Source organism: Corynebacterium yonathiae (genome assembly GCF_027570195.1).
Lineage (GTDB): Bacteria > Actinomycetota > Actinomycetes > Mycobacteriales > Mycobacteriaceae > Corynebacterium > Corynebacterium yonathiae.
The window spans coordinates 1-57,671 of the sequence record NZ_JAKMUZ010000008.1; the positions used below are offsets into that span (position 1 = coordinate 1).

The 57,671-nt window shown below is 58.0% G+C and carries 49 protein-coding genes and 1 pseudogene (1 of these 50 running past the window's edge); 20 read left to right on the forward strand and 30 right to left on the reverse strand.

Annotated elements, in window-relative coordinates:
• The 3 genes from L8V22_RS05200 to L8V22_RS05210 all read right to left on the reverse strand — a co-directional run.
• A partial coding sequence (locus L8V22_RS05200; protein WP_269966415.1) for a VaFE repeat-containing surface-anchored protein occupies positions 1 to 1,666 on the reverse strand: 1,666 nt, incomplete at its 3' end.
• A 735-nt stretch (positions 1,667 to 2,401) separates the two neighbouring features.
• Positions 2,402 to 2,725: a malonyl-CoA-ACP transacylase gene (locus L8V22_RS05205; RefSeq protein WP_238801393.1), complete on the reverse strand. Its 324-nt coding sequence runs from the start codon at positions 2,723 to 2,725 to the stop codon at positions 2,402 to 2,404.
• Between the two features lie 1,088 nt (positions 2,726 to 3,813).
• Positions 3,814 to 5,106 (reverse strand): adenylosuccinate synthase, encoded by a 1,293-nt coding sequence (locus tag L8V22_RS05210; RefSeq protein WP_238801392.1) that lies wholly within the window; start codon positions 5,104 to 5,106, stop codon positions 3,814 to 3,816.
• 87 nt (positions 5,107 to 5,193) lie between these two features.
• Between L8V22_RS05210 and L8V22_RS05215 the strand changes: the two genes are divergently transcribed.
• The gene (locus L8V22_RS05215) at positions 5,194 to 6,033 is read left to right on the forward strand and encodes a hypothetical protein (RefSeq protein ID WP_238801391.1); all 840 of its coding nucleotides are present in this window, start codon (positions 5,194 to 5,196) and stop codon (positions 6,031 to 6,033) included.
• Positions 6,034 to 6,049: 16 nt separating this feature from the next.
• On the opposite strand, the gene L8V22_RS05220 is transcribed toward L8V22_RS05215, so the two are convergent.
• Positions 6,050 to 7,249 (reverse strand): FUSC family protein, encoded by a 1,200-nt coding sequence (locus L8V22_RS05220; protein ID WP_238801390.1) that lies wholly within the window; start codon positions 7,247 to 7,249, stop codon positions 6,050 to 6,052.
• Between the two features lie 165 nt (positions 7,250 to 7,414).
• Between L8V22_RS05220 and L8V22_RS05225 the strand changes: the two genes are divergently transcribed.
• Positions 7,415 to 8,470, forward strand: coding sequence for an HNH endonuclease signature motif containing protein (locus L8V22_RS05225; protein ID WP_238801389.1), 1,056 nt, complete (start codon positions 7,415 to 7,417; stop codon positions 8,468 to 8,470).
• Between the two features lie 149 nt (positions 8,471 to 8,619).
• On the opposite strand, the gene fbaA is transcribed toward L8V22_RS05225, so the two are convergent.
• The 9 genes from fbaA to L8V22_RS05270 all read right to left on the reverse strand — a co-directional run bounded on the left by fbaA (position 8,620) and on the right by L8V22_RS05270 (position 20,633).
• Positions 8,620 to 9,654, reverse strand: a complete 1,035-nt coding sequence (fbaA, locus tag L8V22_RS05230; protein WP_238801388.1) for a class II fructose-bisphosphate aldolase — start codon at positions 9,652 to 9,654, stop codon at positions 8,620 to 8,622.
• A gap of 144 nt (positions 9,655 to 9,798) precedes the next feature.
• Complete coding sequence (locus L8V22_RS05235; RefSeq protein ID WP_238801387.1) at positions 9,799 to 10,989, reverse strand: glycoside hydrolase family 76 protein; 1,191 nt, start codon at positions 10,987 to 10,989, stop codon at positions 9,799 to 9,801.
• A 54-nt stretch (positions 10,990 to 11,043) separates the two neighbouring features.
• A complete protein-coding gene (locus L8V22_RS05240) occupies positions 11,044 to 11,715 on the reverse strand; it encodes a TrmH family RNA methyltransferase (protein ID WP_238801410.1) in 672 nt (223 codons plus the stop codon).
• Positions 11,716 to 11,758: 43 nt separating this feature from the next.
• Positions 11,759 to 12,334, reverse strand: coding sequence for an orotate phosphoribosyltransferase (gene pyrE, locus L8V22_RS05245; protein ID WP_238801386.1), 576 nt, complete (start codon positions 12,332 to 12,334; stop codon positions 11,759 to 11,761).
• Between the two features lie 61 nt (positions 12,335 to 12,395).
• Positions 12,396 to 13,841, reverse strand: coding sequence for a type III secretion system chaperone family protein (locus tag L8V22_RS05250; RefSeq protein WP_269966416.1), 1,446 nt, complete (start codon positions 13,839 to 13,841; stop codon positions 12,396 to 12,398).
• 107 nt (positions 13,842 to 13,948) lie between these two features.
• Positions 13,949 to 14,806, reverse strand: coding sequence for a sulfurtransferase (locus tag L8V22_RS05255; RefSeq protein ID WP_238801384.1), 858 nt, complete (start codon positions 14,804 to 14,806; stop codon positions 13,949 to 13,951).
• Between the two features lie 56 nt (positions 14,807 to 14,862).
• Complete coding sequence (gene clpB / locus L8V22_RS05260; protein ID WP_238801383.1) at positions 14,863 to 17,418, reverse strand: ATP-dependent chaperone ClpB; 2,556 nt, start codon at positions 17,416 to 17,418, stop codon at positions 14,863 to 14,865.
• Between the two features lie 88 nt (positions 17,419 to 17,506).
• The gene (locus tag L8V22_RS05265) at positions 17,507 to 18,898 is read right to left on the reverse strand and encodes a TetR/AcrR family transcriptional regulator (RefSeq protein WP_238801382.1); all 1,392 of its coding nucleotides are present in this window, start codon (positions 18,896 to 18,898) and stop codon (positions 17,507 to 17,509) included.
• 361 nt (positions 18,899 to 19,259) lie between these two features.
• Complete coding sequence (locus L8V22_RS05270) at positions 19,260 to 20,633, reverse strand: sodium/glutamate symporter (protein WP_238801380.1); 1,374 nt, start codon at positions 20,631 to 20,633, stop codon at positions 19,260 to 19,262.
• Between the two features lie 195 nt (positions 20,634 to 20,828).
• Here L8V22_RS05270 and L8V22_RS05275 point away from each other — a divergent pair, with 195 nt between their 5' ends.
• Complete coding sequence (locus L8V22_RS05275; protein WP_238801378.1) at positions 20,829 to 22,007, forward strand: FAD-binding oxidoreductase; 1,179 nt, start codon at positions 20,829 to 20,831, stop codon at positions 22,005 to 22,007.
• Here the strand turns inward: L8V22_RS05275 and L8V22_RS05280 are convergent.
• Entirely contained in the window at positions 22,004 to 22,819 is an 816-nt protein-coding gene (locus L8V22_RS05280; RefSeq protein WP_238801376.1) for a carbon-nitrogen hydrolase family protein, read from the reverse strand. The genes L8V22_RS05275 and L8V22_RS05280 overlap by 4 nt on opposite strands.
• A 351-nt stretch (positions 22,820 to 23,170) precedes the next feature.
• Here L8V22_RS05280 and L8V22_RS05285 point away from each other — a divergent pair, with 351 nt between their 5' ends.
• Positions 23,171 to 24,337, forward strand: coding sequence for an alpha/beta hydrolase (locus tag L8V22_RS05285; protein ID WP_238801374.1), 1,167 nt, complete (start codon positions 23,171 to 23,173; stop codon positions 24,335 to 24,337).
• 23 nt (positions 24,338 to 24,360) lie between these two features.
• Here the strand turns inward: L8V22_RS05285 and exaC are convergent, their stop codons facing one another.
• The 5 genes from exaC to dnaK form a co-directional block, all read right to left on the reverse strand.
• Entirely contained in the window at positions 24,361 to 25,881 is a 1,521-nt protein-coding gene (gene exaC, locus L8V22_RS05290) for an acetaldehyde dehydrogenase ExaC (protein WP_238801373.1), read from the reverse strand.
• A 243-nt stretch (positions 25,882 to 26,124) separates the two neighbouring features.
• Entirely contained in the window at positions 26,125 to 26,574 is a 450-nt protein-coding gene (locus L8V22_RS05295; protein WP_238801371.1) for a heat shock protein transcriptional repressor HspR, read from the reverse strand.
• A gap of 20 nt (positions 26,575 to 26,594) precedes the next feature.
• Positions 26,595 to 27,800 (reverse strand): molecular chaperone DnaJ, encoded by a 1,206-nt coding sequence (gene dnaJ / locus L8V22_RS05300; protein WP_238801370.1) that lies wholly within the window; start codon positions 27,798 to 27,800, stop codon positions 26,595 to 26,597.
• A 96-nt stretch (positions 27,801 to 27,896) separates the two neighbouring features.
• Positions 27,897 to 28,604 carry a nucleotide exchange factor GrpE gene (grpE, locus tag L8V22_RS05305; RefSeq protein WP_238801368.1) on the reverse strand — a complete coding sequence of 236 codons (708 nt, stop codon included), beginning with the start codon at positions 28,602 to 28,604 and terminating at the stop codon, positions 27,897 to 27,899.
• Positions 28,604 to 30,454: a molecular chaperone DnaK gene (dnaK, locus tag L8V22_RS05310; RefSeq protein ID WP_023020007.1), complete on the reverse strand. Its 1,851-nt coding sequence runs from the start codon at positions 30,452 to 30,454 to the stop codon at positions 28,604 to 28,606. The genes grpE and dnaK overlap by 1 nt, the downstream gene beginning before the upstream one ends.
• Before the next feature lie 451 nt (positions 30,455 to 30,905).
• Between dnaK and L8V22_RS05315 the strand changes: the two genes are divergently transcribed.
• The 5 genes from L8V22_RS05315 (at position 30,906) to L8V22_RS05335 (ending at position 38,909) form a co-directional block, all read left to right on the forward strand.
• Entirely contained in the window at positions 30,906 to 31,082 is a 177-nt protein-coding gene (locus L8V22_RS05315) for a hypothetical protein (protein WP_238801366.1), read from the forward strand.
• Positions 31,083 to 31,264: 182 nt separating this feature from the next.
• Positions 31,265 to 32,455, forward strand: coding sequence for a sensor histidine kinase (locus tag L8V22_RS05320; RefSeq protein WP_238801365.1), 1,191 nt, complete (start codon positions 31,265 to 31,267; stop codon positions 32,453 to 32,455).
• Between the two features lie 230 nt (positions 32,456 to 32,685).
• Positions 32,686 to 33,372: a response regulator transcription factor gene (locus tag L8V22_RS05325; protein ID WP_238801363.1), complete on the forward strand. Its 687-nt coding sequence runs from the start codon at positions 32,686 to 32,688 to the stop codon at positions 33,370 to 33,372.
• A gap of 599 nt (positions 33,373 to 33,971) precedes the next feature.
• The gene (locus L8V22_RS05330; protein WP_238801361.1) at positions 33,972 to 37,415 is read left to right on the forward strand and encodes a bifunctional proline dehydrogenase/L-glutamate gamma-semialdehyde dehydrogenase; all 3,444 of its coding nucleotides are present in this window, start codon (positions 33,972 to 33,974) and stop codon (positions 37,413 to 37,415) included.
• 120 nt (positions 37,416 to 37,535) lie between these two features.
• Positions 37,536 to 38,909, forward strand: a complete 1,374-nt coding sequence (locus L8V22_RS05335) for an AI-2E family transporter (RefSeq protein ID WP_238801360.1) — start codon at positions 37,536 to 37,538, stop codon at positions 38,907 to 38,909.
• 46 nt (positions 38,910 to 38,955) lie between these two features.
• Here L8V22_RS05335 and L8V22_RS05340 read toward each other — a convergent pair whose 3' ends face one another.
• Both L8V22_RS05340 and L8V22_RS05345 read right to left on the reverse strand, forming a co-directional pair.
• The gene (locus L8V22_RS05340; protein WP_238801359.1) at positions 38,956 to 39,546 is read right to left on the reverse strand and encodes a nucleosidase; all 591 of its coding nucleotides are present in this window, start codon (positions 39,544 to 39,546) and stop codon (positions 38,956 to 38,958) included.
• 23 nt (positions 39,547 to 39,569) lie between these two features.
• A complete protein-coding gene (locus L8V22_RS05345) occupies positions 39,570 to 40,598 on the reverse strand; it encodes a hypothetical protein (RefSeq protein ID WP_238801358.1) in 1,029 nt (342 codons plus the stop codon).
• A gap of 327 nt (positions 40,599 to 40,925) precedes the next feature.
• On the opposite strand from L8V22_RS05345, the gene L8V22_RS05350 reads away from it, so the two are divergent.
• The 5 genes from L8V22_RS05350 to L8V22_RS05370 all read left to right on the forward strand — a co-directional run bounded on the left by L8V22_RS05350 (position 40,926) and on the right by L8V22_RS05370 (position 44,575).
• On the forward strand, positions 40,926 to 41,912 hold the full coding sequence (locus L8V22_RS05350; protein ID WP_238801357.1) for a flagellar basal body-associated FliL family protein: 987 nt from the start codon (positions 40,926 to 40,928) through the stop codon (positions 41,910 to 41,912).
• A 75-nt stretch (positions 41,913 to 41,987) separates the two neighbouring features.
• Positions 41,988 to 42,755 (forward strand): hypothetical protein, encoded by a 768-nt coding sequence (locus tag L8V22_RS05355; protein ID WP_238801356.1) that lies wholly within the window; start codon positions 41,988 to 41,990, stop codon positions 42,753 to 42,755.
• The gene (locus L8V22_RS05360; RefSeq protein WP_338028263.1) at positions 42,748 to 43,419 is read left to right on the forward strand and encodes an LppP/LprE family lipoprotein; all 672 of its coding nucleotides are present in this window, start codon (positions 42,748 to 42,750) and stop codon (positions 43,417 to 43,419) included. The genes L8V22_RS05355 and L8V22_RS05360 overlap by 8 nt, the downstream gene beginning before the upstream one ends.
• Before the next feature lie 102 nt (positions 43,420 to 43,521).
• Positions 43,522 to 44,220 (forward strand): LppP/LprE family lipoprotein, encoded by a 699-nt coding sequence (locus L8V22_RS05365; RefSeq protein WP_238801355.1) that lies wholly within the window; start codon positions 43,522 to 43,524, stop codon positions 44,218 to 44,220.
• Positions 44,221 to 44,380: 160 nt separating this feature from the next.
• Positions 44,381 to 44,575, forward strand: a complete 195-nt coding sequence (locus tag L8V22_RS05370) for a hypothetical protein (protein ID WP_238801354.1) — start codon at positions 44,381 to 44,383, stop codon at positions 44,573 to 44,575.
• On the opposite strand, the gene L8V22_RS05375 is transcribed toward L8V22_RS05370, so the two are convergent.
• From L8V22_RS05375 to L8V22_RS05385, 3 genes are read right to left on the reverse strand one after another with little or no spacing between them, the layout of a single operon-like run.
• On the reverse strand, positions 44,572 to 45,855 hold the full coding sequence (locus tag L8V22_RS05375) for a sulfate adenylyltransferase subunit 1 (protein WP_238801352.1): 1,284 nt from the start codon (positions 45,853 to 45,855) through the stop codon (positions 44,572 to 44,574). The genes L8V22_RS05370 and L8V22_RS05375 overlap by 4 nt on opposite strands.
• A complete protein-coding gene (gene cysD, locus L8V22_RS05380) occupies positions 45,855 to 46,754 on the reverse strand; it encodes a sulfate adenylyltransferase subunit CysD (protein WP_238801351.1) in 900 nt (299 codons plus the stop codon). Before cysD ends, L8V22_RS05375 begins: the two co-directional genes overlap by 1 nt.
• On the reverse strand, positions 46,754 to 47,539 hold the full coding sequence (locus L8V22_RS05385) for a phosphoadenylyl-sulfate reductase (protein ID WP_238801350.1): 786 nt from the start codon (positions 47,537 to 47,539) through the stop codon (positions 46,754 to 46,756). Before L8V22_RS05385 ends, cysD begins: the two co-directional genes overlap by 1 nt.
• Before the next feature lie 173 nt (positions 47,540 to 47,712).
• On the opposite strand from L8V22_RS05385, the gene L8V22_RS05390 reads away from it, so the two are divergent.
• Entirely contained in the window at positions 47,713 to 48,132 is a 420-nt protein-coding gene (locus L8V22_RS05390) for a methylenetetrahydrofolate--tRNA-(uracil-5-)-methyltransferase (protein WP_238801349.1), read from the forward strand.
• 6 nt (positions 48,133 to 48,138) lie between these two features.
• Here the strand turns inward: L8V22_RS05390 and L8V22_RS05395 are convergent, their stop codons facing one another.
• The 3 genes from L8V22_RS05395 to L8V22_RS05405 are packed head-to-tail and all read right to left on the reverse strand — an operon-like array spanning position 48,139 to position 50,845.
• Complete coding sequence (locus L8V22_RS05395; RefSeq protein ID WP_238801348.1) at positions 48,139 to 48,834, reverse strand: hypothetical protein; 696 nt, start codon at positions 48,832 to 48,834, stop codon at positions 48,139 to 48,141.
• Positions 48,835 to 48,842: 8 nt separating this feature from the next.
• On the reverse strand, positions 48,843 to 50,345 hold the full coding sequence (locus L8V22_RS05400) for a molybdopterin-dependent oxidoreductase (protein ID WP_338028264.1): 1,503 nt from the start codon (positions 50,343 to 50,345) through the stop codon (positions 48,843 to 48,845).
• Positions 50,346 to 50,347: 2 nt separating this feature from the next.
• On the reverse strand, positions 50,348 to 50,845 hold the full coding sequence (locus tag L8V22_RS05405) for a hypothetical protein (RefSeq protein ID WP_238801346.1): 498 nt from the start codon (positions 50,843 to 50,845) through the stop codon (positions 50,348 to 50,350).
• Positions 50,846 to 51,300: 455 nt separating this feature from the next.
• Between L8V22_RS05405 and L8V22_RS05410 the strand changes: the two genes are divergently transcribed.
• The 4 genes and pseudogenes from L8V22_RS05410 to L8V22_RS05425 all read left to right on the forward strand — a co-directional run bounded on the left by L8V22_RS05410 (position 51,301) and on the right by L8V22_RS05425 (position 54,347).
• Positions 51,301 to 51,561, forward strand: coding sequence for a CBU_0592 family membrane protein (locus L8V22_RS05410; protein WP_238801345.1), 261 nt, complete (start codon positions 51,301 to 51,303; stop codon positions 51,559 to 51,561).
• Between the two features lie 50 nt (positions 51,562 to 51,611).
• A complete protein-coding gene (locus tag L8V22_RS05415) occupies positions 51,612 to 51,863 on the forward strand; it encodes a CBU_0592 family membrane protein (RefSeq protein WP_238801344.1) in 252 nt (83 codons plus the stop codon).
• Positions 51,864 to 51,970: 107 nt separating this feature from the next.
• On the forward strand, positions 51,971 to 52,552 hold the full coding sequence (locus tag L8V22_RS05420; RefSeq protein ID WP_238801343.1) for a TetR/AcrR family transcriptional regulator: 582 nt from the start codon (positions 51,971 to 51,973) through the stop codon (positions 52,550 to 52,552).
• A gap of 68 nt (positions 52,553 to 52,620) precedes the next feature.
• Positions 52,621 to 54,347 (forward strand): annotated as a pseudogene (locus L8V22_RS05425) (ABC transporter ATP-binding protein).
• An 18-nt stretch (positions 54,348 to 54,365) separates the two neighbouring features.
• On the opposite strand, the gene L8V22_RS05430 reads toward L8V22_RS05425, so the two are convergent.
• From L8V22_RS05430 to L8V22_RS05440, 3 genes are read right to left on the reverse strand one after another with little or no spacing between them, the layout of a single operon-like run.
• The gene (locus L8V22_RS05430; RefSeq protein ID WP_238801341.1) at positions 54,366 to 54,932 is read right to left on the reverse strand and encodes a hypothetical protein; all 567 of its coding nucleotides are present in this window, start codon (positions 54,930 to 54,932) and stop codon (positions 54,366 to 54,368) included.
• Positions 54,933 to 54,991: 59 nt separating this feature from the next.
• Positions 54,992 to 55,759, reverse strand: a complete 768-nt coding sequence (locus tag L8V22_RS05435; protein ID WP_238801340.1) for a DUF6114 domain-containing protein — start codon at positions 55,757 to 55,759, stop codon at positions 54,992 to 54,994.
• Positions 55,749 to 56,327: a DUF6230 family protein gene (locus tag L8V22_RS05440; RefSeq protein WP_200288567.1), complete on the reverse strand. Its 579-nt coding sequence runs from the start codon at positions 56,325 to 56,327 to the stop codon at positions 55,749 to 55,751. The genes L8V22_RS05435 and L8V22_RS05440 overlap by 11 nt, the downstream gene beginning before the upstream one ends.
• 408 nt (positions 56,328 to 56,735) lie before the next feature.
• On the opposite strand from L8V22_RS05440, the gene L8V22_RS05445 reads away from it, so the two are divergent.
• Positions 56,736 to 57,671: the 5' portion of an oxygenase MpaB family protein gene (locus tag L8V22_RS05445; RefSeq protein WP_200288566.1), read on the forward strand. It continues 141 nt past the right edge of the window; the window shows 936 of its 1,077 coding nt (coding positions 1–936); its start codon is at positions 56,736 to 56,738; its stop codon lies beyond the right edge, outside the window.

Below are 57,671 nucleotides of genomic sequence, written 5' to 3' on the forward strand. Positions count from 1 at the left end.
TGACTCCCTCAACATCGTCGTTAACCTTGATGTTAACAACCTGTTCACCGGAAGACTTCTCTGGAGTGAAAGTAGCCTCACCAGTACCCAGAACAGTCTCGCCATCCTCCTTGGAGATGAGCTCAGCCTTCAGAGTGTATTCCTTACCCGGAACCAGGTCGGTGTACTTGACGGTGTCCTTGACAGTAACGCCAGCCTTTACCTGAGTAGCGTTGTCAAAGTCAGCATTGGTATGAATCTCCGGCTTCCACTCAGTGTTGACGGTCTGCTTCTCATCGTTGAGGTCTTCGTGAGTAGCAATCGTGTTCTCATCAGTGGAATTAGGGGTTTCCTCACCGTGCTTATCTACCTCGGTGGATACGAGCTTCTCGAAGGCAACCGCTGCGTCAACAGCAGGATCTGCATTGTCGTTGACGATGATCTCGACATTCTTCTCACCAGCAGGCTGATTCGGGACAAACTCCGCAGATCCTTCACCCAGTACAGTCTTGCCATCAGCCTTGGAGATCAGCTTCGCCTTCAGGGTGTAATTCTTACCCGGAACAAGATCCTCATACGTCACAGTGTCAATAACCGTGACACCCTTTTCTACACGGTTGCCATCCTTAATGGAAGCTTCCGTTTCAATCTTGGGTTCAAGATCCTTTTCCTGCTCGCTAGTAGTAGGAGTCGGTTCCGGATTAGGAACAACATCGGTCGTCTTATCCGGAGTCGTCTCGGAGGTGGTGTCCTTCGGAGTGGTTGATTCAGAACTAGACGGCTCAGTATTTTCGGTCGTCTCACTGTTAGAGGTAGTCTCCTCATCCGAACTCTCAGGGGAGGTCTCCTCAGTTGGCTTTTCCTCCGTATTTGGAGTCTCTGGAGAGGTCGTCGGCTCTTCGGAGTCACCACCGTTGTCGGGCTCATCAGGCAGACCAGGCTGGTCTACCGGAATGACAGACTGCGCCTTCGAATTGCGATTATTGTTCGGATGCACAACGGTAATAAATGCATCAGCAGGCTGCTTTGCTATCTCCACCGTCGGGTCATTTACAAGCTGCGGCCTATATTCGGTTCCCTCAATTTTATAACCCGTAAGTGCCGTAAACTCTTCGTGCGATCCAGTAAACCCTGGGAAATAGTCTTTGCTGTTCCCTACAATAGTTTTATATGGTAGATACTTTGGGTTCTCTGGCGAATTGAGGAACATCAACAGGTAGACGTAATAATTAGCAGCCGATTTTTTATCCCCTTGGACGGCTGCAGCTTCCATCTTCCGTCCAAGATTAATGACGGCGTCGTGATACCTCTCATCAAACTCAAGTTTCGTAGCGTTCTTCTTTTCATACGCTTCGAACGTATTGAGAGGGGTTTTAGCATGCGGCTCGATACACCACGCCCAGCCCACGTCATTATTTTGGTTTCCACCATTGTTAAAGCCGGGCCCTGCTGGCTCTCCTGCCCAAACAAGCAAACCCCAGGAGTAGTCCGCGGCGAAATGCTGCGGGTCTTTTTCTTCCTTTTTAAGCTCATTGCCCAATGTAGTGTTTGGCGCAAAATCGGTAGGCTCAGCAACCTGCGCCTTAGCCCCCGGAACGGTGACCATGGCCGCAATTACCGCGATTGCAGCGAGCACCGCGGTAAAGACCATCCACCCCTCTCGGGATACGTTTCTTAATTTACTCATTCTTTCCTCTTCGAGCGGCACAAATACTTACATTCGTTTTCCTGCACTGCGAATGCTTTTCGCTGAGCAGAACCTGAAATTGAGACTTGAACACACTGCAGTTAATCAAGGGTTTTCTACCCAAACCTGGATCAACTCTTATTGTGCTCTTAGGATACTATCATGGGAAAATTTAAGGCGCCAGCCAGGAATCTATAGAAATGTACATGTTATGGAAGTTTTCTAGCCCCTTATATGTGGTTAAAGGTGCGTGTTTTCACGAAATAGCCAACTTTAAATACACATTTTCAATTTAAGTCAGCCTCACTTTAGGTTTACGTAGCCAAGCCGCTAACCTAATCAATACTAAGGTTGACCTTAACGATACTGGTTCAAGCGCTTCCATACGCTGCGTTTTATTTGCTTTTGTGCAAATTTGAGGATTGGCCTTGCACTCAATTTCATCGCACTTCTCCGAGTGGCATCCCTTTAAAGTTTGACACTACAGATGTTGCAAGAGTGCATTCGATAGCAGTGCGCAACTGTTCGATGAATCGAACCTTCAGCCAGTCTTAAACCTATTGTCACTTATCTTCACCAATAATATGTGCGCGGAATCTCTCCCTAAGGTCGTCACAATCACACTTGAGGGCCACGCACAGGGGTGGGGAAATTTAGGCAAAGAAAAATCCGCACGGGCCCGGCAGACAAATGCCTTATCTGGTCCGCAGTGCGGATACTGAAATCAATCAGGCCTTAAAGAACGGCAGTGACTTGGTAACCCTTCTCCTGTAGGAGCTGAGAGACTGCCTCGAAAGTTACGTCGTCCTTTTCAGGGTTGTAAGTCTTCGGATTCAGGGCGATATTGGCGGTGTCGCCGTCGTAACGCACGCTGATGAACTCATAGCCTGCCTCGGCATGGGCAGCATCGATAAGAGCCTGCACGTTGTCGTTATTGCCCTGCTCAGCAACGGCAATCTGCTTCTGCTCCGGTGTCGGCGCCGCCTCCTGCGCTGTGGCGCCCAAGCCAAAGAAACTCATGATCGTGACAAGCAGGCCATTCAAGAGCTTGACAAGCATTAAAATAACTCCCTTTGATAAATACGCGGGAATAGGGCCCGCGAAATCTGAAGATTCTCTGCACTTAAAATTCTCCCAATATTAGCCTAATGTTTAACCATGTACAACAGAGAAAGGCTTAACTTGGCATATCATGACGGTGAGGGCAGCTAGGAAACACCGAAATACCCCACCGCTTCTAGGGCGAAACACGGACGGTATCGGGTGGTTGGGACAGCTGCCTTAGAGAAGCGGGAAATTACTCAGACAATAGGAAGACCTCGGGTTGCTTGCTTGAGGGACGGAGGAATCAGAACTTTAAGGGCTGATGTTAGCCGCCGGGACAGAACCCAAGCAGTAGACTGCCACGCAGTTCGCAAAGGGGCACTTCAGCATCACATCAACCTGGTTGTCCTGGCGAGCCGGCAACCCGCTGTAGATATCCAGCCGGTTCGTAAACTGAGGAGTCCGGGTAGCAGACTGACAGACGATGCCACTAGCCTGTGAAGGGGCCTGGTCTACTAGCGGGAGAAGTGCAGGATATTCACAGTCAATCTACAAAGCTGAGCGGAATCAGGAGCAACGGCAAGACCTCCGCCGATTGCTGCCGGGATACAGCTGCACCGCTCAATGTCCGAGGATCCCAAGGGCAGGCCTGGCAGAACGGAAGCACTCAGTGCAATCGATGCGGCTTGGCAGCAACTGTTGCGGCCACCTCATCTCTGCCCTATCCCCTCCAAAATGAGGGTCCCGTCGCACTCTAATAGGTCACTGGAAGCGACGGCAGATCAATTACCCCCTGCAACGAGGTCTTTTAACAGTAACACTCCTCCGCCTTTATTGGTCACTGTGTCGAATATGTCGATACAACGGGGCTCAAAGCTATCGTGATCTCCTTGGTATTTCCAGTAACCTATCTAAAGTTAGTTGATGGTGTTTCCACTAATGTCGCCTGGGAAAGAAGTCTTATCGAGCACGTTAGTAACGGCCCCACTCCCCCACTCTCCTGTAACTGCACACGGAGCTTGCGTAGAAATGCCGAGAGCCCCACCACGCAAGACTAACTGCGCACGGGGCTCTCACACCACGGTGGCGGTAAGGACTACGCCTTACTGATCCTCCATCACATCGTGACGCACGATGGTCTGGTCACGGCCAGGACCGACGCCGATGTAGGAAATGCGGCAGCCGGATAGCTCCTCTAGACGCAGGACGTAGTCTTGGGCCTTTTGCGGCAGCTCCTCAAAGGTGGAGCATTCCGTGATGTCCTCGTCCCAGGCGGGCATGGTCTCAAAGATTGGCTCGGCGTGGTGGAACTCGGACTGGGTAAGCGGCAGCTCATCGTAGCGCTTGCCATCGACGTCGTAGGCCACGCAGATAGGAATCTCGCCAATACCGGTGAGAACGTCCAACTTGGTCAGGAAATAATCGGTAAAACCGTTCACGCGGGTGGCGTAGCGCGCAATGACGGAGTCGTACCAGCCACAACGGCGCTTGCGGCCGGTGTTCACACCAATCTCGCCGCCGGTGGTCTGCAGGTACTCGCCCCACTTATCAAAGAGCTCGGTCGGGAACGGGCCAGCACCCACGCGGGTGGTGTATGCCTTGATGATGCCCAGAGAGGTCTTGATGCGAGTCGGACCAATGCCGGACCCCACGGAAGCACCGCCGGCAGTCGGGTTAGACGAGGTCACGAACGGGTAGGTGCCATGGTCCACGTCGAGCATGGTGGCCTGGCCGCCCTCCATTAGTACGTGCTTGCCGGCCTCGAGGGCTTGGTTAAGCTCCAGTTCGGCATCGATAACCATCGGGCGCAGACGCTCGCGGTAGCTCAAGAAGTACTCCACGATCTGGTCGGCCTCGATGGCCTTGCGGTTATACATCTTCACCAGCATCTGGTTTTTAATGTCCAGCGCAGATTCGACCTTCTGGCGCAGGATGGATTCATCAAAGATATCCTGCACGCGAATGCCAATGCGCGCGACCTTATCGGCATAGGTCGGACCAATGCCGCGGCCGGTGGTACCGATAGCGCGCTTGCCCAGGAAGCGTTCCTGCACGCGGTCGAGCGTCTGGTGGTAGGGCGCCACTAGGTGCGCATTGGCGGAAATCTTCAGGCGCGAGGCATTCGCACCGCGGGCTTCGAGGCCATCAATTTCATCAAAGAGCGCCTCGAGGTTAATTACCACGCCATTGCCCAGCACCGGGGTAGCGTTCTCAGACAAGATGCCGGCCGGCAGGAGCTTCAGTTCATATTTATCGCCGCCTACCACGACGGTGTGGCCGGCGTTATTGCCGCCGTTCGGCTTGACCACGTAGTCAACCTTGCCGCCGAGGATGTCGGTCGCTTTGCCCTTGCCTTCGTCGCCCCACTGGGCGCCGACAATGACGATCGCTGCCATTGTTTAGTCACTTCCTCATTATTGAAGCCAAAATACTCTCCAACCTTACACTTTCCCGGCCCAAAAAGCGCGCGTAGCATGGTGCGCATGCGTTTTTTGTTCCTCCGCTGCGGCGCCCCGGACATCCCCATGCCCGCTGAGGCCCACGATCTCTCGGCCGTTCCTACCCGCAAAGAGCTCGGGCTTATCGACGCCTTCTTATCCCCCCTCCTTCCCACCGACCCCACCCCCTCCCTCGACGACATCGCCGCCCAACCCGACGTCCGCCACCTCGGCGCGCCGGCCCCAGCCCCGCAGGCGCCCCACCTCACAGAGCCCGCCCGTATCGTCGTCGCCGGCTCCGACGCCGCGCTTTCGGCCGTGCTCACCCGCCTCATGCGCTCCGATCGCCTCTGGGCCGAGGTCGCCTTCATCCCCGTCCCCTCGGCCGCAGCATCCGCCTCCACCCTGTCTGCGGCCGCGCAGAACTGGGGCCTTCCCACCGCCCCGGCCGAAGCTCTCGAATTCGCTCGCACCGCCCCGGTCCGCCCCACTCCGCTCATCCGCAACGATTCCGGCCTCGCGGTCGCCGGCTCCGCCACCATCTCAGATGCCACCAACGCCCCTTTCACCGGCGAAATCATCATCGATGACCACACACTGGCCGCCTCCTCCCCCAAGACCTTCGGCGCACGCCTTGTCCCGATGACCGACGCCCCCGGCATCCTCGCCGCCCGCGCTACCTCCCCCGTCGAGTCCCAGGGCCGCCTCCGCTCGCTCCTGCGCAAGCCCGGCCGACTCGACCCCGAATCCGTACACACCGGCCGCGCCGTACAGGCCGGCGGCCCACAGCTGCGCGTCATCGTCGATTCGGTCCCCCACAAGCGGCCGGTGACCCGCGTGACCTTCTACCGCCACCTGCGCGATCTCCAGATCGTCCGTCCTTAGCCCCCGCGCGACGATTTCAGTCGTCGCGCCCCCACACCTCCGGCGGATAGGCCGGGTGCTGCGACGTCGGCACCAGGTGCGCTACGGCCGATTCGCGCGATAGCCCGCACACCATCAGCATGTCGACCACAATGGAACGCGTCTGGCCCAGAATCATATAGGCCGATAACGTGCCGTCCTTGTCAATGATGTCTAGCCCGGCGCGCCCGCCCACGATGCGCAGGCGCTGCACGAGGTCCGGAATCTCAATCGCTTCGTCGTGCCCGTGCTGTTTGCCTTGGCCGTAGAGCTCGCTGATGGCGAGCATGATTTCAGAAAGCTCATCGAGCAAGTCCAGTTGCTCAGCTGAAACCTTGTCGCGATCCTCTGTTAAGCCCAATGCCTGACGGGAGAGCACACGCACGCCGCGGACCGCGTTATCCACCGGCATGAGGATACGCTCGAGAGAGCGAATGCTACGCCGCGATGCCCACAACAGTGGAGAGACCTCCGAGGCCTCCCTACCTGACTGCGCCGCACTCAGCAGGGTATTCACGCTGTCTTGTGTACCGCGCACCGCCTCGCGCGCATCGCGGATGACGGCGGGATCTTGCTGGCGGATGCCATAAGTGACGTCGGCAAGAATGCTCGAGGCAATCTTGAGCACCTTCGATACCTCGCGCCGCGCCTCCACCAACGGGGAATTTGGAATTAGCGCGATGGTTATGAGGCCAATGCCCGAGCCGATCATCGCGTCAATCGCGCGATGCAAGCCACCCGGGCCCTCCGTGGGTGGAAAAATCGTCGCAATCAAAATCGCGCCAAAGACAATCTGATTAGTAATCAGCGGCGACTTGGTCAAAAACGAGCCCACCACCAGGCCCGCGCCCACAATGAAGAAAATCTGGAACGGCCCCTGTCCCACAATCTGGAACAACAAGTCGCCCACGGCCACGCCGATGATGCCGCCAATCGACATCTCCAGCGCCTTCTTCATCCTGTCCCCACCGGACATTCCCAGAATGATGACCGCGGAAATCGGCGCGAAGAACGGCTGCGGGTGCCCCACCACATCCCCGGCCACCCAGTACGCGAGCGCCGCACCAATGGTCGCCTGCACGATATAAACAAACCGCGACCGGATGCGGTTTATCCGCGAGAGTACCGAGCGGTCAATCACCCGCAGCTTCTGCCGCGTTGAGACTCTTTCCTTCGCTTCCGACATGCCTTCCAGCATAGAAGACCGCTCCTACCATCGCCGCCGTCCCCGCGCATCTCGGCCGCCGGTTAACCTGTGGACAGCTCTTGCCGACGCCCCCTTTTCCCCCACCCATCCACAATTTCCCCCTCCCCGGCCGCGCACCACTTGTTCAGCCCTCACGTGCCCTTTAACTTCGCCTGTGTGAACACCGAATTCCTCTTGCTGTGCCGCCGCGGCGTCGACCTCATCGCCGAATTTAAGGGCTGCTCCGAAGACACGCTTGTCGAGGCCGGAGCCAGCCCCCTTCTGGCTGCCCAGCTCGCCCGTTTACAACACGCCTACTTCGGCCGCACATCCAATAGCCGCAAACAGCGCCTCGCGCGCGATGCCGCCCGCAGTCGCGCCCATGACCTCGCCACGCTCGATAGCATCGAGTCCTATACCCGTCGTGTGCGCGATACCAACCGTGCTTGGGATGTGCGCCTAGAGCTCTGCCGCACCGAGGCCCGCCTCATCCCCGCCGTGGCCAAGAAGCTGCTCAAACAAATCAATCCGCCCCGCCGCCCCGAGCCTGGCGTGCGCTATACCCGGCGCCCTGACGGCCCACACACCATCTCGATTACGGCCGATCCCACTGATATCGCCGATATCAAGGGTGTTCTCTCCTCCGTTAACAAAGACGATCCCCTTGCCGCCGCAAAGAAGATCCTCCTCGAGGGCAATCCCGGCGTGCTGCCGGCCGTGCATACCAACGTCATCCTCACCCTGGACCAGCTCGACCGCATCGTCGCCGCGCCTTCCGACGCCTCCGATATCACCCTCCAGCTCACCAACGGCGCCCGTATGACAGGCGCGCAGCTCGTCGCCCGCGCTCTCGCCCGGCGCGGCTATGTCAGCCTCGTTCACCCCGAGCACGGCCCGGTAAACCTGTATCGCACCGAGCGCATGGCCACATGGAAGCAGCGCATGCTCGCCGCGGCCGAGCATCCCGTGTGCGCGTGGCCAGGCTGCAATACGCCCGCCGACGACGCTCAAGTCCACCATCTCACCGCCTGGTCCGCCGGCGGGCCCACAAACCAAGAAAACCTGGTCACCTTGTGTGCGCACCACAACGCCGTCAACCAAGATGATCCCTCTCGGCCCACGGAACGCGGCCGCATGGTGCGCGTCAATGGCCGCATCGCCTGGGTGCCGCCATGGAGCAATACCCCACGTTTTATCCCCAGCCCCGCTCGGCCACCGAATCTCCGCACCTAGCCACCCGGTCCTTAGCCCTCGGTCCCACCACCAGCCAGCGCTGCCTGCGGAATCCCGACCCTGGCCGAAGGCATGAAAAAGCCGCCTCCCACACGGGGAAGCGGCCAGTTCGGCGCGCCTACTTAAGAGACTGCCGCAGCTTGGAAACTTTACTTGGAGATGGACTTGCCCACAGAGTGCAGATCCTGGCAGGACTCGATGACGCGCTCGGACATACCCTGCTCTGCCTTCTTCAGATAGGAGCGTGGGTCGTAGACCTTTTTGTTGCCCACTTCGCCGTCGATCTTGAAGACGCCGTCATAGTTCTCCATCATGTGGCGAGCAACCGGGTTGGTGAAAGCGTACTGGGTGTCGGTATCCACGTTCATCTTGATAACGCCGTAGCGAAGTGCTTCTTCGATCTTTTCCTTCTCGGAGCCGGAGCCACCGTGGAAGACGAAGTCGAAGGCGTACTCATCCTCACCCAGGCCGAGCTTCTTCTGTGCAACCTTTTGGCCCTCGAGCAAGACCTCTGGGCGCAGCTTCACATTGCCTGGCTTGTAGACGCCGTGAACGTTGCCGAAGGTAGCAGCCAGCATGTAGCGGCCCTTCTCGCCGGTACCCAGGGCATCGATAGTCTTCTCAAAGTCCTCTGGGGAAGTGTACAGATTAGCGCCTGCCTTAGCCTGAACGCCATCCTCTTCGCCGCCAACGACGCCGATCTCGGCTTCGAGGATGACATGAGCGTTCTTAGCCTTTTCCAGCAGCTCCTGTGCGATGACCAGGTTCTCGTCGATTGGAATAGCGGAGCCGTCCCACATGTGGGACTGGAACAGTGGGTTCTCGCCGCGGTCGACGCGCTCTTGGGAGATGGCCAACAGTGGGCGGACGTACTCATCGAGTACTTCCTTCTGGCAGTGGTCAGTGTGTAGCGCGATATTAACGCCGTAGTGCTTCGCGGCCTCATGAGCGAATGCGGCCAATGCCTGAGCGCCCTTGACCTTGTCCTTCAGTGCCAGGCCGGAACCGAAAGCGGCACCGCCGGTGGAGAACTGGATAATGCCGTCGGACTCGGCCTCAGCAAAGCCCTTCAGAGCTGCGTTAATGGTCTCAGAGGAGGTGCAGTTGATAGCTGGGAACGCGAAGCCGTTTTTCTTCGCGGTATCCAGCATCTCGTTATAAACCTCAGGGGTTGCAATTGGCATGAGTTTCCATCCTTAAAAGTGGGTTTGTGGTCAAACACGTTCCAACAGCCAAGTATGCCCGTTTCACGAAGATTCTGCCGCAAAAACCATGTGACATTTTCAACCCACCCATATCCGAGGCCAATCCACCCCGAAAAGCGTGGGCTACTTAGCCAGATATCGCGCCACGCGGGCGCCGGCCTCCATCAGCATCCAGCCGGATAGCTGTACGGACAGATCTCGCTCATCTACACGAATGATACCGACCTTTTCACTCATGGTGCGTCGGCCGAAGCCATAATTATGCGGCAGGCGGGCATCGGACAACCAGTCGGAGCCGAAAATCGGCAGGCCATCAACTTCAAGGCGGTGCTCCCACACCGACTCGGCCGAGGCCATCACCATGCGGGCGGCTAGTTTCTTCGTCGCACGGTTGGCGGGGGAATCGCCGGGCAGGCGCACGGCGACGTCGGCAAGATAGCGCATCAAAATGCCTTTAAACAGGCCACCGTCACCATCGCCGGTTTCCCAGTCCACCACGCCCGAGGGCGTAGCCATGCCCGCGGCCACGGTCTGCACCAAGCCCCGGATGCGGATGATGTAATCCATCATCTCGGAAGCCATCTCGGCCTCGTGCACGCTGTCGATCTGCTCCAAGTCGCCCACGCCGGCCTTTTCCCGCAGCGCCAGCACGATTTCCAGGCACGCGCCCAGCACGACGCCTTGGCAGTAGGGGTGGATGTTTTTTACCACCTCAGGGCCGTCCATGCGCATGCGGATGCCGTCCATGATGTAGCCGTCATCGTCAAGCAGGTGGTCATAAATCCAGTCGACGATGTGTCGCGCTTCTTCTATGCGTCCCATGCGCGCGAGCATGATGGCGCCCGGGCCGTTGGAGGGCACGTTCATGAAATTCTCGCCCAGACGCCACGGCAGCACGCCCAGCGATTCATCGAGACCTTCGTGGATATTGCGCTGCAGGGCCGCCAGCCGCTTAGGCGTCTTCGCCTTCTTCAGGCTTTCCACACGGCCGAAGGCCAGCGCGAGCCAGGCCTTGTCATCGTAATACTTATTCTTGGTCAGCTGCGCGAGGTTGCGGATGCGAATGCCACGCAAGGTGTCATAGATGCGGTGGCGGCGCACCTTGGTGTTATTGCGCAGCGCTGCATCAACGAGGCAATCCAGGTAGTGGGCCTGCCACCAGTAGTGCCAGTGGACAAAGAGCTTTTCCTTCGTGGTGGGCGGCCAGCTAACCACTGCAAGATTGGTGCGCGGCAGGCCCCATACGGAGTGCGCGTGGCGCTCATTGATAGCGGCTTCTGCGAGTTCAGCGCGGTGGGCCCATTTTTCTTCCACGGTTCCTCAATCACTCCAGTCGCACGGGTAGATATAGCTAGTGTAACGATCTTCCTACCAGGAATTGGCCAGATCGGCGTGCTGGCGGATCCAAGCGTGCATGGCAATGCCGGCCGCAACGCCCGCATTTATGGAGCGGGTGGAGCCGAATTGGGCGATGGAGCAGGTCATCACGGCGGCATCCTGGGCCGCTTGCGTTACGCCGGGGCCCTCCTGACCGAAAAGCAGCAGGCTGCGCTCCGGCAGCTCGGCCGTTTCCAGGGGCACGCAACCGGGGGTGTTGTCGATGGCAACGACGGTGAGTCCTTCCTCGGCCGCCCACGCAATGAGCTTCTCGACGCTCTCGTGATGCAGCAAGTGCTGGTACCTATCCGTGACCATTGCCCCGCGCCGATTCCACCGCCGGCGGCCGACGATGTGCACGGTATCGACGGCAAAAGCGTTGGCGGTGCGCACGACGGTACCGATATTGGCATCGTTTTCGAAGTTTTCGATGGCGATGTGCAGGCTATGCCGCCGCTTATCGATGTCCTCTTTGATCGCTTCCCTACTCCAGTAACGGTAGGCATCGACAACGTTGCGACGGTCACCTTCGGCAAGCAGCTCCGGGTCATATTTCGCGGCCTCTGGCCCTTGCGGCAGCGGACCTTCCCACGGGCCTACGCCATGGCGGCCCTCATTCCACTCGGTCGGGCCCTTGTTCTCGATCGACTTTCCCTCGACCAGCTTTGTCTCCTCCGGGTTGCCGTGGCCGGCCGCGCTCTCTGCGTTAGGCAAGGTCAAGGTCGCCTAGGCCCAGAAGGGAACGGTACTCGAGACCTTCGGCAGCGATGACGTCGCCGGCACCGGTCTCGCGGTCGACGACGGTCGCCACACCAACAACCTCGGCGCCGGCCTCACGTAGCGCAGCCACGGCGGTCAGCGGGGAGTTACCAGTAGTAGTGGTGTCTTCTACGACGAGGACCTTCTTGCCTTCCACGTCCGCCCCCTCGATGCGGCGCTGCATACCGTGCTTCTTGGCTTCCTTGCGCACGACGAAGGCGTCAATATCGCGGCCGTCGGCATGCATGATGGAGGTAGCAACCGGGTCGGCGCCGAGAGTCAGGCCACCGACGGCCGCGAAATCCCAGTCTGCGGTCAGCTCGCGCAGCAAGGCACCGATGAGCCGGGAGGCCTCGTGGTGCAGGGTAGCGCGGCGGAGATCCACGTAGTAATCAGCTTCCTTGCCCGAGGACAAGGTCACCTTGCCGTGGACGACGGCCAGTTCCTTGACCAGTTCAGCCAGGCGGGCCTTCTTCTCGGCATCCAGGTTCTGCGCGTTGGTGTTCTGAGAATCCACAGTCATCTGCTCCTTGTCGTGGTTCTGATTCGTGCGCGGCGGCAGGCCGCCAGTATCGGACTCTAGGCTACTCTCCCCGGCGAGGATCCGATTCCTCGGCCGCAGGCTCGCTAGAGGCAGCTGAATCTGTGGGGTGGGAATCGGTCCAGCTGGCGGAGCCGCCGGTGGTGGTGTCGTCGGTGGCGGAGTCGCCAGTGGTGGTGTTGTCGGTGGGACTGTCGAAGATTGAGGCGGCGCGGAACTGCTGGCGCGGCAGGCGGGCGGTTTGGGAATCGGGGGTGGGGCGCTCGCGGCCGTCGGCAATAGCGTCTACTTCGTCGCCGCCTAGGGCGCTGTGTTCGACTGGGCCGCGGGTGTCGGAGTAGGCCCGGGACGGCATATCCAACGGCTCCTCCGGCCGTTGGATAACGGGCCGCTCGAACTCTGGCGCGCCCGCGGCTGGTGCGCCACTGGTGGCTTCGACAACAGGCTGGGCGGGAATGTCGCGGGCCGGGTCCAATTCCTCGAGGCGCACCACGTGGGTAGCCGAGGAACGCGGTGGGAGGACGCGGGCGGCATCCGCTAGCAATGCAAGTGGCGGCAGCATAGCTCCCCATTCCGCAGACCGCGCCTGCTTCGTGGTCTGTGCCAGCACCCACTCTGTTTCCATCCACAGTGCGGTAACCGCCTCGGGCATTTGCTGTAGGGCAACGTGGACGCGCTCGTCCACCATGCGCTCGGTAACGGCGCTATCCGAGGAATACACGTCGAACCCCTCAATGGTCATAGCCAGAAGCAAATCTTCGGAGGCCTTCGCGTCGTCGCGGCTGAAGCGGCGAAAATCCACCACCATGTCTGAGGCCGCGCCGGTACGCATAGCCATGACGTTAACGCCATCGATATCCATTAAGAGCATCTCGTGGCCATATACGTTGCCCGCGACAATGTCTTTGGGCGCCGCTCCAGTGGAGGCCACTCCCCTGGTCCACTCGTCTACGAGATAAGGGTCGGACTTCATAAACTCGAACCCTTTGGTTTCAGCCCAATTGCGGCGCTCGCGGCGCATAGCTCCCGGGAGGATAGGCCGGTGGCGGGCGTGCGGCTTGGAAAGCGCAGGATGCTCGTTGGCAGCTTCCTGATTCGGCTCGTGGGCCAGGTCGTGGTCTGGCTCGCGGATCGGGTCGCGCTCAGCGGCTGGCTCCGGCTTGTTGGTTAGTTCAGTCTCTTGCTGCGGCGCGGGCTCTGCTGTGGCTTTGGAAGAGGGTGCGGGAGTTGAAGCAGTTGGCTCGGAAACGAGGCTGCCTACTTCAGGGGCGGGGCTGACTGCCTCGGAAGCGGGGCTGGAGTCGTCGCCCGGAGTATCAGCAGGCGAGGCATCGGCAAGCGCAACCTGGGTGGGCGCGGAGTCTGCGGGCGTAGGGTCCGCGTCGGCGGAGGAGGCAGACGTGGCGGTGCGCTGTTTGCCGTCGTAAAGCAGCAGGGCACCACCGGCAATGCCGAGAAGAAGCGCGAAAGCAAGGATTAGAAAAGCCATCACCCCTCGATAGTAGTAGGAACGAGCAAGCCCTCAGCGCTCGGCGCGCGGACGCGGGAGGCTGAGGGCGAAGGCGAGGGACGAGGGCTACGGCCGGGCTGAGACGATTAGCCGTTGACAGTGAAGCGATCGCCGCGCTCGACCGGGTTCTTGGGGTTGGCAGACCACTGGGACCAACCGCCGACGTAATGGCGCAAGCCGGTGAAGCCGGCGTCTTCCATGGCAGCGAGGGCAAGGGCCGAGTGGTTGCCGGAGCCGGAGTAGATGATTGCGCCTTGCACGTTGTCGGGGGTAAGGCCGGCGGCGAAAAGCACTTCGCGGATTTCGCCCGCAGACTTCCAGGTGCGCAGTCCATCATTGTGGAAGAGGCGCTCCGGCACATTAACGGCACCGGGGATGTGGCCGGCCTTGAGGTCGAGGTTCTCGCGGCGGCCGGCGAAACGGTTGCGGGTGCGGGTATCGATCAGCAGGCCATCGTGATTGCGCACATCATCGATGGTGGCCACGGGCATCTGGCCCGGATTGACCGTGGCGGTAGCACCGACAGCGAAGTTGCCGGGGCCGGTCAGCGTGGTATAGCCCAAGTGGCGCCAATTGGCTAGGCCACCGTCGAGGATGCGGACGTTGTCCAGACCAGCCCAGCGCAAGGTCCACCACGCGCGGCCGGCGAAAAGGCCTCGACCCTCGTCATAGACCACGACGGGGCGATCCTCACGGATTCCCCACTGGCGGAAGTGCTCCTGCAGCTTATCCGGATCCGGTAGCGGGTTGCGGCCTACCTGTGAGCCGGGAAGGCCGGCGAAGGAATTGGCGGTATCGCTAAACAGTGCCGTCGGGATGTGCAGGGAGGTGAACTGGTTATAGCTCTGGCGCAGCTGGGGCTGCCAGTGGGTGGCCAGGAGGGTGACGCGCTCGCCGTGATAAATGGATTCGCGAAGTTCTTGCGGGGAGACCAAAATGCTCATGCCCCCGAGTTTAGGGGCATGAGCAGAATTTGGCGCGGCGGGCGGTATGCGGCCGACTAGCGGGCGGCTATGTCTAGCTCGGCGCCGCCATCGGCGACGTCCACGTGAACGGTGTCGCCATCGACGATATCGCCGGCCAGCAGCTTCTTGGCGAGCTTGTCACCGATGGCCTGCTGGATGGTACGGCGCAGCGGACGGGCGCCGTAGGCCGGGTCGTAGCCGCGCTCGGCCAACCAAGACTTAGCGGAATCCGAGACCTGCAGAGTCAGTCGGCGGGCGTCGAGGCGCTCGGACAGGCCGCGCAGCTGGATGTCGACGATGCCGCGCAGAAGCTCCTCAGAAAGAGGCTCGAACATGACCACGTCATCGAGGCGGTTGATGAACTCAGGCTTGAAAGCCTTCTTTACCGCATCCATGGTTTCCTCCCGGGTGCCGCCGGCACCCAGGTTGGAGGTCAAAATAATGACGGTATTGCGGAAGTCGACGGTGCGTCCTTGGCCGTCGGTAAGCCGGCCCTCGTCCAAGACCTGCAGGAGGACATCGAAGACGTCGGGGTGGGCCTTTTCCACCTCGTCGAAAAGCACGAGCGTATAGGGGCGGCGGCGAACGGCCTCGGTCAGCTGGCCGCCAGCCTCGTGGCCGACGTATCCCGGAGGGGCGCCGACCAGGCGGGAGACGGAGTGCTTCTCGCCGTACTCGGACATATCGATGCGAACCATCGCGGATTCATCGTCGAAGAGGAAGTCCGCCAGGGCCTTCGCGAGCTCCGTCTTGCCCACGCCGGTAGGGCCGAGGAAGAGGAAGGAACCGGTCGGGCGGTTCGGATCGGCCACGCCCGCACGGGAGCGGCGTACGGCATCCGATACCGCAGTAACTGCCTCCTTCTGGCCCACCACGCGATTGCCCAGCACGGATTCCATGTTGAGCAGCTTCTCGGTCTCACCCTGCAGCATCTTGCCGGCCGGGATGCCGGTCCAGGCGGATACGACCTCCGCGATGGTGTCTGGGCTTACCTCCTCATCAAGCATCGTATTGCGCTGCTCCGCGGCCTTGACCTCGGCGGCTGCGAGATCCTTCTCCAACGGAGGGATCTTGCCGTAGTTGATCTCAGAGGCGAGTGCGAGGTCACCATCGCGCTCCGCGATTTCGGCCTGGCGGCGCAGATCATCGAGTTCTTCCTTGATGTTTTGGACATCATCGATGGCCTTCTTCTCGTTAGCCCAGCGGGCCTTGAGCTCGCCCAGCTTCTCGCGCTGGTCCGCAAGCTCACCTTGCAGGGTGGCCAGGCGGTCCTGGGAGGCGGCATCAGATTCCTTCTTGAGCGCCAGCTCCTCGATTTCCATGCGGCGGACGATGCGCTCGAGCTCATCGATTTCCTGCGGGGACGAGTCAATCTCCATACGCAGGCGGGAGCCTGCTTCATCGACTAGGTCGATGGCCTTATCCGGTAGGAAGCGGTTAGTGATATAGCGATTGGACAGCTCGGCGGCCGAAACTAACGCGGAGTCCATAATGCGCACGCCGTGGTGCACCTCATAGCGTTCCTTCAAACCGCGCAGGATACCGATGGTGTCTTCCACGGAAGGCTCAGCGGCATAAACCTGCTGGAAGCGGCGCTCCAGGGCGGCGTCCTTTTCGATGTACTTGCGGTACTCGTCCAAGGTGGTGGCGCCTACGAGGCGCAGCTCACCGCGGGCCAGCATGGGTTTAATCATGTTGCCGGCGTCCATGGAGCCGTCGCCAGTAGCACCGGCGCCGACGATGGTGTGCAGCTCGTCGATGAAGGTGATGATCTCGCCCTCGGAGGACTTAATCTCATCGAGCACGGCCTTTAAGCGCTCCTCGAATTCGCCGCGGTACTTAGCGCCAGCGACCATGGAGCCCAAGTCCAGGCTGATGAGAGTCTTGCCCTTGAGGGACTCGGGGACATCGCCAGCCACGATGCGGCGGGCGAGGCCCTCTACAATGGCGGTCTTGCCCACGCCGGGCTCGCCAATGAGCACCGGGTTATTCTTCGTACGGCGGCTCAGCACCTGGACCACGCGGCGAATTTCCTGATCGCGGCCGATGACCGGGTCAATCTTGCCTTCGCGGGCGCGCGCGGTGAGGTCCGTGGCGTACTTTTCCAGAGCCTGGAATTGGTCCTCAGGATTCTCGGAGGTTACCTTGGCAGCGCCGCGCACGGAAGGGAAAGCGCCCTTGATGGCGTCATAAGTAGCACCGCGGCCGGTAAGCAGCTCGGCGGCGTCGGTCTTGGAGCCGGCGATTGCGGCTAGCAGGACCTCGGTGGAGACGAATTCATCGCCCAGTTCACCGGCCAACTCCTGCGACTTGGTCAAGACAGTAAGGCCATCGCGGTTAAATTGCGGGTTGGCCATATTGGCACCCTCGGCCTTGGGATAAGAATCAACCAGCTCGCGGGCTTCCTTGAGCACCGTATCCGGGTCTACGCCAGTGGCCTTAAGCACCGGGGCGGCAATTCCGCCGTCCTGGCTAAGGATGGCCGCCAGCAAGTGAGCTGGGCGGATATCCGGGTTTCCATTAGAAGAGGCGGTTTGCAGGGCGTCTTGCAAGGCCTCTTGTGTTTTAGTGGTGGGGTTAAATGAGTTCATGTGTGCGTTGCTCCTTCTAAGATTTATTCACCCACTGTAGGGCTTCACTTAGCACAACGCACCCAGAGTTGAGTCTATTCCACTCAACCTATGGAAGGTTTTTGTCCGCCAGCTGGAGACCATGCGCCACCGCAAAGAAGGACGAGGTCAATGCCTGGGAGAAGAGACCCCACTTCAAGTCATCCTCGTACTCCCTGAAGTCTCCCAAAGCACACAAATGGGATACGCCGTCAGCGCCCGCCCACATAGCCAAGGTACTCAAGTAAACTAGCTGATCTGTCGGCTGAATTCCCGCCTCCATAATGAATTTCCGCAACAACTTCATCATGATGGCAAAATTTTCCGTCATACCTTCATGCGGGCTGCCGTCACCACTATGCGGAACGATCGACCCATTAGCCAGGCCGATAACCGCACAAAACCGTTCAGTATGACGAAGCGAAAAATTGAAATATACAGAGGCCACGATATGAAGACGGTCCACGATGGCGGTATCCGCCGGCAAAGAACCGATAGCCTTTTCAAACATCTCGGCCATTTCCCGGGTTACCCGCTCTTCGGCATACTCCCGCAGCGCGAAGTCATTGTCTATCACAGAGTTGAGAAAACCCGTAGTGGTATTCAGCTCTTGAGCCACCCGTTTGAAGAAGGAACGACTAACTCCCTCTCGGGCCACCACGTGGAGCGCCGTTTCAATAATTAGATCCTTAGCCTTTTCAAACTCCAAGGACTCAACGCTCTGAGGGGCAACGAGTGGACGATCTTCCCACTGCCCCATTGCCTGCTCTACAATTTCGCGCGCGGAATACATAATCGGCCGACGCTCTGGAATATCTTTGGTGGCAAACCAATCAATAATCGCTTCCAGCACCAGCTGGACAGTCTGCCTCAGGTTGGCAATGCGAATTACCGAATGCTGGAAACGGACCACGCCCTTGGTACTGAGATGGCTCAGGCCATGAATAATTGACCAGATTGCAAGAGCAATGCGGCCAATATCGCCAAGGGCAATATCTTCCCCTACAACGGCGCCTTGTTCTTGAGCCAGTTGCTTCAGCACATTTACTACGAAATCTGCGCCCGAGTTTCCAGTATGCGTACCTTTGGCCATATTGCACACCTGAATATCGTCCAAGGCCGAGTATCTCTCAAAGAGATACCCATAGAGCTCCGGCTGTTCTTGACAGTAGAAGAAGTACCCTTCGGCCACGGCCTTTAAAATCTCTGCGGCTCCTGCTTCTTCTGGAAGGCGTTGCACTGCTTTCCCCATGAAATTGGTTAGGCGCCAGTCCAAAAAGTTGGGCATTTCATAAAGAATTTCTGAGCTGGAGGGGAACTCTTTCTCAACATCCGAGAGTGGGCAATGCAAAAAGTTCGCAATCTCCTCCAAAGTTACCGCTACTTCACCTCGTGTCCCAGCGATACACAAGGCTGCTTCCAAAATTTCCACTCGCGCGGAAGCATCATCCAACCCATACATTTGGTCCCCCATCAAGACAGAGATTCATTCGTCAAAATTATAACTTTTAGGTTAAATTAATACTTTCTAATAACAGTCACTTCAAGTGTCATGAAATTTAAAATGCGGATAGCAGTAATAGGTGAGACAAACCCAAAAACTCTCCAATCTGATAATCGCACTCTTATATAAGTATACACTTAGAATACTTAAAAGATGTTGACTTTTTAATTTTTACGTTCAAAGGAAATAATGTAAGGACTGAAAAAATTTTCAGCCGCCAGAACAACCCAAAAGGTACAGCCTTAGCGACGAAAGGCCCCGCCACAGGTTCTGCGGCGGGACTGAAAAGGCACGTCGGCAAGCGCGGCTAAGCCTGCTGCTAAGCCTGCTTCTGCCCTACATGGCCGATACCATCTTCGAAGATGGTGCCGCGCGGCGGCATAAGGCGCATAGATTTGAAGGCAATGTAGACACCGATGGAAATCGCCAAGGAGATGGCGCCGAAGACTCCGGTAAATCCATACATAACGGCCATCGGCGCGATGATGGTCCACGAGATTTCAAAGGGGCCGAAGCCGATATAGGCCATGCCGTATTCGGATAGCGTGCCGGATTTGAGCTTGGGGTCCACAATCTTGAGAATGGCGATGCCGGTCGCCACGGTGGCGGTGGCCCAACCCCAGCCAAAGATGCCGCGCTCAATCCAGCGCTCGCCAAAGAACTCGGCCGGGAACCACAGCAGGAAGAACACACAGAAGATGATTCCGAGCACAAAGAGCAGGAGAAGCGCCTGCCAGTAGGAGGCAATGGCAGCTGGGACGATGGCAGCTACACCGAAGGCAATGAGGTAGTCGGTGGCCGCACCGGAGATGGAGGAAATGGAGTCTTTATCCAGATAGTCCTCCGCCCCGACGAAGTTCATGAGCGCACGGAAGAGGAGACCTACCACCATGGACATGGCAAAAAGCGGCACGGAGACGTTTTCCCAAATGCTACTCAATCCTTGGTTGATGCCATAGGCGGTCATCACGGTCAAGATGATGAATCCGAAGTGCAGTGCGAGCGGTTCAATGGAGGAAGGGTTGGTGGTAGCGCGGCCAAGGGACGGGCGATCATCGATGTTTTTAATGTAGCCGCGGCGCAGCTCTTCCGGCAGCTCCTTAGGCACGTGGGAAACCTTGCCCTTGCGAATGCCCCAGTTGCCAGCAATCACGCCGCCAATGATTGCCGCCAGCGTGCCCACGGTAGCCGAGGTAAAGCCCAACGAGGACGCGGCATCGGCGCCCACACCTTCGAGCGCGCCCCCCACAGCCGCGGCGGTGCCGAAGCCGCCAGTAAAGCCAACGGGAAGCATCATGCCGAACCAATTCGGGGTATCGAAAAGCGGCGCAAATAGGAAAAGACCCAGCACGATGAACAGCCCCCACTGGCCGGTAAACATCATGGTGGAATAGCCCCACATATTGCGCGCGCCCTTGCCCATGTTTCCGCCGACTTCCATTGAATAGGCCATAGATGCAAAGACCACCGCAATAAGAATGGAGGTGTAATCGCCCAAATTATCGGAGAAGTTGATCCAGCCCAGCACATTAGGGCCAACCAGCAGGCCAATAAGACCGGCGGTAATCGGAGCAGGAAGCAGCAGGTCCTGGAAGATAAACTTCACTTGGTGACGCAGGACGTTACCGATGACCATGAGCAAAGAAATCCAGCCCACATCTAGCATGAGCGTATAAGCGGAAAAATCTTCCATGAGGACCCTTTCTAGCTGTGCAATTATGGCGGCTTGCCCCCGTTAGAGGGCAAGCGGATAGGGAATACAATACCTTCCACCAAGTGAGCCACAACATAGGATCCCATTTTCACCCCCGCTTACTATAAGATCAGTGGCCGCGTGCCGACTAGCTCTGCCCCAATCCGCACGCGGCGCACATTAGAATGGTCAAGCATGTGGGAATTGGGCGAGCATTTTCGAAATCACGCAGAAGAGTACCGCGATGCGGTGCACGAGCATTTCTTTAATGCGGTGCCCGAATCCCGGCAGATTTTTGCCCTGTCCATGCGCGATACTCATACCTCCCTGGTACCTGCGCTGGCGTGGGTGATTGAGCATACGGAGCCTGGAAAGCCTTTGCTTGCCGACGTCTCCGCAAAGCTTACCCAGCTCGCCCTCGACCACCGCCGACATGGGTTTCCCGCAGAGGTATATTCCCGCTTTGCCGACGCCCTCGTGGCGGGCCTGCGGGTATTGGCATTGACGCAGTATCAATACAACTTTTCCTGCGACGTCATTAACCAGATATGCGAGACAATGGCCGAGGCAGCACGGGAGTCCGACGCCGCGGGCGAGGCACCGGCACATTCGGCACAAGTGATGGCTGTGGAACATCCCACGCGCGATACTTCTATTATTCGCGTGGAAGCCGGTTTAGCCGTGCCCTATCAGCCGGGACAACACTTTCCCGTGACCACACAGTACTTGCCCGGTCAATGGCGGATGCTTACTCCTGCGCAACCCAGCGACGGAACCGGGCAAGTAGTCTTCCACGTTACCGCTGCAGGCGCGTCCTCCCGGTCCCTCGCGCACGCACAGCCCGGCGATTGGTGGACGCTGGGCCAGCCCGCCGGCGGCATCAGCCTCCCCAACGCAGGCGCAGGTGAACTGGTCATCATTTCCTACGGCACCGGCTGGGCTACGGCTCGCTGCGCGGCGCTCGCCGCGCTGAGCACTGGTGACCGCAGCCAAGTCCAAGTACCACACATCTTTGCCGTGGCGGGCAGCCCCGGCGCCCACTATGACACCTACTTCCAGCAGAACCTGGAGTCCCTAGGCGTACCGGTGCGCCGGATCGTGCGGGAAGAAAAGGATCCGTGGTTGCTCAACGCCCGCGAATTGGCCCCCGGTTCCGACTATGTGGTTTCCGGGGAACCGACCGATGTAGTAGTCAACGAGGTGGAGTTATCCACAGGCACTCCCCCGCGCTTTCTACTTATCGGACCGGCCGAAGAGGTAGGGGAAGGTAAGGAAGGATTGATTAAAAGGGGCGTCGGCAAGCAGCAGATTGACGTCCTTAGCTGGGGCCGCGATGGGCGCTGGGAGCCGGAAGACTACGCGGCGCTCGCCTAATCCACAGCGGTCAAAACCGGCAGGGCGCGGCGGGTTTTCGCTACCTCATTCGGATCGATTTCGGCATAAAGGATGTCATCCACGTAGCCGGCCTCGGCCACGCGCACGCCGTTCGGATCGACGATGGTGGAATGCCCAATGCCCGTCGGGCCGGAGGGATTGCCGGCCTCTGCGTCACCACCCGGGCGCGACTGTCCGGCCGCGAGGATATAGCTAGTGGAATCCAAGGCGCGCGCGGCCGTAAGAAGGCGCCACTGCTCCAGTTTTCCGGGGCCGTCCGCCCAGCTAGTAGGCACCACAATGAGCTGGGCACCTTGGCCGGCCAGCTCTTTAAACTGCTCTGGGAAGCGGATATCGTAGCAGGTCGCCACTCCCACAATAAGGTCGTCCACATCAAAGGCCACCAGCGATTCACCAGCTAAAACCGTATCCGACTCGCGGTAGTCAAAGGCATCATAGGTGTGAACCTTGTCGTACCCGCCCAACACGCCGGGGCCTGCAATGAGCGCAGTATTGGTCACGCGATTAATGGTCTTTCCATCGCGCTCCACGGTATCGGCTGGGCAAAACATGCCGGCCACGACGGTGACCTCGAGCTCCTCTGCAAGCGCATGGATCGCCGTGGCGAACGGGCCTTCGAGCGTCTGTGCCTGCTCATCAAGACGCCCCGAGCGGAAATTCTGGGACGTGGCCTCCGGCAGCACGATAAGGCGCGCCCCGTTTCCGGCCGCCTCACGGATCTTGGCTAGGGCCAGTTCTTGGTTCTCTTCGATATTTCCGGTGGACGTCAATTGCACTGCTGCTACCTTCATGCCTCCCAAAGTAATGCAGCGGGACAGAGTTATCCACAGGCTGATTTTGTATCCCTAGCGCTTAGCTGACCGGTCTATCAGTCTTAGGAGCATGAGTTATTTAGAAATTCCCACGCACTTACCCGATTATGTCCGTTCCCTTCTCTCCCGCCCTGCGCTGCCGCCACCGACGGCCGCGCTCGATAGCAGCTGCCGAACCGCGGCCGCACTGGAGCGGGCTCGGTCCGCTTGGTCCAGTGCCGTGACCGCAACCGAGGTCGCGACGACCGAGCAATTGCGCTCTGTCGGGAGCTTTCTTGCTACCGCTGCCGAAGCGGATTCTCGACTAGGTCAGTCATTGGGAGCCGCTCGATGACCCTTTCAGCGGCTTTAAGAGATGGCGCCAACCAACTACGCACAGACCGCTCTGAGCTACACCTTCGAACTATAGAAGACCGCCAGGATTGGTCTAACCTATCGCTGGAAGGACCTGCCGGCGACGCTGCCCGTACCAGTCTGGCGGGCTACACCGACTGGCTGACACCGCCGTTGCACCAGATGGAGCAGGTTGCCGCTACCCTTGAACGCCACGCCGACCTGCAGGCCCGCCGTGAGGAACTGGAAGACCGTATCATCTCATTCCTCGGCCAGGTAGACGAGCGCAATGCCGCAGCGGCGAGCGCAGCTGGGCTTTTGTTGCAGCAGGTGCGGGCTCTGGGCGATTCGCTCGACTGGCTCTGCTCCCAAGAAATTGACGCTCTGTGTACGCCTGCTGGTGTTGCTCCTCCAGTGCGGCTTGAAGATTTTTCCGATCTACCTTTGGAGACTATTCACGAGATTAACCTAGCCCAATCTAACGGGCACGTGGCTAAGCTGGCCGCAAAGAACCTTGATATGAAGGTATTAGAAGCAGGCGACGGCCGACTCGTAGCCATGGTGGATCCCGGCGGCTTCCGTACTACGCCGGCATCGCTCACCACATTTGTCGAAGGAGTTCATTCCTCCGATCCCGCTACTTGGCAACGCGCGGTGGACCGCGGCCGCAACCTAGCTAAAGCCAGCGGCGGTCCGGCCGTGGTGTGGTTGGGCTACCAAGCACCGTCTTCCCTGCCCCGAGCGGTTCATGCCGATCCCGCCCGCACCGCCAGCCAAGAGCTCGTCCGGTTTCAGCGCTCGCTTGGTGCACGCTATCCGCAGGCCAAGCGAACCGTGGTGGGATATTCCTATGGCTCTGTTGTCACCGGGCACGCCGCTAAGGAGGACAAGATTGCTGACGATGTCGTGCTCGTCGGCAGCCCTGGCACCGGTGCTGGCCACGCTACAGAGCTCCACGGTCGTATCTGGGCAGCTACAAATGCCAACGACCCCATCGCAATCGCGACGGGGCCTAAAGGTGGCATTCATGGCCCCGATCCCACCACCGATGCCTTTGGTGCCACTCCCCTTCCCGGCGCAGATAACCTTCCTGGTGACCACGGCACCTATTGGGAGGACCCACAGTTCCTGCGGGGGCTAGGCCAGGTAGCACGGGCGCACTAGGCCGCCCACCTTGGGAAGAGCTTTTAGAACAAGCCGGCCGGCTGATCCGAGTAGGAGACCAACATATTCTTGGTCTCCTGATAGTGCCCCAGCATCATTAAGTGGTTCTCACGGCCAAGGCCAGACTCCTTGTAGCCACCAAAGGCGCTGTGTGCTGGGTAGTCGTGGTAGTGGTTTACCCATACACGGCCGGCCTGAATATCGCGGCCGGCGCGGTAGCAAATGTTTTGACTACGCGACCACACCCCAGCACCGAGACCAAAGTTAGTGGCATTAGCGATGGCAATCGCCTCGTCATAGTCCTTAAACGTAGCCACAGAAAGCACTGGACCGAAGATCTCCTCTTGGAAGATGCGCATATCGTTATTCCCCTTAAACACGGTGGGCTCAATGTAGTAGCCCTTTTCCAGGCCTTCCACCTCGTTCACATGCCCACCAATGAGGGTCTCCGCACCCTCCTGCGGACCAATCTCCAGATACTGCTTAATCTTGTCCATCTGTTCCTGGGAAGCCTGCGCGCCCATCATGGTCTCCGTATCAAGTGGGTGGCCAATCTTGATCTTCTTTACGCGCTCAATGGCCAGCTCCAAGAACTTATCCGCAATATCCTCATGGACCAGGGCTCGGGATGGACAGGTGCAGACCTCGCCTTGGTTGAGGGCGAACATGACAAAACCCTCCACGCACTTTTCCAAGTAGGAGTCATCTTCATCCATGATGTCTTTAAAGAAGATAGATGGGGATTTACCGCCCAGTTCCAGGGTTACGGGGATGACCTTGTCTGCGGCGGCTTTGTTGATGATCTTGCCCACCGGAGTAGAGCCAGTGAAGGCAATCTTGGCGATGCGATCCGAGCCGGAAAGTGCCGCGCCAGCCTCCTCACCTAGTCCGTTGACAATATTGAGCACGCCGGCAGGGAGGAGATCACCGATAATATCCATGAGCAGCAGGATGGATGCCGGAGTTTGTTCCGCTGGCTTCATAACGATGCAGTTTCCCGCAGCCAGTGCGGGTGCGATTTTCCAAGCGGCCATAAGCAGCGGGAAATTCCACGGGATGATCTGGCCTACTACGCCGAGCGGCTCATGGTAGTGATAGGCCACGGTGTCCTGGTTGAGCTGGGATAGGCGGCCTTCTTGGGCCCGGATGGCGCCGGCGAAGTAGCGGAAGTGGTCTACCGCGAGCGGAATATCAGCGGCAAGGGTTTCGCGCACGGCCTTTCCGTTCTCCCAGGTTTCAGCGACCGCAATCTTTTCCAGATTTTCCTCGATACGGTCCGCAATACGGTGCAGGAGCAATGCGCGCTCGGCTGGAGTGGTTTTACCGAAGGTTTCGAAGGCTTTCTCCGCGGCGTCGATAGCCAGGTTGATATCGGCTTCCTTGCCGCGGGCCACTTGGCAAAATACCTCGCCGTTGACCGGACTGATGTTGTCCATATATTCACCGTCGACGGGTGCTACCCACTGGCCGCCAATGTAGTTGTCATAGCGTTCGCGAAAGTCAACGATGGAACCTTCGGTTTCCGGGGCTGCATACAAGGTCATGGTGCGTGTCCTTTCCAGGAGAAGACTTAAGATAAAAGTGTTGCGAGACACCACCGGACACTAATGTGCCGTAGGTCACCCGCTTGCTGGATATACTAACCCCAAACTTTGCAATATGCACTGATTGCGGTCACTTCCTTTGCAAGCATTCGCATTGCGACGCCAATGTGCAAGCAGAAGAAAACCCCGCAGCCAGCGGGAAAGCTGGTTGCGGGGTTGGGTTTAACTCGTCTGCAGAGAGCTTTAGTCCTGACCGTGTCCCCGGCTGCGGGCGCGTTTGCGCTCGCGCGCGGTACGCGGGCTCCACATCACCACGGAGGTAGACCGAGGGACATGAACAAGTTCACCGCTGCGCCGCGAGCGACGTCCAGCAGCCTCCTCGCGCAGGGCCCGAACCTCTTCGGCTAGGGCATCGCGCTCGGCCTCAAGACGATCGCGTTCCTCGGTCAACTCGATGATGGACTTGATTCCGGCAAGATTGACGCCATCGTCTTGGGACAGCGCCTGAATCTTGCGCAGCAACTCAATGTCCCGATCGGAGTAGCGGCGGCCACCACCCCGAGTACGAGCCGGGGAGACCAATCCCATGCGGTCATAGGTGCGCAGAGTTTGGGCGTGCATTCCGGATAGTTCCGCGGCAACGGAAATCACATACACCGCAGTGCCGGAATCTTCTGCCTTTCCAGTGCTCATTTCTTAACACACCTCCTGCCTTAAGCATTCTCGGCGCCGGCCCAACCCGCACGTGGGTTGAAACCGGAGTCCTTTTCCGCTTGAGCATAGGTGCGCAGGGCACTGGAGGCGGCAGCATCGAGCTTGGTGGGCACGGTAACCTGCACGCTAACCAACAGATCACCGGAGTTGCCCCCGCGCTTGGCGATGCCCCTCCCGCGCACCCTCAACGTCCGCCCGTCCGGCGTGCCAGCCGGGATCTTCACGCGTACCGGGTTATCCAAGGTAGGAACCGCGATGGTATCGCCCAGGGCCAGCTCCGTGAAGGAAACCGGAACGGTAACGTGCAGGTCATCGCCCTCGCGGGTGAAAACTTTGTCCGGCTTTACAGTCACCGCTACAAAGAGGTCACCGGCGGGAGTGCCGTTAGGGCCTGCTTCGCCCTGACCCGCAAGGCGGACCTTTTGGCCATCGATGACCCCGGCCGGGATGCGCACGGTGATATTGCGGGTGCGATGAACCGTGCCGGTACCGTGGCAGTCCTTACAGGGGTCCGTGATGCGGCGGCCGGTGCCATCGCAATCCTTGCAGGGGGAAGAAAAGCCGAAGGCGCCGCGGTTTTCCGAGGTAAAGCCGGTGCCGCTACAGGTGCCACAGGTAGAGGTCTTGCCGGAGGCGGAACCAGAGCCGTGGCACGTGGTACACGGCGCATTGCCGCTCAGTGCCAGGGGGATGGTGGTTCCCTTGGCGGCCTCGCGGAAGGCAAGGGTTATTTCCGTTTCGACGTCGGCCCCCCGCGACGGTTTAGCTGAGTGGCCAGCACTACCGCCGCGGTTGAAAACGCTACCGAAGATATCCCCAACACCGCCGCCTTGAGCCGCTCCTCCAGCGGATCCTCCGAAGAGGTCCGAGAGGTCGAATTCTTGCGCACCTTGTCCACCCATGCGCGTGGATCGAAACCCGCCGGGAAATCCGGCGCCTCCCATCCGTCCAAAACCGCCACCGTTGCGGAGCATGATCTTGAACTGGTCGTATTCCTGGCGCTCAGAGGCGTCGGAAAGCACGTCGTAGGCTTCCGCAACCTTCTTGAACCTTTCCGCTGCTGCGGGGTCGTCCGGGTGGGTATCGGGGTGGTTTTCACGCGCTAGCTTGCGGTAGGCACGCTTAATCTCGTTCTGATCTGCGGACGAGGAGACCCCCAGATCCGCATAATAATCTTTGTCTGCCCATTCGGGTTTAGCGCTCACTGGGCATCTCCTCCTTTCAAAGAGAATCGATAAAGTTAAGTAAAAGGGCGCCGCGGGAAGGTCAATAGTCAGTTCCCAGGGCGCCCTTTATGTTATTTACTCGGAGTCTTCCGAGCTGCTGGACTCATCGCTGGGGTCCGCGATGATGACCAGGGCATTGCGCACGAGCCTGTCGCCCACACGGTAGCCCTTGCGCAGCACAGTGCCGAGCACCTGCTCATCGCCTGAGGACAAGTCCTGCACGGCCTCGTGGATCTCCGGGTCGAAGGCATCGCCCTCTTCACCGAAGGCAGCGAGTTCGTGCTTCGCCAGAGTGTCCTGGAGCTTATCCGCAAACGCCTTGAGCGGGCCTTCCAAGTCACCGTGTTCATCGGCCAGTTCCAGGTCATCAAGGACAGGCAGGAAATCTGCGATGACCTTGGCCTTGGCGGTCTCGATTACCGCTTGGCGGTCGCGCTCGGTGCGGCGACGGTAGTTGGTGTATTCCGCATTCAGACGCTGCAGGTCTTCCGTGCGTTCTGCCAACTGTGCTTCCACATCGCTAACGCCGGTGCCGGCGGGCTCTTCGCCCGCAGCTTCGGCCTCTACCTCATCGGCGTTGACATCTGCCAGCGCTTCTTCGAGGTCAGCATCGAGGGTGGGATCCAGCTCGGCTTCTTCGGTGGCATCGGCCTGCGCTTCCTGCGCGGCCTGGGCCTCCTCAGCCTGCTCGGCAGCAGCCTCAGCGCGGTCAGCCGAGGTAGCCTCCGGATCCGTGTTTTCCGGGTCGCCTGGGTTGTGCGGCATTCCGCTGTCCTGAGTCATTACTTATTGCCATCCTTATTCTCGTCCTCGTCAACTACCTCAGCGTCGACGACGTTCGGGTCACCCTGAGCAGCGCCAGCATCGGCAGCGCCCTCAGCACCGGCCTCGGCAGCCTGTGCCTCATAAATCTGCTTGCCCATCTCCTGGGATTCGGTGGACAGCTTCTCCACTGCGGACTTGATGGCCTCGAGGTCATCACCCTTCAAAGCTTCATCGACGGCATCAGCAGCCTCGGTGACCTTGGTCTTGACGTCCTCGGATACCTTGTCAGCGTTGTCGTCCAAGAACTTGCGGGTCTGGTAGGAGGTGGACTCTGCGTTATTGCGCAGCTCCTGCTCCTCGCGGCGCTTCTTGTCCTCTTCGGCGTGCTGCTCGGCGTCCTTGACCATGCGGTCAATTTCTTCCTGAGACAGGCCGGAACCATCCTGAATCTTGATGGTGTTTTCCTTACCGGTGCCCTTGTCCTTTGCGGTCACGTGGACGATGCCGTTGGCATCGATATCGAAGGTAACCTCAATCTGTGGAACGCCGCGCGGTGCTGGAGCAATGCCGCCAAGCTCGAAGGAGCCGAGCAGCTTATTGGCGGTAGCCATCTCGCGCTCGCCCTGGAAGACCTGGATCTGCACAGAAGGCTGGTTGTCTTCTGCAGTGGTGAAGGTCTCGGACTTCTTCGTCGGAATGGTGGTATTGCGCTCGATGAGCTTGGTCATCACGCCACCCTTGGTTTCAATGCCCAGGGACAGCGGGGTGACGTCAAGAAGCAGAACGTCCTTGACCTCGCCACGCAGCACGCCCGCCTGCAGGGCAGCGCCAACTGCAACGACCTCGTCCGGGTTAACGCCCTTGTTTGCATCCTTACCGGTCAATTCCTTGACCAAGTCGGATACGGCCGGCATACGGGTGGAACCACCAACCAGAACAACGTGGTCGATATCGCCGACGGAAAGGTCAGCATCCTTGATGACCTGGTTGAACGGAGCCTTGGTGCGGTCCAGCAGATCCTGGGTAATCTTCTGGAACTCGGTACGGGTCAGAGTCTCATCCAAGAATAGGGGGTTCTTGTCGGAGTCAACGGTGATGTACGGCAGGTTGATATTGGCCTGCTGGGAGGAGGACAACTCAATCTTCGCCTTCTCTGCAGCCTCGCGCAGACGCTGCACGGCGCGCTTATCCTTGGTCAGGTCAACACCCTGGGAGGTCTTGAAACGGTCTACCAGCCAGTCAACGATGCGCTGATCCCAGTCATCGCCACCCAGCTCGTTATCGCCGGCGGTTGCCATAACCTCAACCACGCCATCGCCGATTTCCAGCAAGGAGACGTCGAAGGTGCCGCCACCCAGGTCGAATACCAGAATGGTCTGCTCCTGCTCGCCCTTTTCTAGGCCATAAGCCAAAGCGGCTGCGGTTGGCTCGTTGACAATACGGAGCACGTTCAAGCCTGCAATCTGGCCAGCTTCCTTGGTGGCCTGGCGCTGTGCGTCCTCGAAGTATGCAGGAACAGTAATAACGGCGTCAGTAACGTCCTCACCGAGGTAAGCCTCTGCGTCGCGCTTCAGCTTCATCAGCGTGCGAGCAGAGATCTCCTGGGAGGTGTAGTCCTTGTCATCAATGTTGATCTTCCAGTCAGAGCCGATGTGGCGCTTAACGGAGCGAATGGTGCGATCAACGTTGGTTACCGCCTGGTTCTTGGCGGACTGACCAACCAGAATTTCGCCGTTCTTTGCAAAGGCAACGACGGAAGGCGTGGTGCGGGAGCCTTCAGAGTTGGCGATAACGGTGGACTCTCCACCTTCCAGTACGGAAACGACGGAGTTCGTCGTACCAAGGTCAATACCTACTGCGCGTCCCATGATTTCTTCTCCTTTTATCTTGGGGTAATAAATAAAGTTGACTGTCAGTGACTCAACTTCTCGTTGCGTCCGAGCGCTACTGTAGCAGAACTTTCACACCCAGTCACACAACCTTGAGTCCGTGTCACTCAATCCTTACAACAGGCAGCCTATAAAAGTTATTCCCCACGACTCAACTTTTCTTCAAAAGTCCCACTTTTCCCAGGTCACTGCCGCTCTTACCGACGCTCACTTTCCCACCCCTGCACATTCACCCCTCCCTTCGCACGGCCCCATACCCAAACTGCGATCCTTAAATGCTCTTAAGAGGATCCAAAAGTTACCTCAGAAAGGATCCAAAAGAGGATTGGCGGCGCGCGCCCACTGCCGCATACTAGGAATCACAGCAGTTAAGAGCTGCTACCCCAGAGAGAGATTGTAGTTTTACTCCGCCGATCCGAAAGGAATATATATGTTCGATTCCCTCGTAGACCTCAGCTCCGCCATCGACTTCGAGGCACTCGTAAAGGGCATCAAGGGCCTCATCGAGACCTCCTCCGAGTCCAACACCGACTCCGAGAGCCTGTCCTCCGTATTCGAGGGCCTGTCCTCCAAGGATGACGCAGAGGCTGCTGCAGAAGCTAAGTAATTAGCAATCTGCACTCCTTCATGAAGACCAGCTAAACCCCTCACCTTCTTCCTCCGCTCGGAACCCACCACAAGGAACCGCGCACGAAGGTGCGGGGGTTTCGCTGTTTTCAATCACTGTTTCACGTTCGCGGTGCCTACACTGAGAAGGTACTAACCATTGAGCCTGAGCATCCAGGAGGCGTGGACCGCATCGTGTCGAAACCTTCACAGCCACCCAATTATCAACGCATCCGCGCGGCCATGACCCTGCAACGAACGGCCGCGTTAACTGCGGTGATTTGTGTGGCACTGACACTACTCGGCGCATTTCTTACCCCCATAGAGCACCAGTTATCGGCAGCCATCCTTGGACTAGTTTTTACAGTGATAACTACTTTGGGTTATCGCTGGCCGTTGGGTATGTCAGGTGCATTTATTGCCGCTTGGCTAACCGCTACATTTCTCGTTAGAACCCCTTTTATTTGTTCGGTGTTTCTAGCCCCGATTTTCCTAGCCGTAGTTGCTTACCACGGCAAACATAGCCGCACAATTGCAATCGGCCTACCCCTTTGGATTTGCGGACTCATTGATCCTGAAACGCTTGAACTAAGTATTCACCCTGCCCCAGCCTTCACTTGGGGAATGCTAATTAGCGTCGGTGGCGTGATTGGAGCAACTTTCGCCCATTCAGCAAACCGGTATAGATCTGCCATGGTGGAGTGGAACAACGACGTGAAGCGCCGTCAATCCGATCTGGCAGAAACCCTGCACAACTCGGTTGTTTCTACCCTAACGGTAAATACCATGCAGCTCGAAGCTCTGAGCCTCGAATACTCCACACAGCCAGAACTGGCTAAGAAACTCGATGAGCTCAGTGATTCCATGCGCTCTACTATGTCGGAAGTACGCGCACTGACGAAGGTCCTCCGAAATAATATCGATGGGATTAACGACGGCATGAGTTTTGGTTCAACCACAAAACCAACGAGCTTCGCTCAACTAATTTCCGAGGAAGAAGAGCGTCTTTCGCGTCTCAATCGGTCACCCATTGTTGAGGTCACAGGCGAGGAGTTTGCGCCAGAATTTCCCCAAGAAATTCTTGAGCCCATTGCAGCCATCACCACAGAAGCCTGCCTCAATGCAGTGAAGTATTCCCCACCGGGGGCGGAGATTCTGATTTCCGTTCGTCCCCATATGGGCTGGACGGTCATCACCATCACTAACCCCGTAGCTAAACCAACAAGCAAGAACACAGAAATGTCCTCCGGCATTGGCATGTCCTCAATGAACCGAATCGCAGCCACGATTGACGCACGACTGGACACAGATTTGGAATCCGGAAACTGGCAATTGAACCTATTTCTGCCGCCTACCGCCCACAAGCGACGTTAGTTCCACCACGTTGTATAGCAAAGGCTTAATTCATACACTAAGCTTTCGCTTGTTTCTGCCTACTCAAACTTTCAAAAAAGGAGCGCCTTGATGCAGGCCGCACTCGCTAGCTTTCTCGCCCCACTAATGTTGTCCTCTTCTATCTTCGGCACCGGCCCCACCCCTGGTGAACTACCAGAGACCACGGCATACGCATCTCCTGTCGATATTGCATTTGGTTGCCCAGCTCCATGGTGCGTGAAGTAAAAACTTCCCTCTTAGTCGTCGATGACGATCCACTTGTCCTCGAGGCCCTGGGGCGCTACTTCGCCTCGGCCGAGGACATGGAGGTGCGCGCCACCGCAGAAAATGGCAAGGTCGCCCTCGAGCTTCTGAATGAGCAAGACTTCGATGTGATCGTGGCTGATATTCACATGCCCGAGATGGATGGCACTACCCTCTTGCGCGAGGTTAACAAGCTGGAAAATCCGCCGGTCTTTGTCGCGATGACCGCGATGGACAATGATGAAACTCTCAAAGAGGTCATGTCCAATAAAGCTGCGGCCTATATTCTGAAAAGCTCCAAGCCGGTCTACATCTTAGATACCGTGCGTGAGGCTGTACGCGGCGGCACTGTTGTCACCCCGCAATCCCTCACCCGCCTCTTTAAGCAGCTTCCTGATTGGAACACTGAGAGAAGTGATGCCGATGTAGCCGCCGCTACCGCGCAAATTAAGGACAGCCGCCACATCTCGCCTGCTTTAGAGCAGGTTCTAGACCTGGTCTGCCAAGGCAAGTCCAATGAAGAAATTGCCAAGAGCACGCACTACGCACCGGGTACGGTGAAGAAATATGTATCCACCCTGCTCAGTGAATTCCACGCTAAGTCCCGCCTCGAGCTGGCAGTGAAAGCCCTCAAGGCCGGCTACGGTTCTTAAACCCCGATTGTCGGACAATCCGGGGGTAGACTACCCCCGAATGAGTCAATACCCCCCTGAACCCCACATGCTGGGGTTTATTTTTTGTTTTTCTACCCCCCGTATACAGTTTTCCAAAAGAGACTAGCATCACGTTTGGCGCTTCCCTATAATTACGGCAACACAAAAGTTCATAGTATTTCCCAGGCAACAATCGGAGTCTGAACCTGCAGGGTTGCCGCACGTAAGAGCGCCTTGGCGCTCGCGTTTCTTCCTATAGTCCCCATAGCCATGTCATAGAAAGCAGGTGAGTGTTGAACACCAACCTGGCGCGCGTTCGTCGCAGCAGCGATAGGCCTCCCGTCCGCATTCGGCCCGCATAAAGGCCCGCTGAACATCGCACTTCATACCGAATCCCTGCGACCCTCACATTGCGTCGCGCGCACCCGCGTGTTCGCTCCTCACCCGCTTGCACTCTGCAGCACTACAAAGCTCACTGCTCACCCACCAGACGCTATATCGCCCGGCAGTTCCAGACCGGCGCAGATTCATCTACCTTCACGCCCGCGTGAAGGGTGGTGTCTAGGATGTGCCCCGTTTGAAATAGAGGTAGAACCCATATGACTTCTCCTGCTAATACCCGCTTGCCCATCTCTGATGATGTGGAAGCAGTCCTGCCTGCAGCTATCAGCCGCGCCCACAACTGGTTGAAGTCCACTGCGGACGAAGAAGATAAGGCCACCGAACAGCTCGCGGACCTGCTGCGCGATGACGACGGCGTGAAGTTCACCATGGACTTCGTCGACCGCGTCATGCGTCCAGAAGATGACAAGGTTGCCGCACATGCACTGAAGGATATTTCCTCCCACTATGACCCGTCGTTCCTGGGCAGCATCAATGGTGCGCTCGTTGGTGCCGGTGGCTTCTTCGGCCCAATCCTGCCCAACCTGGTCATGCCGGTTGCCCGCCTGTACATGCGTAAGATGGTTGGCCACCTGGTTCTGGATGCCGAGTCTGATGCGCTTAACAAAATCTTGGACAAGGCCGCCGAATCCGGCGAACAGCTCAACCTCAACCTGCTGGGTGAGGCCGTGCTCGGTGAGGAAGAGGCTAAGTCCCGCGCGGAGCGCACCCTCAAGCTCATCCAGAACCCGCGCGTTACCTACGTTTCGGTCAAGGCTTCCTCCATGGTGGCTCAGCTCAATCAATGGGATATCGATGGCTCGGTAGAGCGCCTCAAGGAGCGCCTGCGTCCGCTGTACCAGGCTGCGGCTGACCGCACCGACAAGGTCTTTATCAATATGGACATGGAGGAGTACCACGATCTCCACCTGACCATCCGCCTATTCAAAGAACTGCTCAGCGAGCCGGAATTCCTCACTCTGGATGCCGGCATCGTACTGCAGGCTTACCTACCTGATACCTTCGATGCGCTCAAGGATGTCGCTGAATTTGCCAAGGAACGCGTGGCTAAGGGCGGCGGCAAGGTGAAGGTGCGCATTGTAAAGGGTGCGAACCTATCCATGGAAACCGTGCAGGGCGAGGTCCACGATTGGCCGCTGGCTACCTACACCAACAAGCTCGACGTAGACGCCAACTACTACCGCCTATTGGATTTCATCCTGCGCGAAGAGTACGCCGATAGCGTCCGCATCGGTGTAGCAACCCACAACCTCTACACCGCAGCAATGGCCTATGAGCTGGGCAAGAAGCGCGGCGTGCTGCACATGTTGGATTCCGAGATGCTACAGGGCATGTCCCCAGCGCAGCAGGCCGCAGTGCGCGAGGTCTTTGAGGGCCGCCAGATCCTCTATACCCCGGTTGTCCACGCAGAAGACTTCGACGTCGCCGTGTCTTACCTGGTGCGCCGCTTGGAGGAGAACTCCGCGCCGCAGAACTTCCTCTACGCGCTCTTCGCCCCGGGTGAGGAGCCGCTTGCGGACCAGGAGGAGACGTTCCGTCGGGCCGTCGCCAAGCGCTGGGACACCTTCGCTGGCGCTCGTCGCACCCAGAACCGCCTCGAGGAGGATGGCCGCCAGGCACCGCGCACCGGCCGCTTTACCAACGAGGCCGATACTGACCCGGCTCTCGCCCCGAACCGTCAGTGGGCCCAGGAAGCGCTCAAGCGCAACCCAGGCGAGCACGGCATCGCGGAGGTCACCGACCCAGCCGCTGTAGAAGGCCACATCGCCCGCGCCAAAGAGCTCGGCACCGAGTGGGGCAAGCGACCTGCCGCCGAACGCGCCGCGGCCCTCGAGGCAGTCGCGGACGAGATTGCTTCCCAACGCGGTAAGTTCATCTCCGTGGCTGCATATGAGGCCAATAAGACCGTTACCCAGACCGACCCTGAGGTCTCGGAAGCGATTGACTTCTGTACCTACTACGGCCAATCCGCGCGCCTGCTGGAGGAGTCTTACTCTCAGTTCACCCCGCACACCGTCACCGTGGTAACTCCGCCATGGAACTTCCCCATCGCCATTCCCACCGGCGGCATTGCGGCATCCTTGGCGGCCGGCTCGGCGGTTATTGTCAAGCCAGCCCCGCAGGTAGTTCACTGCGGCAAGCTCGTAGTAGAGGCCTTCCGCACCGCCCTTGCGGCGCAGGGCCTGGACCCGGATCTGGTGCAGCTGGTGCTTACTGATGAAGCCGAGGCCGGCAAGGCGCTGCTCTCCCACGATGACGTGGACAATGTCATCCTCACCGGCGCCTCCGATACCGGCGCGCTCTTCCGTTCCTGGAAGCCGAAGATGAATATCATGGCAGAAACTTCCGGCAAGAACGCGCTCATCATCACCCCAGCGGCGGACCCAGACTTGGCCATCGATGACCTCTACAACTCCGCCTTCGGCCACTCCGGCCAGAAGTGCTCGGCGGCCTCCCTGGTCATTTTCGTCGACGCGGCGGGTAAGTCAGAGCGCCTGCGCACCCAGCTGCTGGATGCCGTTAAGACCCTCAAGCCGGGCCCGGGCTTCGATATCACCACCACCATGAACGGCCTGGCGGAAGAGCCGAGCGAGAAGCTCCTGCGCGGTTTGACCCAGCTCGAGCCGGGTGAGAAGTGGCTGCTCAAGCCGGAAAAGCTCAACCAGGAAGGCACCCTGTGGTCCCCGGGCATTCGCGATAACGTAAAGCCAGGCTCCTGGTACCACAAGAATGAGTGCTTCGGTCCCATCCTTGGCATCATGTACGCCGATACCTTGGAAGAAGCCATCGCCTGGCAAAATGACACCGGCTACGGCCTGACCGGTGGCATCCACTCGCTTGACGACGCCGAGATTGAGTACTGGATCGACAACGTTGAGGTGGGCAATGCCTACGTCAACCGCGGCATTACCGGCGCGATTGTGCAGCGCCAGTCCTTCGGCGGTTGGAAGAAGTCCGTTATGGGTCCGGGTGCTAAGGCCGGCGGCCCGAACTACGTGGCGCAGATGGGGGAATGGACCGATGGCGAGCTCAAGCCACGCAATGTGGACATTGCCCCAGCTAGCCTCGCCGCGTTGCACCGCCTGCGCGATAACCTCTCCGGCAAGCTCTCCGAGGAAGACATCACTTGGCTATGGCGCGCCGCTGAGCTGGACCAGGTGGCTTGGCAGGAGGAGTTTGGTCGCAACCACGACCGCACAGGTTTAGTCTCTGAGGCCAATATCTTCCGCTACCGCCCGCTGCTGACCAAGCTGCGTGTGCGTGTGGGAGAAGACTATGAGCTGCGCGAAGTTGCTCGTCAGGTGCTGGCTGCCGCAATTACCGGTACCGCGACGGAGATTTCCGCCACGCCGGAGGTTGCCGCCCAGCTGCAGGACCTCGGTTTCGATGTTAAGGCCATCACCGACGAGGCTTTTGCCACCGACGTGGCCAATGACCCCTCCTCCCGCGTGCGCGCCCTGGGCACCGTGCCGGATTCCATCTACGAGGCCGCGGTGCGTTCCAACTCCGTGGTTCTAGACCAGCCCGTGCTTGCCGACGGCCGCCGCGAGCTCCTTCCTTACCTCCTTGAGCAGGCAGTCTCCGTGACCATGCACCGCTTCGGCATTATCCGCAACGTGGGTAACCTGCGCGACGAATAGGTCCCCGCCGCATTGCAGTTCCCCATTAAAGGAACTGCGCGGAGGTAGCGCCCCGCCCGTGGGCCGCTACCTCCTTTTTCATATATGCGCTGCGGATTTTGTGTGGCATAGTAGTAAGCAATGTCTACGTCACATAATTCCTCTTCCCGCGACGAGGCCCAGCGCCCGTCTGCGCAGGAAAAAGGCACCGCAACACAGATCCAGAAGCCAGGCGAGGAAGATTCGCATACCCTCGTCGCTTATGATGACGCACACCTCGGCGCCGAGGCCGCGAGCGAGTACCCAGCCGAACGCGACGATAAATCTGCCATCCTGGCCAAGGACTTCCGCACCATGGCCAAGGTCTCAGTCGTCTTTATCCTCATCGTCGCCGGCCTAGCGCTAGCCGGCTACCTGCTCAAGTTCATTTGGGTAGGCCTGCTGCCGGTTTTGCTCGCCGTCCTCGTTTCCACGGTGCTCTACCCAGTCAGTGCCTGGCTGCAGGGAAAGGGATTTCCCCGCTCGCTCGCGGCGGTGAGCACTCTGCTCGGCCTCATCATCATCTTCTGCGGCGTCTTTGCTGCCATGGCCCCGGTAGTCACCAGCCAAAGCCAGACGCTCATTGACCAAGCCGAAGACGGCATTAACCAGCTGACGGAGATGGTGGAAAAGTCCCCCCTCGATATCCAGAGTGACCAGCTGCAATCCGTGCTCCAAGACGCGGTCAAGTTTGCCAAGGGCCAAGCATCCACCATCGCCACCGGCGTTATTTCCGGCTTTTCCATGGCCAGCTCCATCGTTGTGGCCGCACTGATCATGCTCTTTGTCACCTTCTTTATTATCAAGGACGGCGACAAATTCCTGCCTTGGTTGCGCAAGTACACCGGCAATTCCACCGGCTGGCACGTCACGGAACTCGGCTCCCGCATCTGGAAGACTTTGTCTGGCTTTATCCAGGCGCAGGCCGCGGTGGCCATGGTGGACGCAGTTCTCATCGGCCTTGGCCTGTGGGCGCTACAAGTTCCGCTAGCGCTCGTCATCGCTGTGGTGACGTTCTTCGCTAGCTTCATCCCCATCATCGGCGCCGTAACCGCCGGTGCCCTCGCCATCATCATTGCGCTGGTATCCAACGGCCTGACCAACGCACTTCTTGCTTTGGCCCTTATCATCATCGTCCAGCAGGTTGAGGGAAATCTCCTACAACCACTGCTCCAATCCAAGGCCATGGGACTGCACGCGGCCGTTGTCCTACTCTCCGTCACCGTCGGCTCTACCCTGGCCGGCATCGTCGGCGCCTTCCTCGCCGTCCCCGTGGCCGCAACCATCGCCGTTGTCGTGCGCTACCACGCCGAAATGGCTGCACTGCGCTCCGGGGAAGTCGACCCTTCAGATATAGACATCATCACCGGCTCCAAGGATGATCCTGAAGACTTCAGCGACGTCACCTACGAACATGACGAGACCCCACGCGACAAGGTAGAACAGCTCTACCAGTCAATGAGCCCGTTGAACTAAGACTCAGCCACAAGCGCGCCAGCCCTTCGCCGGCGCGCTTTAGTTTTTAGCGCAGAAAGCCTAAGTCCGTAGCGGCCGAGGCGAGCTGGCGCGCGCCCCGGTCGAGGACGTTGGCCCAGGTGCCCTTAGACTCCTCATTCGCGGAATCGGAGACCTGCTTGAGCAGGGTGCAGGGCACGTCGAAGCGCTGGCATACTGCGGCAATGGAATAGCCTTCCATGTCGCAGAGCTGGGATTTTTTGGCCAGCTCAGTGCGCAAGGCGGTATCGGAGACAAACATATCGCCCGTGGCCAGCCCACGAACTGGCAAGCGGCCGGAGGTCTCGAGCTCGATGACCTCTGGCAGCAGGTAGCGATTGATATCGGTAAGCACTTCGAGCTTGAAGTCGTGTTTGGTGACCTTATCTACTTCGAAGACGCCAGCCATGCCGTCGACAAGCGCGCCGGCCGTGCCGATATTGACCACGCGATCGGGAAGGGCGCCGTTAGCGCGGGCGTCGGCAAGAGCCTCCGTTAAGGCCATGGCGGCCGGAACCGTGCCGATCCCAGTAATGAGCAGGGGCTCGCCCTCCGGAATGTGCGCGGCTTCCGCATCGACAGCGGCGACGAAAAGGGTGCGTCCGTTGAGATTCTCCATGCCTGTGAGAATACCTGCCCGCCCTAGTCAAAGTTCAATGTGCGGTTCTTCTGGCGCAGGCGAATCGTAATATTCTTCTGGCCAGCGCCGAGTGCGATAATGTTCCCGCTGAGCACGCGCGCGACCGCCAGGTCGGCCTCCGTGGGAGCTTCGGCCGCCACCCGCGCCGTGGGCAGCCAGGCGTCGTGGGGATCAGGCGCGCCAAGGTGAATGAGTCGCTCGCGCTCCACGTCAATCCAATAGCCTTCAGTGGCCATAAAGCGATCGTGGCTCCCATCGAAGGAATCGCGGCGCCACCCGCCCTCGGCCACACGAAAGACAAAGGGGCAATAGCCAAAGCGCGAGGGCACGATGTAGCGCGTCTGGGGGCTAACTCGCCAATGGCCACGCGCGGAGCTCCAGACTTGGCGGTAGGTATCAGCTAGGCTCATTCCTAATCGCAAGCGCTGTTGCCTGTCCTCCTCGAGTCCCGCATCTTCTACCTGCGTATTTAGCTTGCCCAGGCGAGTAGCATCGGCCACATACATGCCCAGCCATGCCTCCTCCGGCGTCGTATACGGCCCGGTAATATCGCGGTGAAAGGACTCCGGGATAGCCTTTTCTGCGTCCTTGGGAAGGCGTTGGCGCGCGGCAAAAGCCCACAGCCGCGGATGCCCCATGCGGTAGAGCATCACCGTCGCCCGCGGCAGACGGTCATGTACTTGCTGGCGCGTCAAGTAATCACCCGCGCTAATGCGCCGCAGCAACTGCTTGGCGATATCCCCCTCCACCTGCTGCTCCACACTCGGCGCGACCTCCATATCCGGCAATTGGCTAAGCAACATCAGGTCGATGATGTCTCCCAAATCAAAGACCTTGCTCAATTCCGCCTGTGCTGCGGAGCCAAAGGCCTCGATCGCGTCATAGCCTAGGGGTCCACCCAAGCGGCGGATGAGATCCGGGGACACGCTCACCCGGTTGCGAGTTGCATGTAGTTCCGCAGCGTTGAGATTGCGGTCCAGCCCCACGAGGGCTCCTTTCTCCCCCTCATTGGGGAAATATTTTTTGGTCATGCTTGGGATTAAGCCAGACATTGGTCTTGTGGCCGTCTTCCATTGCGTCCCTTTCGCAGAGCAAGAACATTGTGTAGAAGCCTGCCTAGAGGATCTTGGGACTCCTCCGCTTCGCCACCGTTGATTCTCGGCCGCCCAACAGATGACAACCTTATTCCTTAAGGGTTACATCGTGAAAGACGCATTTCGTTGCAAATTCCCCTTTCATAGTCCAATTCGAGAGAATTCTTGGCACCCTTATGTCTATAGTATGACACGGAATGATCCTTAGTCATTCGCTTTCTTTCGCAATTTTCTCTCTGGACAGCGCACAAAGGAGCATTACCTTTGAACGACAAGAATTCTTGGGGTTCATCAGATTCAACCCCATATTCAGATTCGAACGAATCTGCCTCCCCTGTACAGGCCCCCGGTACAGGAACAAACACCAGCTCTTCAGGCAAAGGCAAGCGCACCGCAATTATTGTCGTTGCCGCTCTAGCCATTATCGCGCTGATCGGCGGAGGTGCCTGGGCGCTGATGACAAGCAAAGATTCTGAGGACGCAAGCGGCGCTGAACCGGGGTTTCAGGCTCAAGAAGCCAGCAGCGAAGAAACCACCCCACAACCGACTGGGGAAAAAGAAAGCTCACCCGAAAAGAAACATGAGGCTAAGCCGTCTCGGAACACAAGCGCTGGGCCTTCCACAGAGGAAAAGTGTGGAACACTAGCTAACGACATAATGGACTCCCCTATCGACACGCTTCAGCTTTTTTGTGATGGAACCTGGCTGTACCTCGCACAAAAGCAGTCCTCCAATTACGGACTGTTTTACTGGACCGATAATGATTGGAAGTTGTACCGCACTGACAACACATCCGGCGATTCCGTCAATAGCTGCTACGACAAAGAGAAACTGGACAAAGCCGGCGCCCCCAAGGATCTGACCAACCAACTCAAGCTCTGCGAAGCCCAGCAAACTCAGACCTCGAAGGTTCGCGACAAGCCCATTACCGCCGAAGAGGAATTTCCACCTGAAGATTACTGGTACGGCGAATGCGACGGCCGCTACGTGCTCATCGCGGAATCAGTCATTATCCCGCCAGCGACTGACCCGATTTCTGAACCCTACCGAGTACACAAAAAATACCCGGGCTCCAAGATTATTCCCGGCTCCGCATGTAGCTCCCTACGCAGCCATGTCGAAGGCGGCACCGTCTATGCCATTGTCTACGAAGCCGGCCACAGTGTGGACAAGGTCTGCTCGCTGAAGGCTAAATATGGCGGCAATGCCCGATCTCTCAATAACAACGCAGATTTCTCTGACCCCTGTTAACTCACGTCCTCTCATTCCTTATCCCTCCACCTGCCTCCCCGACGTTTTCCACCCCGCATCTGAAAGGACCATCCCGTGGCTCACTACAACCTCTACGATTCTCTCTCCCTCGACCCCTCCGCGGACTCTACTCAGCTGGTAGCTGATATCGACGCCAAGCTGGCGCAACTCAGCCCAGAAAATACGGCAGCTCGAGACGAGCTCACCACCGCTCGGGAGATCTTCTCTGTTGGACACCGCCGGACGAAGTATGACAAGGAACTCGCCAATCCTACCGGCCCAGAAGTAGACATCGCGCGTATCCGCGATATCGCAGCTCTACCTGCTGCAAGTGCTACTGATTCCTCTAGCCTTGCTGCCAAGCACGCAACACCTTCCCCGGAAGCAACCGGCACCTACACTCCGGCACCCGGATACACCGCCGCACATACACGTCAACCGCAACAAGGATGGCCTGCCCACACCGCTAGTCAGCAGGCTGCCTCCAATAACACCGGTTTCAGTAGCTCCAAAAAGCAGTTCACCGTTGACTTCAGCAATATGGCTTTCCCGGTCACCCCCGCTCGCCAACGCTGCCAGTCCATCATGTGGTGTGTGATTTGGGGAATTCTGCTGCTGATGTGGCTGATAGCCGGCATTCGCGGCCTCTCCCTGGCTAACACTGCTGGCGACACCACTGCAATGAGCCTGCTTTTTGATTCTTCTAATCTCGAAGCGAGAACCGCTGACTTCGCTGCCTCGATAATTAAGACCCTTATCGCGACTCCGCTCCTGCTCGTACTGGGCGAGTTCATCTGGTCCATTCGCAAGACCATGGGCCTTAAGGCAGCGAACGATGCCTAAGCGTACGCTGCCGGTGTGCAGTTTGCTTGCAGGCCTAGTCCTCACCGCTTGTACTGCAGAATCTCCAGAATCCACGCCACCAGAACCTTCGCTGGCCACTGCGCCGACGTCGACAACAAAAGAAGACGACGACGCCCCGCAGGAAGAAACATCCTCTACCCCTGCTGCGAGGGACGAGAAAACCACTCGTCCGGTGCCACCTAACGTCCTCTTAGACGACGAAGACCCCGCTTCCAAACCGGAAGCCGCGCCAGAACCCGACACATCTTGCGGTTCTGACGATGCACAGTCCGCTTTTGCTCAGGGCGTATCGCAGGTGCCCCTATGGGAGACCATCGGCTGGGAACTGTTCGACTCCTCTGGCTATGATCCCTGCGCCTCCCTATCGTGGGAGACCCTGATGATTGAAGGGGGAAGCAGTTCTTCACCCTTCCACATCATGCTGTTTAATCACGGCGAATACCTGGGCACTGCAACGGCCAAGCCCTATGGCTTCGCCCCCACCATTGAGCGGGTGAGTGATTCCGAAATCGCGGTGACCTATCACTGGCCGCGTGAGGGCGAGGGAAACGCCAACCGCTCAGGGACCACCCAAGCTGGCTTTCGCTGGGATGAGGCCCAGCAAAAGGTCATCATGTCTGGAGATGTCCCGCCCACGGGATAGAAGGAAGCGCACAACTGCATTTCAGTATTTCTTGATAGGAGCTGTTGCTACTCTCGGTAGTAACAGCTCCCTACGCTTAGCTCCGTGGAAGGAAGCCAGATCATGCTGAATACCCGCCTCCGCTTCATACATCATTCGCGCTCCGCCGCAGCAGTAGCTAGCGTCGGCATCCTCTGCCTTTCTTTAGCAGCTTGTGGAAGCGATTCCCGAGATTCAGGGGATTCACCAACCTTCTCTGCAGCTAGGGAAGCCACTTCAGAAGCAGATGCAGCCACTTCTTCTGCTAACGAAACGACCGAGGAAAAGCCCTCCCAGAAGACCACTACCGTCGCGGAAGTTCCCCCAGAGGAGGAACAGGAAAAGAGCATGCCACGTCGAGGTAAAGGCAACGACGGGTCTCCTGAGTGCGGCTCAGATACTGCCGAGACCGCCTATGAAAAGGCCATTCCGCAGGTAGAGCCTTATCCAGGACTTGATGCCCCGTGGGGTCCTTCTTCCTCTCAATACGATCCATGTGCAGCTCTTTCATGGATTACTGTGACGCTTGAAGGGGCGACTGTTTCCTCGCCGTATCACATTCTGCTTTTCCACAAAGGTGAGTATCTGGGAACGGCAACTGCTAAGGCATATGGCTTTTCTCCGCGAATTAGCCGCGTAGATGATTCCGAAATTGCAGTTACCTACCGCTGGCCAAAGGATGGTGAGGGCAATGCTGCAGCATCAGGGAGGACCCAAGCCGATTTCCGTTGGGATGAAGGCGCGCAAAAGGTAATTATGTCTGGGGACGTACCACCGTACTAGACCGAGGCCAAGCGTGCTTGTTTTGATCGAGGGACGGTCACCGTGCGGTGAGGCAAATCCTCCACGGGTGTGCGAGCCCATTGAATGGATACGTTATGGGCTTTCACGGAAAGCTGGCGGTAGTTATCGTGGCCGGTATTTGGCGGAAGGAGAGATCGGAATGAAGGAAAAGACGTTTCAGCAGAAATTTGGAGTCTTCGCTCTGGTGGCGGCGGTTCTACTGCTGATCGTGAACCTGACCGTAGCAGAAGCTACGGTGCTGGGGCTCTCCTCGCCACTGCTGCTCGGAGTCACGGGCACCATTATGATGCGCGATGACAGGAGTGAGAGCAGCAGCGGCGCGAAGGAAGACTAGCGCAGGCGATGGCCCACGAAGCCGGCGGCGAGAGTGTTGCCGGAGGACTGGTCGATGAGCAGGAAGTTGCCCACTGCGCCGCGGGCGGCGTAGTCCTCGACGGGAAGCTTCGCTTGGGTCTGGATGGTGATGTGGGCGATGTCGTTCATAGTGACGGACTCGGGATCCTCCACATCGGAGACGCCATCGAGATCCAGGGTGCGAGTGACGGCGGCGATGCGGGCCTTGACTAGGGAGGAACCATAGCGCAGCTTGAGCATCTGTCCGGGCTTGATGTCCTTTTCGGTCAGACCGACGACTGTGGCGTCGAATTCGCGGGTGGCCGCGGGGCGCTGAGGTCCGGCTATGAGATCGCCACGGGCGAGATCGATGTCGTCGGCAAGCAGGAGCGTCACGGAGTCACCGGTGGCGGCGGAGTCGGCGGGGCCATCGGCAGTGTCGATCTGAGTGACGGTGCTGGTGCGGCCTTCGGGAAGGCCAACCTCATCGCCTACTGAGATGGAGCCAGCCTTCACGCGGCCGGCGTAGCCGCGGTAATCGGAAGCGTGCTCGCGGATGACGTACTGGATGGGGAAACGGAAATCCAGCTCATCGGCACGGCCAGAGGCGACGGGGACGGTCTCGAGGACCTCAAGAACGGTCGGGCCGGTATACCACTCCATATTGGCGGAACGCTCAACCACGTTATCGCCTTTGAGCGCGGAAATCGGCACGACGGTGGTATCGGTGATGTCTAAGCGCGCGGCGATCTGGTTGAACTCGGACTCGATTTCGCGGAAGACCTGCTCATCGTAGTCCACGAGGTCAATCTTGTTCACCGCAAGGACCACGTGGCGCACGCCTAGGAGCGCGGCGACGTTGAGGTGGCGGCGGGTTTGTTCGACGACGCCATGGCGGGCGTCGATAAGAAGCACTACTACCTGCGAGGTAGACATGCCGGTGACCGTATTGCGGGTGTACTGCACGTGCCCCGGGGTATCGGCGAGGATGAAGGTGCGCTTATCTGTGGCAAAGTAGCGATAAGCCACGTCGATGGTAATGCCCTGTTCGCGCTCGGCACGCAGGCCGTCGACAAGCAAGGAAAGGTCCATGCCATCGAAGCCGCGGTCGGTGGAGGTGCGCTCCATGGACTCGACCTGGTCCGCGAGCACGGACTTGGTGTCGTAGAGTAGACGGCCGACGAAGGTGGACTTGCCGTCATCGACGGAGCCGGCGGTGCACAGGCGCAGGGTATCGCGCTGCTTGAGGGCGCCGACATTCGGCGCGAGGGTGGTCGTCATCAGAAGTATCCTTCCTTCTTGCGGTCCTCCATGGCGGACTCGGAGAGTTTGTCATCGGCGCGGGTGGCGCCGCGCTCAGAAAGGGTGGAAATGGAAATCTCCGCGAGCACCTCATCCGGCGTCGATGCGGTAGATTCCACGGCGCCGGTGCAGGACATATCGCCCACGGTGCGGTAGCGCACGGTGCGGGTTTCCAGCTCCTCATCTTCAGCCGGGCCGCCCCATTCACCAGGGGCTAGCCACATGCCATTGCGCTTGAATACTTCACGCTCGTGGGAGTAGTAGATGGAGGGCAGCTCGAGTTCGCGGGCGCCGATATATTCCCAAATATCGGACTCGGTCCAGTTGGAAATGGGGAAAACGCGGACGTTTTCACCGGCCATCTTGCCGCCGTTGTACAGATCCCAGAGCTCGGGACGCTGGCGGCGGGGATCCCAGCCGCCGAAAGAATCGCGGATGGAGAAGATGCGCTCCTTGGCACGGGCGCGCTCCTCATCGCGGCGGGCGCCGCCGCATACGGCGTCATACTCGCGCTCGGCGATGGTCTCTACCAACGGCACCGACTGCAGTGGGTTGCGGGTGCCATCGGGGCGCTCCTGCAGATCGCCGCGGTCAATCCAATCTTGGACGCGGGCGACGTGCAGGCGGGCACCGGATTCTTCGACGAGGCGGTCGCGGAAATCGATGACCTCGGGGAAGTTGTGCCCGGTATCGACATGGAGGAGCTCAAATGGCACCGTGGCCGGGGCGAAGGCGCGGCGGGCCAGCTCGAATACAACAACGGAATCCTTGCCGCCAGAAAAGAGGATGCCAACCTTATCGAATTGGCCGGCCACCTCGCGCAGGATGTGGATGGACTCGTTTTCTAGGTCTTTTAAGTGTGGAGAAAGTGTGCTCATTATTCGTGTAACCCGCATTCTGTCTTGCCGTCTGCAAATACGCGCCCGGACCGGGCATCTTCGCCTTCACCAACTGGGAAAGTCAGCGGAGCGCAGCCGATGGAGCGGTACCCCTGCAAGGTAAGTGGGTGGATGATGAGGTCGTTGTCCTCGATATAGCGGTCTGTATCGTCTAAATCCCAGGTGATGATGGGCGAGATCTTCAACCGTCCGGTGCGGTCGAGGCTCAGCGCCGGGGCGCTCGCGCGGTGCTCGGAATCGGCCCGGCGCAGACCGGTGACCCAGCCGGCATACGGGTCCATCGCCATATTCAGCGGCTCGACTTTGCGCATGCGGTTATAGGCAGCGGTATCGCGGGCATAAAGGCGCGGGCCGTAGACCTCATCTTGTTTTTCCGGGCTCAAAAGCGGAAGCACCCGCACCAGGGGCAGGTCCGGGTAACGCTTTTCTACCTCATCGGCCACCTGGAGGGTTTCCGGGAAGTGCCAGCCGGTATCGATGAAAAGCAGGTCCGCATCGAGCCCGGCGCGGTGGGCGAGCTCGGCCAAGACCGTATTTTCCATAGACATGGTCACCGCAAGGCGGCCGGGGGCGTGCTCGGCTGCCCATTCGGTGATGGTTTCGGCAGAGGCATCGTGCAGCTTATCCGCCCACTGGTCTACCAGTTGCTGGTTGCGCGCGGCTACCTCGGCGTCCAGCGGCGCGGTATCGCGCGTGCCCTCCGGGGAGATGCTGGGGTCGCGGTAGTTCTTGCCGCCGTCCAGCAGGTTCGTTGTTGGGTTCATGCCGTCACACATTAGGCAAAACCCTGGGGCGGTGCAGCGGATTGTGCGCGAAAAGCCGCTGAGCTTGGCGGGAGCTGCGAATAAAAAGTTTCCAATCCGTACCAAGCGGACTAGATTTACAGACAAGCCAGTCTATTACGGGGTGGCCACACCCCACACAAGGAGGTACTTCCGTGCAGCGTATAGCCATCATCGGGGAAGGTGCGGCAGCCCTATCCACCGTCGAAAAGCTTATCAGCGCTGGCATGTGTGTGGACCTCATTACCGAATGCACCGCACCATTCGGTCTACTTCGACGCTTTGCCGGCCTCACAGGCGTGCTTGCCGACGCCGTCTCAGGTTCCCACTGCGGCCCCGGCACCACTCCCCGGCTCCGTCTCATCGGCAACGTGGGTGTAGGTGCCGACGGCGATATCACCCATAACGAGATCCACCGCCTAGCCTCTTCTGGCGACCGCGAGCTGCTACTGCTCGAGCTCAAGGCCCGGGGCGTCGCCGTTACCACTTGGGAAGGCCTATGCGCTCCCCTCGAAGACTTCGAGGATTGGAACAGTGTCATCACCCGCGCGCAGCTGGCGCATGTGGGGATTTAACTCACACTAGCCATCTTCGCGTTTGGGCCTCTTCAAATCCTCTAAGGTCGGTAAACCTAAAGCTTGCAGAATATCCTCTACTGCATTGATTTGCGCCTCTAAATTGCACAAACGATCTGCTTGAAGCGAAGATAGGCGGCCGGTCTGCTGAAGGTACTGAAGCCGGGGATACCGACCCGCTAGGAGCGTCCCCCAGTAAATGCGTAAATCTAGGATTTCCTGGTTGCCGGGCACTGGCTCACCATTATGAAAGGCGATTATGTCACGAAGCTGCTGTTCCAACATTGCCAAATCCATATCCGCCCCCGCCGCACCGTTGTCACTGGTGTAGGTGTCTTCCCCATGGCGCAGCGGAACTGATTCTTTGGCATAGAATCGGTTCAATGTCATGGCTTCAGAAGCCAAGACTGGTTCATTCACAGGGAGTGCTGGAGCATTATCATCGCCAAGCAGCTGACCGCGCGACATACGAATAAAGGTACGCATATGTTCCATTCCCGGCGCGGTGCACTGGAGTCCCACTCCATAGGATTCCAAGTCTTCGCCTTGGAACATATATCCCAAGTAGCGCGCATGCGGGTTAATGCTGAAATCCGCGCTTGTAGCCCCAGGTAGATGAAAATCAACCTGGCGGATATAGTCGCGCACCCGTTGCACCTGCTCGGCGCTCAAATATAAATCTTCATAAAGTGCTCGAGACATTACAACTCCTAGAGCATTTGCAGGCGGTCATAACTATCGGTGTCTTCGAAGAACCCACCACGACCATTGCCTATGATGTCGAATCGGTTAACTACCTCGATACGGTCCAGCCACTTTGCGGACCGGAAACCGGTCGAGGTTTCTAGACGCAAGCGCATAGGCGCACCGTTCTTGATAGGGATTTCCCCGCCGTCGTAGCCGGTAGCGATGAGCGTTTCCTGCTGGCGGGCCTCTTCCATTGGCATGGACTCGTAATAATAAGAACCGTTGTAGTTGTCATCGTCACGCGTCATATTTTGGAAACTGTGCACCACGACGTCCGAGGCACCCTCAAGCGGCTTAACCAAATCCAATAACTGCGCCAGCGGTACGCCCTCCCACTTGCCCAAGGAGGTAAAACCCTGAACACAATGGTGCACGGTATTTTGCGAATACCCCGCGGAGAGTCGGCGCAGGTCTGCTAAGGACAAGCGCATTGGCTTTTCCACTAAACCGCCGATCTCTAGGACGTAGTCCTTCTCAAAGTCGTTGCACACCAAGGCCATATATTCTTCGGTACCCGGCGGCATTCCGGAAGCACGATGATGAGGCGCTTGTGTCACTTCGGAGTCGGCATAGACGCCACGCTGGCGCGAAAAAGCTTTGGCCCGCAGGAAGCGCGTAAAAGGACGTACCACTATATTGTGTAGCTTCGCTACTACCGCCGGTTTTTCCAAAGAAGTCTTGGTGGCCCAAATATGAATGAAGACAATGAGCACTAGCCCCAGAGTGAAAATGATTCCACCGGCAACCGGCTGTGCACTATGGCCGAAGACCATCTTGGATACCTCATGTCCGTAGCCATGCATGATCACCATGCCTACGTGGATGACAATAAACACGAGGTAAGCACAAAGGCCCCAAAAGTGCAGGGTACGAATGACTTGCCGCCCTCCCATAGCCTTAGAGAGGCGTGGGAAGTGATTATTAATCGCTGGCGATTGGAACATGCCAGTCACAATCATCCATAGAGGAAGAATAAGGATGACAAAACCATAAGACAGCTGTTGGATAGCGTTAAAGGGATACCCATCCATTGCGGTCGGAATCTGAAAACCCAGGTAGTGGACTAAGTCATCCCACGCTTGTGCGAAGACACCCCAGCTTTCTGGCCAATAGCGGCGCCATTGGCCTGTGGCCAGCAAGAGCACCCAATAGATTGCGAGCAGGAGCATCCACCCCATCACGGAGATGAAGTGCCAATAGCGACCCTGTCCTAGGGCTCCATACCCGGGTAGAGAAATGATTGGACTATAGTTTTCGTACTCACCAGATACCGGAAAATACTTACGCTTGCGTTTCTGCTTAATAGAGAATTGAGCCCACTGCTTGCCTATAGGCGTGTGAATAGAGCGGTGCAGTTTAGGGAAGGTCCCAAGTATTTCGATTCCGCTTCGAATAAATAGGGTGACAAACAGTATGTTGACAAAATGTTCAATACGCAGCCAAACGGGAAACTCAGTCAACATCATCTTTAGTCCTCAAATCCTTGATCATCGGGGTAGGCTACGAGAACTCCATACTCCAAAGCCCAATAAATAATTAAATAGACAATGCCGCAGAACGCAGCAGTATTCCAGGCAGCGGCGAGGTGAATGTCAGCACCGTTCCACACCCATGGTGGTGTTCCGGCAAGTGCACCAAAGTAAAGCACCAGTGCCCCGATAGCAGGAATGAGTCCAAAATCCCATATACGCCAACGAGTTACTGCTCCCAGCACTGAGAAAACGGCGCACAAAATCGAGATCGCGTAGAGAACAACCTCTTGCCCAGGAAAAATCACAAAATCAGTGTGCGCTATATAAAAAGTCAAGATGGCCTGCAGCGCCACCACGGCAACAATCAAAGCGCGAGTAAGCCGCGGCAAATTGATACGTATATAGCGGAAGAAGGGGGCACGTTCTTTACCTGGTTTAACGTGCAGGTTAATGTCATGAAGATTCGGGTCAGCCGAAAGCGGTGTGGCAGCCATGGCAGGGAAATATCCTCTCCTTCGCGTCGGTCCTAAGGACAGGAAACTTCATCCATACATTTCCCCAGGACTAGACGCTCAAGCGTGTGTAGTGTCAGGCGGTTCGCTACCACCGCCTTCTGCAGTGGCCTGCTCATCAGCTCACCGGAGTAACACATCGCTGAAATCAGGCCTTGATTCCCAGTTAACCCCGCCCCGCGAAAAAAGACGATTGTGGACACTCGTTCAACTCTACGTTGAGCGCACTACCTGCAATTTGAACGACCGTTCACCAAAGTTATCGCTCTGTATTTAAGCCTCGAACACGCCAGTGCTTAACTAGGATTTATCGAGCAACACGCTACGTTTGCCCTTCTTTTGCGTCTCTTTTCGCTACGCGCAACATAGGCAGACCAGCGCCGGAGAAGCATCGATATCTTGTCATTCTCCACACCATTTGAAAGGACATATTTTAAATGTCTGCCATGGTCATCTTTGGCCTTATTGCCTCTGTCGCTCTTCTTTTTGCTTTCGCAATGCTCAACCTAAACAAATGGACAGTTGAGGACTATCCGTATCAAATCCTGAACTTTGTCGGAGCAGGTTTCTTAGCCGCCTCCGCTGCCAATCCTTTCAATGCTGGTGTCTTTTTCACTGAGCTCATCTGGTCCCTTTTCGGCCTTTACGGCATCATCCGCATCTACCTTGATCGCAAAAAGCAGAAGACGCAGCACTAAGGTACGTGCACTTCCCTCCACTCCACGCTAAAAGAAGGAACTTTTCCATCATGACTTTCGCCTTTGAAATTGGCATCATTGCCGGCATCCTTTTCGTTGTTGCCTACGGCCTACTCAATTTCCGGGTCCTTACAGCCGAGTCTCCGATATATCAATCCCTTAACTTCCTAGGCGCTACCGGTTTTGTCTACACCGCAATTTCCCCATTCAACCCGGGCTTATTTATTGTCGAATTTGTCTGGGCCGTCGTTGCGCTCTTTGGTTTGTGGAAGATTTTCACTAAGAAGAACAAAGCAGCTTAAACCTAGAGGTTTATCTCACATCCCCTTCACCGGCCAGTTCGAACATTTTGCCACGGACCTGGCCGTTGGAGAAGTAGACTGAAAGACCGTCAAAAGTTGGGAGTGAGATGCCTACCCAAGACCAGTCAGCACAACTACAACCGCAGCGCAAAGAACTGATCCTTACCGCCGCGCTGCGCACCATAGCGCGCGATGGTGTTGCTGGACTTTCTTTGCGGACCGTAGCTACCCAAGCAAACGTGGCCTTAGGATCAATTGCATATTATTTCACCGACAAAGACGGACTTATCAGCGCCGCCTTCCACGATTTTGCGCAACGCTCGGTTGAGCAGTTTCGTTCCTTTTACGAGGGTGCAACCACTTTGGAAGAAGCTCGCGCCGCGACAGTTTCAATGCTTTCCGCTACTGCTGGCTCACGCACTGACATCATTTTGGGTAGCGAGTTATATGCTCTTTCCCTACGACGCCCACGCCACCGCATGATTCTGTTGGAATGGACCCGCGCGTGCCAAGGTGTCATGCGAACCTACTTCGATGAGGCCACCACGTTAGCACTTGATGCGCTTTATGAAGGCGCCATTTTGCATCACGCCATGCACGTAGGCGAGACTTCCACGGAACGGATCGCGCTCGCAGTGGAGCGATTAACCCCACCAGAGTCCTTTATCTTTGGAACGCCTTCGCCCTAGCACCACAGCGCCAAGCAGAAATAGACTTGCACAACTAGATAACTTCAGTACGAAAGAGTCGCAAGTTTATGGATTTGCTTCGCATCCTCTGGACACGGTCCGCGCCGTATGCACCATATGTCATAGCGGTTCTAGTGTTTCAGGCCCTATCCACGGCCGCCACGCTGTACCTGCCATCGCTAAACGCCAAGATCATCGATGAGGGCGTCGCACAGGGCGATGTGGACTTCATCTGGCACACTGGCACTATCATGCTAGCGGTGGCCTTTACGCAGGTCATTACCGCAATCGCTGCGGTGTGGTGCGGCAGCCGCACGGCCATGGGGCTGGGCCGAGACGTGCGCAGCCAAGTCTTTCGCCACGTCAATTCCTTGTCTACTGAGGACATGAGCCGCTTCGGCACCCCTACGCTGATCACGCGTGGCACTAATGATGTCCAGCAGGTGCAGATGGTCTATATGATGATGCTGAACTTCATGGTCACGGCACCCATTATGTCCATCGGCGGTATCATTATGGCCATCCGCGAGGACGCCGGGCTGTCCTGGTTGGTCTGGGTTTCTGTCGCGGTGCTGCTCGGCACCATCTCCGTCCTCTTCGCGCGGCTTATGCCGCTTTTTCGTTCTATGCAGGACAAATTGGACACCATCAACGGCACCTTGCGCGAGCAAATCACCAGCATCCGCGTCGTGCGCGCCTTTGTGCGCGAGGCCTATGAAACTGAGCGCTTTACCAAGGCCAATAAGGATATTACCCAGCTTTCGCTGAAAATCGGCCAGCTTTTGTCCTCATGTTCCCGATTATCACCGTCATCTTGAATGTGGCGACGGGCGCAGTGCTGTGGTTTGGTGGCCAGCGCGTGGATGCCGAGCTTGTCGATGTCGGCGGGCTCACCGCCTTCCTGCAATACCTGCTGCAAATCCTCGCCGCGGTCATGATGGGCACGTTTATGGCGATGATGCTCCCGCGCTCCCTCGTATGCGCCCGCCGCATCACCGGGGTCTTAAGCCACGAGCCGTCCATTACCCCGCCGAAAGATACCGTCACCCCGACGACCAATTCCGGCACCGTGGAATTTCGCAATGTCAGCTTCTCCTATGCCGGCGCGGATGCCCCAGTGTTAGAGGATATTTCCTTTACCGCCACTCCCGGCACCACCACTGCGATCATTGGTTCCACCGGCTCGGGCAAGACCACCATGGTCAATCTGCTCATGCGCTTTTATGACATCGATTCTGGGCGCATTCTTATCGATGGCCACGATACCGCCCACATGCCCCGCACCGCCCTGCGCTCCCAAGTGGGCATGGTGCTACAAGATGCCGTCCTCTTTGAGGGCACCATCATGGACAATATCCGCTACGGCCGGCTCGATGCCACGGACGATGAGGTCATCGCTGCGGCCAAGGCCACCTACGTGGATCGCTTCGTGCACTCCCTGCCGGAGGGCTATGACACCGTCATAGACCAAGATGGCGGCGCCATCTCCGCCGGCGAGCGCCAGTTGATTACCATCGCCCGCGCCTTTTTGGCCCAGCCCGCACTGCTCATCTTGGATGAGGCCACCTCGTCCGTGGATACCCGCACGGAGGTACTCGTCCAGGAGGCCATGAATGCCCTGCGTGCAGAGCGCACCTCCTTCGTCATCGCCCACCGCTTGTCCACCATCCGGGATGCTGATCTGATCTTGGTGATGGAAAACGGGGGCATCGTCGAGCAAGGCTCGCACGAAGAACTGCTGCGCGCCCAAGGCGCCTATTGGTGCCTGCACCAATCGCAGTTCAATAAGGCTTAAAGGGAAGCTGCAGCGTGGTTACTGCACGTTGAGCTGGACCTGCGGGGCGTGCAAATTAGCGCCCTGCAGGTTGACCAGCTCCATGGTGACATCTTGTAGCGAAATGTGCTCCATCAAAACGTTGGGGATCGGAGCATCGGGCACCACGTGCGGGTCGGGAACGCCTAATTGATCAAGCACCGCGTTGAGATCGCCGTTGGATAAATCGACGTTTACCGGAATGGTGGGGTGATCCACCACCGCGGGCGTTGTCTGTAGTCCAGTGGTCAGGACGGTGACCGGCCCGTCCGTGACGGTGGTTTCCACGTCACCAGTGGTTAGCTTGCCTTGTCCCACAGCCGCGGGCAGGGTCAACGCGAGGTTTCGCGCGGCCAACTTGTCACCTACGAGTTTCAGTGCTCGTTGTTCACCCTGTGCGGTAGGCACAGTAATAAGCGAGGCGCTTACGTTTCCAGTCAGGGTGACATTATCAGCAGTCACCGTGCTGAGTTCAGATTGCGCTAAGGCCAAGCCTTCCTGCGCACGGGTTTCCTCAGGTTGGTTCACCGCACACACCGCTGTAAAAGCGCAGAGCACTGCGAGCACACTACCTTTTACCACACGAGCGGAGCGACGACGCGGTAGTGAGCTCAGCCTGAATAGCTTCATGCTGAACCCGCCAGTTCTTTGGCCTGGGATTTTTTCTTCTTCTTGTGCTTCTTTGGAGACTTCTGGCGATCCTGTGGCTGCCAAGCAAATGAGAGCGCACCACCGATAATGCCCAAAAGGCTGCCGATCACGAAGCCGCCCAGGTTCGTGGTGGGAAGCGCGATGATCGCCACCAAGATGGCTAAAACACCCAGGTAAGACGAGGTCTCCTGCCGAAACCAAGCTCCAAGGCCGAACATGATAAGTGCCGCACCAATAAGGAGCGTCGAAACGCCCGACACCGTGGAAATCATGACCAACAGATCAGAAATGCGCACAGTAATATAGGCCGGCGCTGCGATGGCGATGCCGGACAAGATAAGCAACAATCCACCCGCGAACGGACGACGCTTACGCCAGTGTTTAAACCGCTTCCACCAGCTCTCTTTAGGAGCCACTCGGGTTACGGCTTTGTCATTTTTGTTATTCGCTGCGGAGTCCTGCGATTCACCAGCGCATTTAACCGCATCCGCTACCGACTGCAATGCGTTGTCTCCATCGCTTTCCGCCGCGGCCGTGGCTTCAGCGCCAGCCTTAGCGGTGTCGTCGGCCTTCGTCTCCGCAGCACTAGCGTGATCGGTGCCAGTGGCGGCCTCGCCAGCGGTTTTCTCGGCCGGCTCATGGGTGGAATCTTGGGCGCTGCGTGCAGCTTCGCCGTTATCGGTACCGGTTTCGTTCACCGCAGGCATGCGCAAAGTCTCATCATCAGAAGACTTAGCAGCCATTGTTGTTGCTTCCCCTCTTCACCGTCACATTCACACCAGAGGCAGCGAGCCTTTCTGCTCCCACCGAGGTCGTACGAATATCGTCCGCGCTCAGGGTCACCTTCTGCGCGTACAATCCCCACGAACCTGGATCTGCCTTGTCATTAACCTGGCTGGCGTCAACACCCACGTTGGCATTCGTCAGATCCAGCTGACCCTTAATATCGGTAGCACCAACCAAGAGATTCTCTACCTCCACACTGTCATCACCATTCGCACGGAGGGCGAAGGTGGTCTCGCCAATGCCTGGGACATCAGGAAGATTGGCGGACAGGCACAAGTTGGAAGCCACGGCGTGCTCAAACTTCAAGCGCGCGGCGGGGATGGTTTCTTCTCCCATCTTGTCCCTATCAACGAAGATCGACAATCCTTCGCCCTCTAGGTGGCTCATGTTCACCTTAAAGAAGGTTCCTGAAAGTGCGATATTAGCGGTCAAGCCACCTTGGGCTACCGCAAAACCTGTTACACCAAAAGCTGCAAGCCCGGCAGCCAGTGCGGTTGCAAACTTTGGAATACTAATCCTGCCCATGAAGGAACCTTTCTGTGGAATTGAAAAGGCGGGGTAGCTGCCTGTTTTAGCGGCGTCCCCCGTCTACGGTGAATTTTCAGCCCACTCTTTACCGCGGCAAGAGATATACAAGCCGACGATGAGAAATAGACTTACGCAATCCACTGATTAAATGAGCTTGAACACACGTTAGCACTACCTGAGACACGTCACACAGAAAGGGGTGCATTAAATACGCCCGCAACGGTGTAGCCCAGATCATGTGTTTAAAGAAAATTATCGCACTCCTGCCATTGTCAACTTCCAATCCCCCACTAAACCTGCGGTACACAACACTGTACCCCCAAATTTGTGCGCCATGTAATAGGTGTGCACCGGTGTGTGTTACGCTTCACAACCATCAGATTTTATCGACTAAGGAGGGTCGAATTGTCCAACTCACTGAAACCCGAAAATGCACAGGCAAACGAAGAAAATACCCACATTGATTCCACTCAGTCCGGTGCGGAAGAAGTAAACGCTCAGGACAAGAAGGAAGAAAAGCGCGAGCTGCGCCGCGCTCCTTTGGGCCCGGATTCCCTGTTGTGGAAGTGGGGCTCGGATAACCGCCTGCAGCTATTGCGCGGCTACACCGGCATTTTGCAGAATATGCACCCAGCGATTGGTCAATCCCTTTTGGACCACTCGAAGTTCTTCGACGAGCCTTTCGCTCGCCTGCAGCGCTCTACGCCGCAAATTATTGAGTCCATCTACGATGATGGGGACATCGGTGAGCGCATCCGCGACTACCACGTCACCATTAAGGGCACGCTGCAAAATGGCGAGCGTTACCACTCCCTGAACCCGGAGACTTACTACTGGGCACACGCTACCTTCGTCTACCGCGTTATCTACGCCCAGGAACTCTTCGGTACCCCGTTCACCAAGGAAGAGCGCGACCAAATCGTTCGCGAGGGCGTGACTTGGTGGGATAAGTACGGCATGTCTGAGCGTCCGGTCATCGATAACTACGATGACTTGATCAAGTACATGGATGACATGGCAGACACCGTGCTCGAGCGCAACCAGACCGTTGACTTCGCACTGCGCACCGCACGCGTAGAGCCGGTCAAAGCTCCGGAAGGCGTTCCAGAGGCCGTATGGAAGGTTATCTGGAAGCCCATTATGCGCAGCGCCATCTGGTTGACTGTGGCTACCCTGCCGCAGAAGTACCGCGACATCCTGGATCTGAAGTGGACCAAGCGCGACCAGAAGCGCTTCGACCGCATCGCTAAGTCCGTTCGCTTCATCATGGACCACCTCCCTGAGGACAAGCGCTACATGGAGCCGGGTCGTTCCTTGATGATCAAGAACGGCATGATCGAG

Bases quoted from the DNA above. Each gene is read 5' to 3' on its own strand.
- L8V22_RS05370 (WP_238801354.1), top strand. From the start codon at position 44,381: ATGAAGGAAAAGACGTTTCAGCAGAAATTTGGAGTCTTCGCTCTGGTG.
- L8V22_RS05440 (WP_200288567.1), bottom strand. From the start codon at position 56,327: ATGGGCAGGATTAGTATTCCAAAGTTTGCAACCGCACTGGCTGCCGGG.
- L8V22_RS05410 (WP_238801345.1), top strand. From the start codon at position 51,301: ATGTCTGCCATGGTCATCTTTGGCCTTATTGCCTCTGTCGCTCTTCTT.
- clpB (WP_238801383.1), bottom strand. From the start codon at position 17,418: ATGAACTCATTTAACCCCACCACTAAAACACAAGAGGCCTTGCAAGAC.
- L8V22_RS05395 (WP_238801348.1), bottom strand. From the start codon at position 48,834: ATGTCTCGAGCACTTTATGAAGATTTATATTTGAGCGCCGAGCAGGTG.
- L8V22_RS05325 (WP_238801363.1), top strand. From the start codon at position 32,686: ATGGTGCGTGAAGTAAAAACTTCCCTCTTAGTCGTCGATGACGATCCA.
- L8V22_RS05385 (WP_238801350.1), bottom strand. From the start codon at position 47,539: ATGAACCCAACAACGAACCTGCTGGACGGCGGCAAGAACTACCGCGAC.
- L8V22_RS05285 (WP_238801374.1), top strand. From the start codon at position 23,171: ATGACCCTTTCAGCGGCTTTAAGAGATGGCGCCAACCAACTACGCACA.
- L8V22_RS05220 (WP_238801390.1), bottom strand. From the start codon at position 7,249: ATGCTGGAAGGCATGTCGGAAGCGAAGGAAAGAGTCTCAACGCGGCAG.
- L8V22_RS05335 (WP_238801360.1), top strand. From the start codon at position 37,536: ATGTCTACGTCACATAATTCCTCTTCCCGCGACGAGGCCCAGCGCCCG.
- L8V22_RS05400 (WP_338028264.1), bottom strand. From the start codon at position 50,345: ATGATGTTGACTGAGTTTCCCGTTTGGCTGCGTATTGAACATTTTGTC.
- L8V22_RS05315 (WP_238801366.1), top strand. From the start codon at position 30,906: ATGTTCGATTCCCTCGTAGACCTCAGCTCCGCCATCGACTTCGAGGCA.
- L8V22_RS05295 (WP_238801371.1), bottom strand. From the start codon at position 26,574: ATGAGCACTGGAAAGGCAGAAGATTCCGGCACTGCGGTGTATGTGATT.
- L8V22_RS05330 (WP_238801361.1), top strand. From the start codon at position 33,972: ATGACTTCTCCTGCTAATACCCGCTTGCCCATCTCTGATGATGTGGAA.
- L8V22_RS05405 (WP_238801346.1), bottom strand. From the start codon at position 50,845: ATGGCTGCCACACCGCTTTCGGCTGACCCGAATCTTCATGACATTAAC.
- L8V22_RS05280 (WP_238801376.1), bottom strand. From the start codon at position 22,819: ATGAAGGTAGCAGCAGTGCAATTGACGTCCACCGGAAATATCGAAGAG.
- L8V22_RS05435 (WP_238801340.1), bottom strand. From the start codon at position 55,759: ATGGCTGCTAAGTCTTCTGATGATGAGACTTTGCGCATGCCTGCGGTG.
- L8V22_RS05415 (WP_238801344.1), top strand. From the start codon at position 51,612: ATGACTTTCGCCTTTGAAATTGGCATCATTGCCGGCATCCTTTTCGTT.
- L8V22_RS05250 (WP_269966416.1), bottom strand. From the start codon at position 13,841: ATGGCTTTTCTAATCCTTGCTTTCGCGCTTCTTCTCGGCATTGCCGGT.
- L8V22_RS05270 (WP_238801380.1), bottom strand. From the start codon at position 20,633: ATGGAAGATTTTTCCGCTTATACGCTCATGCTAGATGTGGGCTGGATT.
- pyrE (WP_238801386.1), bottom strand. From the start codon at position 12,334: ATGACTGTGGATTCTCAGAACACCAACGCGCAGAACCTGGATGCCGAG.
- L8V22_RS05340 (WP_238801359.1), bottom strand. From the start codon at position 39,546: ATGGAGAATCTCAACGGACGCACCCTTTTCGTCGCCGCTGTCGATGCG.
- L8V22_RS05275 (WP_238801378.1), top strand. From the start codon at position 20,829: ATGTGGGAATTGGGCGAGCATTTTCGAAATCACGCAGAAGAGTACCGC.
- exaC (WP_238801373.1), bottom strand. From the start codon at position 25,881: ATGACCTTGTATGCAGCCCCGGAAACCGAAGGTTCCATCGTTGACTTT.
- grpE (WP_238801368.1), bottom strand. From the start codon at position 28,604: ATGACTCAGGACAGCGGAATGCCGCACAACCCAGGCGACCCGGAAAAC.
- L8V22_RS05210 (WP_238801392.1), bottom strand. From the start codon at position 5,106: ATGGCAGCGATCGTCATTGTCGGCGCCCAGTGGGGCGACGAAGGCAAG.
- L8V22_RS05215 (WP_238801391.1), top strand. From the start codon at position 5,194: ATGCGTTTTTTGTTCCTCCGCTGCGGCGCCCCGGACATCCCCATGCCC.
- L8V22_RS05360 (WP_338028263.1), top strand. From the start codon at position 42,748: ATGCCTAAGCGTACGCTGCCGGTGTGCAGTTTGCTTGCAGGCCTAGTC.
- L8V22_RS05255 (WP_238801384.1), bottom strand. From the start codon at position 14,806: ATGAGCATTTTGGTCTCCCCGCAAGAACTTCGCGAATCCATTTATCAC.
- L8V22_RS05375 (WP_238801352.1), bottom strand. From the start codon at position 45,855: ATGACGACCACCCTCGCGCCGAATGTCGGCGCCCTCAAGCAGCGCGAT.
- dnaK (WP_023020007.1), bottom strand. From the start codon at position 30,454: ATGGGACGCGCAGTAGGTATTGACCTTGGTACGACGAACTCCGTCGTT.
- L8V22_RS05205 (WP_238801393.1), bottom strand. From the start codon at position 2,725: ATGCTTGTCAAGCTCTTGAATGGCCTGCTTGTCACGATCATGAGTTTC.
- fbaA (WP_238801388.1), bottom strand. From the start codon at position 9,654: ATGCCAATTGCAACCCCTGAGGTTTATAACGAGATGCTGGATACCGCG.
- L8V22_RS05345 (WP_238801358.1), bottom strand. From the start codon at position 40,598: ATGACCAAAAAATATTTCCCCAATGAGGGGGAGAAAGGAGCCCTCGTG.
- L8V22_RS05365 (WP_238801355.1), top strand. From the start codon at position 43,522: ATGCTGAATACCCGCCTCCGCTTCATACATCATTCGCGCTCCGCCGCA.
- L8V22_RS05420 (WP_238801343.1), top strand. From the start codon at position 51,971: ATGCCTACCCAAGACCAGTCAGCACAACTACAACCGCAGCGCAAAGAA.
- cysD (WP_238801351.1), bottom strand. From the start codon at position 46,754: ATGAGCACACTTTCTCCACACTTAAAAGACCTAGAAAACGAGTCCATC.
- L8V22_RS05265 (WP_238801382.1), bottom strand. From the start codon at position 18,898: ATGTATGGGTTGGATGATGCTTCCGCGCGAGTGGAAATTTTGGAAGCA.